A 57,523-nucleotide genomic window follows, 5' to 3' on the forward strand; every position below is an offset into this window, starting at 1 on the left:
GGGGCGAGTACGTGGCGTTCGGCGATCCGGGCGGCAAGGTGCGCGGCTGGTGGGACCTGGACGAGCTCACCGAGCTGTACACGGACTTCCTGCACCGTTACCGGCCGGTCCTGCACCGGGCGACGTCGAACGGCATCGAACCGCAGGAAGCGTTCCGGACGTACGTACCGATGCTGACCCACTGGCGGCGGCTGCCCTACCGCGATCCGGGCCTTCCGATGTCCCTGCTCCCGCCCGGCTGGATCGGCGAGAGCGCCGGCGCGTTGTTCGACGAGCTCAACTCCGTCCTGGCCCCCCTCGCCCAGAAGCACGCGATGTCGGTCATCCACGGTGGGCCCGCGCGGAACGCCGGGGCGGGGCCGGCCGGGGCGCCGGGGCCCGCGACGTCGTGACCAGCCCCTCCCCCGCGCTGCGGCCCCGCACCGGGCCACCGGTCCCGGCCGCTCCGGCCGCGTGAGCGCGTAGCTCAGGCGACCGGAGCGCTGTCCTCGTTCGGCGTCCACCGCACGTGGACGGTGGCGGCCTTCCCGGCGCGGAGCAGGGCGAGCCGCGGCGGGATCTTGTCGGTGCGCGAGGTGGGCGGCCTGCGCCGGCCGGCCCGGAACTGCTCCGGCCACTGCGCCCCCTCGCCCTGGTACTCCTGCTCGGCTGCCGCGTGGAGCGTCCACTGGGGGTCGTAGAGGTGGCTCCGGCCCAGGGCGCAGAGATCCGCGCGGCCCGCGAGCAGGATCGAGTTGACGTCGTCGTAGGAGGAGATGGCACCGACGGCGATGACCTTCGCCCCGGCCGGCGCGGCGACGACGTGCCGGATCCGGTCGGCGAAGGGCGTCTGGTACGACCGCCCGAACGCCGGCTGCTCGTTCTTGGCGATCTGCCCCGACGACACGTCGATGGCGGCCGCGCCGTGCTCGACGAAGGCACGGGCGATCTCCACGGCGTCGTGCTCGGTGTTGCCGTCGGGCAGCCAGTCGCTGGCGGAGATCCGGACGGTCACCGGGATCGTCTCCGGAACCACCCGCCGGACGGCGTCGAAGACCTCCAGCGGGAAGCGCAACCGGTTGGCCAGCGAGCCGCCGTACTCGTCGGTCCGCCGGTTGGCGACCGGCGAGAGGAACGCGGAGAGCAGATAGCCGTGCGCGGCATGGAGCTCGATGAGGTCGAACCCGGCCGCGACGCCACGCTGCGCGGCGGTGACGAAGTCGGCCAAGACCTTGTCCAGGTCCGCGCGGTTCGCCTCCCGCGGCATGTGGCAGCCCTCGCCGTAGGCCAGGGCGGAGGGGCTGATGACCTCCCAGTTGTTCTCCGGGAGCGGCTCGTCGATGCCCTCCCACATGAGCCGGGTCGACCCCTTGCGCCCGGAGTGCCCGAGCTGCAGACCGATCTTGGCCGAGGTGCGTTCGTGCACGAAGTCGGTGACGCGGCGGTAGGCGTCGCGCTGCCCGTCGTCCCACAGCCCGGTGCAGCCGGGGGTGATGCGGCCTTCGGGTGAGATGCAGACCATCTCGGTCATCACCAGTCCGGCACCACCCAGGGCCTTCGAGCCCAGGTGGACCAGGTGGAAGTCATCGGGCACGCCGTCCCGGGCGCTGTACATGTCCATCGGTGACACCACGACCCGGTTGGGCAGCGTCAGCGGGCCGATGTCGACGGGCTGGAACATGGCCGGCACCACCTCTGCCGAGCCGTTGGCCTCGGCGAACGCGGACTCGACCTGGTAGGCGAAGTCGGCGTCACGCTCCTTGAGGTTCTCGAAGGTGATCCGGCGGGACCGGGTCAGCAGGTTGAAGCAGAACTGACCCGGCTCCTGGTCGGCGTACATGTTGATGTTCTCGAACCACTCGAGCGAGGCCTGCGCCGCCCGCTGGGTCGACTCCACCACGGGCTTGCGCTCGGCCTGGTACGCCGCGAGGGCGGCGTCCACGGTGGGGTGCTCGTGCAGGCACGCGGCCAACGCCAGGGCGTCCTCCATCGCCAGCTTGGTGCCCGACCCGATGGAGAAGTGCGCGGTGTGGGCGGCGTCGCCGAGCAGCACCACGTTGCCGTGGTGCCAGGACTGGTTGCGGACGGTGACGAAGTTGAGCCACTTGGAGTTGTTCGTCAGCACCGAGTGGCCGGCGAGCTCGTCGGCGAAGATCTCCGCGATCCGCTCGACCGCGTAGTCGTCGGAGACGCCCGGCGGGAAGTTCTGGCTCTCCGTGGCGTCGAAACCGGCGCGGCGCCATACGTCCTGGTGCATCTCGACGATGAACGTCGAGCCGCTGTCGGAGTAGGGGTACCCGTGGATCTGCATGGTGCCCCACTCCGTCTGCTTGACGAAGAACTGGAAGGCCTCGAAGACCAGGTCCGTCCCGAACCAGATGTACTTGTTCTGCCGGTGGTCCAGGGACGGGCGGAAGGCGTCGGCGTACTTGGTGCGGATCCGGGAGTTCAGGCCGTCCGCGGCCACGACGAGGTCGTGCGCGGCCCGCAGCTCGTCGACGTCGGGCGCCTCGGTCTCGTAGTGCACCGTGACGCCGAGTTCGGCGACGCGCTCCTGGAGGAGGTGGAGCAGGTCCTTGCGGCCCATCGCCGCGAAGCCCTGGCCACCGACGGTGAAGGCGTGTCCGTTGAACTCGATGTCGATGTCGGTCCACCGGGCGAACCGGCGCGCCATCTGCTCGTGGATCACGGTGTCGGCACCCTCGATGCCGCCCAGGGTCTCGTCGGAGAAGACGACGCCGAACCCGAAGGTGTCATCGGGAGCGTTGCGCTCCCACACGGTGACGTCGTGACCGGGGTCGAGCTGCTTCATCAGGGCGGCGAGGTAGAGCCCACCCGGTCCACCGCCGGCGATTGCGATCTTCATGGCCGTTCCTCTCACTGCGACGAGGCAAGCGTGCTTGCCCGCTCTTCTTCGACGGTGCGGCGCAAGATGTAGTGCTGGAGCTTGCCGCTGGTGTTGCGCGGCAGGGATCCGCTGAAGCGGACGTCGCGCGGGTACTTGTACGGAGCCAGCTGCTGCTTGACGTGGTCCTGGATCTCCTTGGCCTTCGCCGCGTCCCCGGCCACCCCGTCGCGCAGCACCACGAAGGCGCAGACGATCGATCCGCGCTCGGCGTCCGGTTTCGCGACGACGGCCGACTCGACCACGTCGGGGTGCGTGTCGATCGCGGCCTCGACCTCCGGGCCTCCGATGTTGTAGCCGGAGGAGACGATCATGTTGTCGGTGCGCGCGCAGTAGTGGAAGTAGCCGTCCTCGTCCCGGTAGAAGGTGTCGCCGGTGACGTTCCAGCCGTCCACGACGTAGCTCTGCTGCCTGTCGTCGTCGAGGTAGCGGCACCCGACCGGCCCGATCACCGCGAGCCGCCCCTCGGCTCCGGCGGGCAGTTCCTCCCCGTCGGGGCCGAGGATGGTCGCCCGGTACCCGGGCACCGGCATGCCGGTGGCACCGGGCCGGATGTCGTCGCCGGTGGCGGAGATGAAGATGTGGAGCAGCTCCGTGGCACCGATGCCGTCGATGATCCGCAGCCCCAGCTCCGCCTCGATCTGCTCCCACACCGGTTGCGGGATGTGCTCTCCGGCGCTGACCGCGTTCCGCAGGCTGCGTAGCTGGCCGATCTTCCCGGACCGGAGGATCTGCTTGTAGGCGGTCGGCGCCGTGGCCAGCACGGTGACCCGGTGCTCCTCGACGAGGTCGGCCAGGCGCGGCGGAGTCGCGGCCTCGACCAGGAACATGCACGCCCCTGCCCGCAGCGGGAACACCAGGAGCATCCCGAGGCCGAAGGTGAAGGCGAACGGGGCGGTGCAGGCGACGAGGTCGTCGGCGTGCAGGCGCAGCAACCCCCGGCCGAAGGTGTTGTCGATGGAGAGCACGTCACGGTGGAAGTGCATGGTCAGCTTCGGGACGCCGGTGCTCCCCGACGTCGGTCCGAACAGCGCCACGTCGTCGGCCGCGGTGTCGACGTTGACGAACTCCCCCGACTTCGCGGCGCAGCGGGCGACGAGGTCGTCGCTGCCCTCGCCGCCGAAGGGGACGACGACGAGCTGCCCTGCCGCGGTGTCCCGGACCACCGCGACGTCCTCGGTGTACCGGTGGTCGACCAGGGCGACCGTCGGCTGGGCCTTGGTCACGACCGGCGCGAGCTCCCGGGCGCGCAGCGCCGGCATGGTCAGGACGACGATGCCGCCGGCCTTGAGCACGCCCAGCCACGCGGCGACGGTCCAGGGGTTGTTCGGCGAGCGCAGGAGCACCCGGTTGCCCGGCACGAGCCCGAGGTCCTCGACGAGCACCTGGGCCACCTGGTTCGCGCGCCGCTGCAGGTCACCGTAGGACCACACCTCGCCGGTGTCGGTCCGGATCGCCGGGCGGTCGGGGCCGTGGGTGGCGACCGCGACGTCGATGAGCTCGCCGGCGGCGTTGAGCCGCTCGGGGTACTGCAGTTCGGGGGTGGTGAACTCCAGGCGCGGCCACTGCTCGAACGGCGGCAGGTGATCACGGGCGAAGGTGTCGGTGTGGGAGCTGGGGAACAGCTGCATCGGAGGTCCTTCCGGAGCCGAAGGGGAGCCGAGGGAGGCGCCGTGCCCGGAGGCCGGTGCCGTGCCGGAGGGAGGACCGGCCTCAGGAGGCGCGGATCATGCCCTCCTGGACGACGGTGGCCAGGTGCCGTCCGTCGCGGGTGAAGAAGCGGCCCTGCCCGACGCCGCGCCCCGAGGCCGCGTGGCCGGCGTCCTGGACGTACAGCAGCCAGTCGTCGAGGGCACCCTCGACCGGGACCGAGTGGAACCACATCGCGTGGTCCAGGCTCGCGGTCACGAGCCCCGGCCGTGCCCAGGGCAGGTCGAGCATCCGGAGCACCGGTTCGAGGATGGTGTAGTCGCAGACGTAGGCCAGGGCGGCCAGGTCGCGCTGGGCCCGCGAGAGCCCGGGGACGTCGCGCAGGCCGTCGTAGGGCCGGATCCACACTGCCTGGTGGGGGGCCTGCTCCCCCTCGACGGAGAGGTAGACGGGCCCCGGGAGGTGCCGCATGTCGAAGCTGCGGCCCCCGCTCCAGTAGGCCTTCGACTCCTCCGTCATGGTCCCGCCGGAGCGGTCGGCGAGGTACGTCGCCGCGGATGGCAGCGTCTCCGGGGCCGGCACGTCGGGCTGCTGCGGGGCGAAGGAGCCGCCCTGTTCCCCGGCCGCGAAGGAGGCGAGCGCGACGTACACCGGCTTGCCGTTCTGGTATCCGCGCACATGACGGGTGCTGTAGCCGCGCCCGTCGCGGAGGCGTTCGACCTCGTAGGTCACGCCGGCGCCGATGTCCGCCGGCCGCATGAAGTAGGAGTGCATGGAGTGCAGCGACTTGCCGCCCTCCTCCGCGTCGGGAACCGTCCGCATCGCAGCCGCCGCGGCCGCCGCGACGAGGTCCCCGCCGTAGGCCTTCGGCCAGGGGCACGCCTGGGTGACGGCGACGTACGCGGCGTCGTAGTGCTCGGGCTCCGTCTCGCTGAGCGTGACGGCGGCGGTGAACGTGGCCGACGTCGGTGCGTCGACCACTCGCGGCGCCTCGGTCACGGTCGGTCGACCCAGTCGTTCAGGGCGGTGTCGGCCACGTCGGCGAGGTTGACCACGATGTTGTCCGGGGTGCGGGTGGTCATCCAGGTGAGCGGCCGGTTGCGGTCGACGTTGCACTCGACGTGCGGCATGTAGGGCGGCACGAAGACCCAGTCGCCCTCCGCCATGTCGATGTAGTCCGCGTACTTCTCCCCGAAGTAGATCCGCGCGCGGCCCGAGAGCACGTAACCGCCGGTCTCGGCCTCGCCGTGGTGGTGCGGCACCGATCGGTAGCCCGGGTCGTTGCTGACCTTGCCGAACCAGATCCGGGTGGCCGGGGTGTGCTCGGGGCTCACCCCGGCGATGCGGGAGGCGCCTCCCGACTGGCCGGTGTTGAGCGACTCGAGCCCGCCGCGGGTGACGACCGGAACCACCAGGCCGCTCTCGTTGGCGTACATCGCGTTGTCGCCCTCCGGCGGCATGTTGCGGAGGTCCTTGTCGGTCGGTTGCATCCCAGCTCCTCCTCGTTGGTGACGGCGACGTGGCCGCGCCGGACCGCCCGTCGCTGCCGGTCCCCGGATCGACAGGTTCTCCACCACGGTGGCCCCGAATGCCGGCAGCGGCACCTCGTGGCGCGCCTTCCAGGGTCCGTCGTCCCTTACCCGTTATCTCTGATTCTTCACGCCCGTCATGTAATGTCAATAAGCGAATCGCCCGCTGCCGCGCCGATGCGCGGCACGACCTGATGGAGGCGGCATGCCCCCGATCCCCGTGAACCCCACTGCACTGCCCGCGCCGACCGGCTACTCCCACGGGACGCTGGCCGGGAACACGCTGTACCTGGGCGGTCAGACCGCCCTGGACAAGGACATGAAGATCGTCGAGGGCGGCATCGTCGAGCAGTTCCATCAGGCGTTCAGCAACGTCCTGACCACGCTGCGCGAGGTCGGCGGTCAGCCCGAGGACCTGGTCAGCATCACGCTGTACATGACCGACATCCCCGACTACCAGGCCCACGGTCGGGAGATCGGCCGGGTGTGGCGGGAGATCGCCGGGCCGGTCTACCCCGCGATGGCCGGCATCGGCTGCACCGCGCTGTGGCAGCCGGAGGCCATGATCGAGATCCTCGGCGTCGCCGTGATCCCGGAGGACCGCCTCCGGGCGTGATCACCGGCGCGGCGCGGGTCGCGGAGGGCGCCACCGCCCTGACGGGCGCACCCACCGGGCGATCCGGTCGCGGGGTCAGGACTCCGCGACCGTCCCCGCCGAGGACTCCGCCGAGGACTCCGCGAAGACGACGAGGTTCTCGGTGGATGCCCGCCCTCCGCCGCGCTGGAAGCACGTGATGAGCACCAGCCGTCCCGGCGCGGCCTCCCACACCTCGGTGGCGTCGGCCAGCTCGCCCTTGGCGTACCGCTCGGCGCGTTCGACGGTGTAGCCGACCGTGCCCTGCGGGGTGCTGACCTCGATGACGTCGCCGGCCCCGAGGGTGCTGCCCCCGCCGCCGGGCGCCATCAGCGGGTCGAAGCCGTACTCGCCGGTGCCGGTCGAGTGGGCCGCGAGGTAGAGCGTGTTGTCGGCCTCCCCGGCCATGCCGACCGGGTCGCCGTAGGGCTGGATCCAGTAGGCCGCCGTGAGCGTCGGCGGATTGATCGCGCCGCCGCGCGGGGTGTGCGGCAGCACCGGCAGATCCAGGCCCAGCGCGGGGATGGTCACGTGCACGTCCGAGGACGGGGTGGGCAGCGTCGTCCCCTCGGGCGGCAGGGTGGGCTGGGGCGGCTCACCGTGAGGCGGGGCCGCGGTGGCCGCGGCGACCGGGTCGGAGGACCCGGTCGCCGTGGCCGGCTGCCCGCCGTCGGCCAGGCCGACGGCGAGCACCGTGCCCCCGGTGATCCCGAGGGCGGCGACCGCCGCGATCGCGGCGGTGCGCCGGCCCGGCCGGATCAGGCCTCGCACGTCCCGCCCTCGACCGCCGGGGTCCGCCGGGTGCGGGCGACGGCGACGCCGCCGACGCCGGCGAGGAGCAGCATGCCGGCACCCGTGGCGACCACGACGGTGCCGGTGGAGCCGGTCTCGACGACCTCGACGCCGGTGTTCGAGTCGAGCCCGGCGTTGACCGGGGCGGCCGCCGGGGTGGTCGGCGCCGCGGCCGGCGGGACCACCGCCGGCGTCTCCGCGGCGAGGACCACCAGCTCCACGGCCACGACCGAGATGCCGCCGGACGGGGTCGGCTGGGCGATCACCAGGCCGTAGGAACCGGCCGCCGTGCCCGCCGGAACGGTGATGCTCGCCGTCGACCCGGTGACCTGGGGCGTGAGCAGCACGGCGGCGCCGGTGGGGGCACCGCTCGCATCCACCTGCGCCAGGCCGACCTGCGCACCGGTGAGGTCGGCGATTCCGAGCTCGCGCAGCGCGGAGCCCGCGGTCAGGTCGAGCGCGACGGTCGAGCCGGCCGTCACCGGGGTCGGGAAGGGGCACCGGGTGACGGCCGAGAGGTTGCAGGGCACCTGCGAGAGGGCGACCAGCGCAGGCTCCACGGTCACCGCGGCGGCCGCGGTGGCATCGAAGGCGACGAGGTAGCTCACCGGGTCGACGACGGTGAACGCCGGGCTGGTGAGGGCCGAGGTGAGCGGCTCGAGGGAGAGGGTGGCCTCGTCGACGCCGAAGCCGGGGTCGGCCGGCAGGGTGACCTCGATGCTGCCGGTGCCCGCGCCGCTGATGGCGAGGTAGAACGGGTCGCTGGACGCCACGGCGGAGGAGTAGGTCACGTCCGGGGTGAGCGGGTCGGCGTCGTCGTCGAAGGCGAGCTCGGCCTCGACGGTGGAGTCGTCGAGCTGGGCGGGCAGGTCCACGGTGATCGCGCCGCCGTACTGCACACCCACGGGCGTCAGCGTGGGCACGGCGTTCGGATCGGCCATGGGGTTCATGTCGCCGAGGTTCTCTGCCGGGAAGGCGGTCAGCACGACCTCGCCCGGCTCGAGCGGGATGACGACGCCGGTCGCGGCGCCCGCCGCGGACGCGGTGCCGACGAGGACGGCAGCGGCACCGAGGCCGACGGCGCTGAATCGCCGGGCCTGCGGGCGGCGCTTGTGGGTGTTGCGTGACATGGGGGGGACACCTTCCGGCGACCGCAACGCCCCGGTGGCGCTGGCTGCAGCGGAACGTAACGGCACCGGTCGGTTCTCATCAGTACATGACATGCGGCGTGGGACGGGTGCGGCCGGGCGTGATGGGAATGTGACCGGCGACGCGGTCACCTCGACAACTTCTGGCCAACGACCGACCCATTGTTGGCCAGCTGATGTCATGCCTTGGTGTTGCGTCGCTCTGGCGCAGACACTTTCCGCCGGTGAACCTTGCTGCGTGCCGGCGCGGCAGCGGATCCGGCACGATCCTCAGCACGCCTGGCGCGTGCTGCTGCCCGTGGTCCTCACGACGTACCGACCGTGTGCCCGGGCCGATCGCAGCGGGCGCGGGCGCCGGCGGCTGGTAGCCGGGCTCAGCCCTGCTGGAGCCGGTCGGAGAGTCCGGCCGCGGCGAAGGCGGCGACGACGTCCTCACGGCTCTCGGTGAAGTGGCCCCAGCTGTCGCAGTGGACCGGGACCACGCGCCGGGCACCCAGGATGGTGGCGGCCTCGGCCGACTGGGCGCTGTCGATGGTGAGCAGCGCACCGTCGAAGAAGGGGGTGCGCACGGCGCCGACGAACAGCACCGCGGTGTCCACCGCGCCGACACGCTCGCTGATCTCCCGGACCAGGTCCAGCGACGCGTTGTCACCGCTGACATAGACGGTGGGCAGGCCGTCCCCGGTCAGCACGAAACCGATGACCTCCCCGGTGACCGGCTCGCAGCCCTTCGGGCCGTGCTCGGCGGGGGTGGCGGTCACGGTCACGCTTCCGCCGTCGGGGCGGGTGAGCTCGACGGCCTGCCAGGGGGCGAGGCCGCGCGCGGTACCGCCGAGACGGCCGGCTCCGCCACCGGTGGTCAGCACGAGCGGGACGTCGGCGAGGAAGGCCCGACCCGAGTTGTCCAGATTGTCCGGGTGCTCGTCGTGGGACAGCAGCACCGCGTCGACCGCGCCGAGGTCGGCGGGGTCGATCGACGCCGGAGCGGTCTTGGTCAGGACGAGGTCACCGAAGGGGTAGTCGCCAGGAGCGTCGAAGGTCGGGTCGGTCAGGATCCGCAGCCCTCCGTACTCGATGAGGGCGGTCGGCCCGCCGAACACGCGGACGGGGAGGTCTTCGGCGGTGGAACGGGCGTCGGTCACGTGCACCTCACGGGGATGGGTGGGCTTTCCGTGGGGCCGACGCTAAGCGGTGGTCCTCACGAAGCAATCGCCCGGTGGGCAGTTCCTCGATCTGCTCGGCGGGCCCAGCCGGCGTTGACGCGCCGCCGGGCCGCAGCGCCTGGCGGAGGCTCCTCGCGGAGGCACCACGCTCATGACGTGCTATTTGCTTGACGTTAGGCGTGAAGATGACACACTATGGCGTGACCCACTTCACCCCTGGAGGGAGCCTCCGTGGCAGACGCACCAAACGCCCCCCTCGCGGGTCGCTCGTCCGTGACCACGGGGAACAGCGCGGGCGTCGTGACCGAGCTGCGAATCCCTGACCGCCTGACCGCGTCGTCGGGCCGCCACTACGTCCCGGGGACCGAGGCGCTCGTCCGACTGCCGCTCTACGTGGCGCAGCGCGATCGGGAGGCGGGACTCCGCACCGGCGTCCTCATCTCGGGCCATCCCGGCTCACCCCTCGGCGGGCGCGGCCTCACCCTCGATCGCGAGGCCGATCCTTCTCGCGGGCACGGGGTCGTGCACGTACCGGCCGGCAACGAGGAGCAGGCCACCACGGCCGGGATCCGAAAAGACGTCGTTGCTGGTCATCCCACACGCCGACGAGACCACGCCACGTGACCACGACGGTCGCGGACCTCGTGGGCGGGGCTCTCTCCTCGCGCGGCGCGCGGCACGCCTTCGGTCTGGTGGGCAGCGGCAACTTCGACCTCTCGAACGCCTTGGTCACCTCCGGCATGACATTCACAGCAGCTCGTCACGAGACGGGAGCCGTGATGATGGCCGACGCCTACGCCAAGGTCTCGGGCCAGGTAGGCGTGGTGACGCTGCACCAAGGGTGCGGTCTCACGAACGCCGTCACAGGCATCGCCGAGGCAGCCAAGAGTCGTACGCCGATGGTCGTGCTGGCAGCAGACACGGCGGCCGCGTCGGTCAACTCGAACTTCCGGATCGACCAAGAGGCACTGGTGCGCTCGGTGGGTGCGGTCTCCGAGCGCGTCCACGGCGCAACCTCTGCCGCCGAGGACATCCGCCGGGCCTGGCACCGTGCGGTGGCCGGGAGAAGCACGGTCGTCCTGCACCTGCCCACCGACGTGCAGGCACTCACGGTCCCCGACCCGACGCCCTTGCCGCTGCCGTGCTCGCCACTCCCGGTCCGTCCCTCCGCGGAGGCGGTCAGTGCCGTGGCGGACCTTCTGGACAGGGCCGAACGTCCACTCCTCCTCGCCGGGCGCGGGGCGCAGGGGCATCGGGACATGCTCGAGCGGCTCGGCGATCTGACCGGAGCAGTGCTCACGACGACGGCGGTGTGCCGCGGGTTGTTCGCCGGCAGCGAGTGGTCCGTCGACGTCTGCGGTGGTCTGGCGTCCCCGACAGCTGCGCGCCTCATCGCCTCGGCGGACGTGGTCGTCGCCTTCGGCGCTGCGCTGACGATGTGGACCACCAAGCATGGCGCGCTGGTGGACGGCGCGGCAGTGGTGCAGATCGACGACGACGTCACGGCGCTCGGCCGCCACCAGTCGGTCGCCCTCCCTGTCCTCGCAGACGTGGGTGAGGCGGCAGCGGCGCTCGTGGCCGAGATCGAGGACCGCGGGACGGGTAACGGCGGTCGCCGCACACCGGAACTGGCACATCAGATCGCCGAGGGTTCGTGGTCGGCGGAGCCGTTCGACGACGTGAGCTCTGCCGACGCCATCGATCCTCGGGCCTTCTCGTTGGTGCTGGATCGGGCACTGCCCCCGGCGCGGACGGTCGTGCTGGACTCCGGGCATTTCCTCGGTTGGCCGTCCCGCTATTTGTCGGTCCCGGACGAACGCGGCTTCGTCTTCAGCCAGTCCTTCCAGTGCGTGGGGCTCGGCCTCTCGTCGGCGATCGGTGCCGCGATAGCGCGTCCGGACCGGCTCGCCGTGGCCGCCCTGGGCGACGGCGGTGCTCTGATGGGGCTCGCGGAGCTGGAGACGGTCGGGCGGCTGGGCCTCCACATCGCCGTCGTGGTCTACAACGACCAGGCGTACGGCGCCGAGGCACACCACTTCGGGCCGGCCGGCAAGGCGCTGGACCTGGTGCGTTTCCCCGACACGGATTTCGCCGCTCTCGGCCGGGCCGTGGGGCTGGAAGCAGTGACCATCCGTCGCGCGCAGGACGTGCAGCAGGTTGTCGCCTGGGTGAACAGCGGGTCGCGCTCCGGAATCGTCATCGACGTCAAGGTGGTGCCCACGCTCGTGGCCGATTGGTTGGAGGACGCCTTTGTCCGTCACTGACTGACGCGCGGGCGCAGGTCGAGTGCTCCAGTGCCGACCGATGGATGACCGACTTCCCCGAATGCAGCGACGGGGGCCGTGAGCCCGCTGTCGAGCAGCAAACCGCCAGGACTGGCACGAGGAGTGCAGGTGCTCAAGAACGAGAATTCCCCCGAGGGGCGACAGCCGACGACCGAGTCGGAGGCACGGATCTTCGTCGAGGATCTGGAGGTCGCCTACGCGACACCCAGCGGTTCCCGTGTGCATGCCGTCGTGGACTTCTCGCTCGACATCCGACGCGGTGAGTTCCTCACCCTGATCGGTCCCTCCGGCTGCGGCAAGACGTCGATCCTGAAAGCGGTCGGCGGGCTGATCACGCCGGACGGCGGAGACGTCCGTATCGGGGACACGATCGTCACAGGCCCCGTCCCGGACCAGGTCGCTTACGTGTTCCAGGACTTCGCACTCTTTCCCTGGCGTACGGCCCTGGGCAATGTCGAAGTGGCTCTCGAGCTGAAGAAGGTCCCCAAGGCTGAGCGACGGGAACGGGCCCGCGAGGCTCTGGCTACGGTCGGGCTCGCCGATGCTGCAGACCGTCATCCGCACGAGCTGTCCGGTGGCATGAAGCAGCGCGTGGCCGTGGCGCGGGCACTGGTGTCCAACTGCGACGTGCTCCTGCTCGACGAGCCGTTCGGCGCTCTCGACGAGCAGACGAGACTCGTGCTCGGAACCGAGCTCCTACGGATCCTGGAATCTCTGGGCAAGACGATCATCTTCGTCACCCACAACCTCCAGGAGGCGGTGTACCTCTCCGACAGGGTGGTGGCCATGTCGGCGCGTCCCGCGCGCATCAAGGAGATCATCGAGGTGGACATCCCTCGGCCCCGCTCACCCGACATCATGGTCAGCGAAGCGTTCACCGAGATCCAGCGCCATCTCTTCAGCCTGCTGTACGAGGAATCGGCGTTGGCGATGAACCAGCCATGACAGCGACCAGGCTCGGGATCTATCTCGGCGTCCCCTTCCTCATCCTGCTCGCCTGGTTCCTCCTCGCCATCAGCGAGGTGGTCAATCCCTTCCTGCTGCCGTCTCCGATCGAGGTGGCTCGCGACCTGGGCACCGTCCTGACCGACAGCGCCACCTACCCCCACCTGTGGACCACGCTGCGCCAGGTTCTCCTGGCGTTCGGGCTCGCCGCAGCGCTCGGCATCGGGATCGGTCTACCGATCGGGTGGTATCGCACCCTCCGGAAGGCCTACGAGCCCGTGCTGGGCATGGTCTACGCGGTCCCGCTCGTCGTCCTGTACCCCGTCATCGCACTCTTCTTCGGCATCGGCGCCACGTCCAAGATCGTCTTCGGCGCGCTGTACGCGTTCTTCCCGATCGTGCTCGCCACCATCTCCGCGGTCTCGCTCGTCGACCAGAACCTGGTGTCCGCGGGCCGCTCCATGGGAGCGCGCGGGGCGACGCTCTTCCGGACCGTCGTGCTGCCGGCCGCACGACCTCGCATCATGGTCGGACTCAGACTCGGGATCATCCTCGCGACGCTCGCCGTCGTCGGCGGTCAGTACATCGCGGGCACGTCCGGACTGGGTTACCTGCTGGCCACCGCGGGTCAGTCGTTCCAGACGGTGCTGATGTTCGCCTACATCGTCCTCACCCTTGCCTTCGCCGTGCTCGTCAACGGGCTGATGGCGGCGCTCGATCACTACACCAACAGGAGCTTGACATGACGAACAGACCAGCCCTCGCTCGATTCGGCACACTGGGCGTGGCCCTCACCCTGGCCACGCTGACCGCGGCATGTGGTGGAGGCGACGACGCCTCCGGCTCGCAGGCCGGCGGCGGTGGGGAGGGTCAGGCCAGCGAGGTGACGGTCGGGCTCGTCGTCGACAGGACCTTCGAGCACGCCGTCGTACCGAAGATCACCGAGGAAGTCGGCTGCTTCGACGAGCAGAACCTGGACGTGGAGATCGTCGCCTTCCAGGGTGGCGCTGACCTGGTCAAGGGCATGCTCTCGGGAGTGGTGGACATCGGTGCAGCCACCGGTTTCGACCCTCCGGCCGCGGCGGCCAAGGGCGTGCCGATGCAGGCCTTCTACGGTGTCGCCGAGCGGTCCCCGTTCGTCGCCATCGCGGCCCCCGACTCCGGTATCGAGTCCATCGAGGACCTGGTCGGGCAGAACGTCGGGATCACGAGGTTCGGCAGCGCCACGGACTACGTCGTCCGTGTCCTCGCGGACGAGGCGGGCAGTCCCGGCGGCATCACCGCCGTGCCCCTCGGCGGCAATCCCGCGGACCATGTGGCCGCCATGCAGCGTGGCGACATCTCCGCGTTCATCTGGTCGACGGAGGTCGGGCTGGGCCTCGAGGCGTCCGGTGACGGGACGATCATCGAGCGCTTCGCCGACGTGGTGGAGGAAGACCAGTACGCCGTACTGATGGCGCAGCCGGACTACCTGGAGGCGGAATCGGAAACCGTCGAGCGATTCGTGCAGGCCTACAGCTGCGGCATCGAGTGGATGCAGGACGAGGCGAACAGGGAGGAAGCCGTCCAGCTCACGGCCGAGTACCTCGACCTGGAGCCGACGGTGGCCGAGGCGACGTACGAGGAGCTCGTCGGCAACCTCAACCCGCAGGGTGACATGAGCACCGCCGGGCTGGAGCAGCTGGCCTCGGTCCTTCCCGATCTGGAACTCGCCGACCGCGTTCCTGAGCCCGAGGAGTTCACCACCGACGAGTTCGTGCCGGTCGGCGAAGGAGGCTAGTCCGTGTCTGCTGTCACCTTCCGCCGGGTCGGCGGGGAGCCACAGGCCCGCCGGGCCGTCCGGCCCGGCGGGGCCGGGATGAGCCCGGTGATGCTCCGGGTCCTCACCCTCGCCGCGGTGGTCCTCGGTTGGGAGGTGCTTGCTCGGCTCTACCTCCAGGACAGCCTCTTCCTCGCGGGGCCCGTCGCGATCGTCCAGGCGATACCGGGGACCCTGAGCGACCCGGCGGTGCGCGAGGCTCTCGCGATCACCGCAGGAGAGTTCCTCCTGGCGTTCGCGATCGCCACGATCGCCGGAGTGCTCTTCGGAGCGCTGCTGGGCGCGACCCGTCGAGCGTTCGCACCATCGCGGAATCTGCTGCAGATGGCGTTCTCCCTGCCTCAGGTCGCCCTCTATCCCCTGTTCGTGCTCTGGCTGGGCTTCGGGTTCTCCTCGAAGGTCGTCTTCGGGATCACCCACGGCATCTTCCCGGTGCTGCTCGGGACCATGGCGGCGACCAAGATGGTCGACCCGAATCTCGTCACCTCGGTGCGGGCCATGGGAGGTGGTCGCAGGACAATCCTGCGCAAGGTGGTCCTGCCCTCGATCCTGCCGGAGGTCGTCTCGAGCCTTCGGGTCGCTGCGGCACTGACGCTGCTGGGGGTGCTCCTCGCCGAGCTGATGGTCTCCGTCGGCGGAGTCGGAGCCATGCTCCACAGCCTGTCGTCGAGTTTTGCGCCTGCACGTCTGTACGCGCTCATCGCAACCGTGTGTGCCGCGGCGATCGCCGTGAACCTGGTCCTAGGGTTCTTCGAGCGCCGCTTATCGAGGTGGCGGCCGTGACGGCGGTGCGGCTGCGGCGTCCGCCGTTATCAGAACCGGTCGACCGAACGTCCGAGAGGAGCTCTTCCTGTGTACATCGACGAGCGATCGAACAAGGATTCTGGAACTGACTTCGGGATCAACGACCGACTGACCGCTCGCGACGGTCGATTCTACTTCTCCGGAATGTCGATGCTGGTCCGTCTCCCCATCGAGCAGGCCCGCCGGGATCGAGCCAGCGGTCTGCGGCCGGGGACGCTCATCAGCGGCTATCCGGGCAGCCCGATGGGCGGCTACGACCTCCAGCTGCAGCGCAGCTCCGCGGTGCTCGAGCAGGAGGACATCCGTCTGCTCCCGGCAGGCAACGAGGAGCAGGCGGTCACCGCCCTCATGGGCACCCAGATGCTCGACGGGTACCCGCACGAGCGCTACGACGGCGTCAACGGGTTCTGGTACGGCAAGGGGCCCGGTGTCGACCGCTCCGGTGATGCGCTGAAGCACGCCAACTTCGCCGGTACGAGCAAGGATGGCGCCGTCGTCGTCTTGTCCGGGGAGGACCACGAAGCCAAGTCGTCGACCATGCCGTTCCAGCAGGAGTACGCCTTCGTCTCGGCCGGCATCCCGATCGTGTACCCGTCGTCGATCGCGGAGTTCCGGACACTGGGCCTGCACGCGGTGGCGATGTCGCGGTACGCCGGCTGCTGGGTGTCCATGAAGCTGACCAGCGCGCTGTGCGACGGCGGCGAGGTGGTCGAGGTCCACAGCGACGACGTGTCCTGTCATGTGCCGGAGGACGGCTTCGACAAGCGGGTGGACTTCTCGTTCTTCCCCGGGAAGAACATCGACCAGGAACGGCATCTGTACATCGACAAGCACGCCGCAGTCCTGCGCTACGCCCGTGCCAACGGGCTGAATCGACAGGACGGCGGGCGGCCGGACGACCGCATCGGCATTATCACGGCCGGGAAGAGCGCGGCTGACGTTCGTCAGGCCCTGCTCGATCTCGGACTCGACCCGGTGCGTCTCGCAGGAACGGGCGTCCGCATGCTGACGGTCGGCCTCGTCTACCCCCTCGACGAGGAGGCCGTGCGGGACTTCTGCTCCGGGCTCGAGGAGGTGGTGGTCGTCGAGGAGAAGCGGGGGTTCCTCGAGGACGCGGTCAAGACCGCCCTGCAGCCGCTGGCCCAGGCGATCCGGGTCGTCGGCAAGTGGGACGAGGACGGTCGACCCCTGTTCCCGGTCGAGGGCGGCATGGATGCCGACGTCATCGCCGGCCCACTGGCAGCACGCCTGACGCCCATCGTGCCGGCCGTAGGGGATGCCCCGCGGCTACGCGAGCTGGCCGCCGTGGCCGGGCGTTCCTACGACCTGCACCAGGGACGTACTCCGAACTACTGCTCCGGATGTCCGCACAGCGCCAGCACCGTCATGGCCGAGGGGCAGATCGCCTGGAGCGCGCCGGGCTGCCACTGCTTCGCCACGGTCATCGAGCAGCCTGAACGACACATCGACACCATGACGCACATGGGCGGTGAAGGGCTGCCGTGGATCGGGCTGGCGCCGTTCACCGAACATCCGCACCTGGTGCAGCAGATCGGCGACGGATCGCTCTACCACTCGTCCTACCTCAACATCCGGTGGGCCGTCGCAACCGGTACTCGCATGACCTTCAAGCTTCTCTACAACGGCGTGCTGGCCAACACCGGCGCGCAGGCTGCGCCCGGCCAGCACGGCCTGGCCGCGCTCACGCGCGGACTGGAGTCCGAGGGCGTCCGTCACATCGTCATCTGCACGAAGGACCCCGGCCAGTACCGCGGTCAGCGGCTGGGGAGGGGCGTGCAGATTCGCGACGCCGAAGAGATGATCGCCGTGGCGCGGGAGCTCGAGGACATCGACGATGTGACGGTCATGATCTACGACGAGTCCTGCGCGAACGAGCGGCGGCGGCAGATCAAGCGCGGGCTCCTGAAGGCTCCCAGCGAACACGTGCTGATCAATGAAGGCGTATGCGAGAACTGCGGTGACTGCGGAGCCAAGAGCAACTGCATGAGCTTGCAGAAGACACCGACGGAGTTCGGGCCAAAGACCCGGATCCACACCTCCTCGTGCAACGACGACTATTCGTGCGTCAAGGGCGAGTGCCCCTCCTTCACGACGGTGACCGTCCGGGAGGGGACGGGGTACCGGAAGCCCGTCGTGGTGCCACTGGCGGCGGATGACCTGGTCGCACCACCCGCCACCGGACCTCTTGCCGAGGCGTTTCACCTCTACATGCCCGGGGTCGGTGGCACCGGGGTTCTCACCACGAATGCGGTGCTCGCCTTCGCCGCCCTGCTCGACGGACACCACGTCATCTCCTTCGACCTCACTGGTGCCGCGCAGAAGTGGGGGCAGGTGCTGTCCAGCCTGGTCGTGCTCCCCGGCGACGCGGCGGTGTGGTCGCCACTCGGCGGAAGGGATGCCGGTCCGGTGGCCGAGGCGAAGGCGTCGGCGCACACGAACAAGGTCGGGAAGGGACGGGCGGACGTGTACCTCGCGCTCGACGAGGTGGGCAGTGTCACGCCGGTCAACCTCGACCGCTGTTCACCTGAACGGACGGCCACGGTAATCAACACCGATCTGTTCCCGACCGGTGAAATGGTCCGCGATGTCTGGCACAGCGTGGACACCGGCGCGATGCGTGAGTCGATTTCGAGGTACGTCCGTCCCGGGGGTGTCCACACCGTCCCGGCGCGGGGCATCGCGGAGACCCTGTTCGGCGACTACATGATGACCAACATCGTCGCGGTCGGGGCCGCCTACCAGGCGGGCCTGCTGCCGCTGAGCGCGGAGGCCATCGAGGCAGCCATCCGGCTGAACGGCGTCGCGGTGGAGCCCAACGTGCAGGCGTTCCGCTACGGACGGCTCTGGGTGCAGGAACCGGAGCGCATCGCCCGGCTGCTGGACCCACCCGCCCTCGGGGTCGAGGAGGAACGGGTGCAGCGGGCCGACGGCCTGTCTCCGCGCGCAAGGGCGAGCTACGCGGAGCTCAACCACCGTGTCGACGCGGCGGCAGTCGACGACGAGGTGCGTCGGCTGCTGGCGGTACGGCTGGCCGAGCTCATCGACTACCAGTCGCCCGACTACGCGCAGGAGTACCTCGACTGCGTTCTCACGGTCGCCAAGCACGAGTCGGTCGCGACACCGGGGAGCTCCGCGGTGACGAGCGCCGTCGTCCGCGGTCTGTTCAAGCTGATGGCCTACAAGGACGAGTACGAGGTCGCGCGGCTGTATCTGAGCGACGAGTGGCGCGAGCATGTCCGCAACACCTTCGAGGCGCCCGTCTCGGTTTCCTACAACCTCCAGCCCCCACTGCTGCGACGGCTCGGCTACGACGGCAAGGTCCGCGTCGGTGATTGGTTCACGACGGCGTTCCGTCTCCTTCGATCGGGACGACGGTTGAGGGGCACCCCGTTCGATCCATTTGGGCGCCAGGCTTCTCGCCGAGAGGAACGCGAGCACATCGCCTGGTACCGCGACGTGCTGTTCCAGGCGCTCCCGCAACTGCGCCCGCTCACGGCGGAAACCGTGGCGGCGATCGCCGACCTGCCCGACCTGATCCGCGGTTACGAGCAGGTCAAATCTTCCAATGCGGCCAAGGCGCAGCAGCGGGCGGTGGAGTTGCTCGCCTCGCTGGAGCGACCGATGTTGCGGGTGACGCCAAAAGCCCCGGCCTGAACCTCGATGCACCATTGATCTCGGTCGGCTGGATCGACTGCTGATCGAATGTTGGTCGCCGGGTGCAGGCCTGGGTGAGCCACCGGTCCTTCCGGCTCCTCCACCGCAATCCAGGGTGTAGTCGCGGTCGGAACCCGCCGGTCTCGAGCAGGGCTGCGATGGTCGAGCCCTTCGTTCGGTGGTCCCGTGGAGCGCTGAGGTACGGAGCCTGACTGGGCGCTGCTGGGCCTGGTCAGGCTCCGTACTCCTCCACCGTCACATCGTGATGAGGAAGCTGCCGCAGTCGGCCGGCAGGTTCGGCCGGCTGGGGTCGCACTTCCACGTGATGGTGGCGTCGAACCGGTGGACGTAGCCGGGGTGGACGAACTGGTGGGCGCTGGATCCGGTGAAGTGGTACTCGGCGGCGCTGTAGCGGTAGGTGTGCCCGCCCACGAGGGCGGTCTCGACGCAGCCGCTCGCGTTGGGCTTCTGCCGCAGCAGCTGCCACCAGACGCTGCCGGTCCAGACCTCCACCCCCACATGGCCGGTGTAGGGGCCGCGGTCGGTCTGCTGGAAACAGGCGACCGCCTGGGCGTCGTAGCCCGCGGCCGAGGCCGTCGTGGCGGTGGCGACCGCGGTGGCCGCGGTGGTACCGAGAGCCACGGTGATGACCGCGGCGGAACGGAGCAGGGAACGAGCGGTGGCGGCCATGACGGGTGGTCCCTTCGGGAGAGTGGCGGGGTGTTTCCCCGATGGGACGAGCATCGGGGGCGCCGACCGTCCTCTCCAGGACCCCTGGGGTGCCAATCGCCCCACCCTGTCCGGTCCGGGCGCGGCCACCGGGGCACTCGCGGGCCGGCCCGGACTCAGCGCGGTCCGGCTGCGTGACAGCGCGGCGAGGGCCGGGCCGGCGTCGGGCCGGTGACATCCGTGGACACTCCGCAACTGGTCCGCGAGCGTTATCCGCGACCAAGCGCGTCCAACGCCCAGGGTGCAGGCGTCGAGTCGCGTATCCAGCCATCACCTGCCAACTGCCAAGCAGCCCCGACATCGACTGGAGAAGGGCGTCCTGCGCGAACGATGGCGCAGTGATGGGGGTGGCTCTACGGCCTTTCGGAGGCGATCTCAGTCGATGTTGGTCGCACGGCGTCGCACCCGTCGGTCGAACCGGTCGCGCCTGCCGCCGAGCGGCCGGCCGAAGTACCTCCCCAGCACGATGCCGGCGGCGAGAGCGAGCCCGATCGCCGCGGCTCCCACCAGCAAGTTCAGCCCCCCCGGGACGTCCGCCTCCACGACGATCGCGAAAAGGCCCCGGTAGATGGCGAGCCCAGGCAGCAGCGGGACGATGCCGCAGATCGCGATCAGCAATAGCGGGATTCGCAGGCGCTCCGTCAACGCCTCCCCGCAGAACCCGACGACCACGGCGGCCGACGCGCTCGCCACCGCTGGGCCGGCACCGAATGCGCCGGCCGCCGACGACGTCGTCCATGCCAGAGCGCCGGCCACCATCGCGACGCCGACGGCGTGCGGACGGGCATGCGACGCCAACGCCCAGAACCCCGCCATCCCGGCCGCCGCGGCCAGCGCCACGGCGAACGGCACGCCGGCCGTGGCCGGGTCGACGACGGCCAGCGGGACCTGCGCCCGCTGCGCCAGGTCCAGCACGCCGGCGATGCCGACGACGATCCCCGTCGTCAGCGTCAGCACCTGGAAGGCCCGCGCGGCGGCGGTGACCGGGAACCCGCTGATGGCGTCCTCGGCGGCGCTCACGAACGAGAGTCCGGCCAGGAGCACCACAATCCCTGCGGCGACGACCAGCGAGGTGCGGACGTCGACCTGCAGGACGACGAGGAGGACGGCCGACCCCGTCGCCACCGCGGCGCCTGCCGCCTGCTGGAAGAACGTCGGCAGCCCGCGCCGGTCGAGCGCCCGGATCATCTCCCCGATGGCGGCCGTGGTGAGCGCCGCGACGAGGGCGACCAGCCAGCCACCACCGAGCAGGAAGGCGACGCATCCGGCCATGCCCCACCAGCCGAACGCGTGGATCCACCGGCGGTAGGGGTGGGGTGCGGACACGACCTCGTCCAACCGGCCATGCGCCTCCTCGAGCCCCAGGTGGTCCGCCCTGATCGCGCCCGCCAGATCGGTGATCCCCTGCAGCCGGGTGTAGTCCGACCCACGCGGGCGCACGATGCGCATGAGCGTCAGCGGCGCGGCGTCGTCCGGGTCGTAGCTGATCGTCAGCGACGTGAAGGTGATGTCGACGTGGCAGTCGGCCAGCCCGTAGCTCCCCGCCACGCGCAGCACCGTGGCGGTCACATCGGCGGCCGACGCGCCGACGGCCATCATCGACTCTCCGATGCGGAGGACCAGGCGGAGGGCCGCGTGCGCGGTGGTCGCATCCACCCGGCCTTGCTGGGGGCGCAGCGCGAAGGGTTCGGTCGGCGGCCCGGAGCCGGAGATGGCCCTGCGCGCCCGGTCCGGGAGGTGGGCGAACCGCTGCTTGCGGTCCGGGGCGGCGGGGTGCACACCGCCAGGTTACGGCGTGGTCACGGAGCTATCCGGCTGCCGACTGCCGGTTCCTATGGCCTTCCTGCACCCCGTCGGACGCGTGGGGCAGCCCAGGGACGTCGGGGACCTCGCCGTCTACCTGGCCAGTGACGCTGGAGCTTGCTGACCGGCGGGATCTTGGTGCTCGACGGGGGCAGGACCGCACGACTGCCGTCGCCGTCCGGACGGTCTGCCGCTGCGCCCGGTCGCCGGGTACCGACCGCACCTCTCCCGGCCGACGACGCCGGGTCAGCGCGACAGCAGCGTGCGGACCTCGTCGGAGAACTGCCGCAGGTGGGTCTCCGCCTCCCGCCGGGCACGGTCGGGGTCACGGGCGATGACGGCGTCCACCACGGCGCCGAGGGTGCACGGGACGTCGGCGGCGCCCGGATCCCGCCGGAAGGCGTAGTTCCAGAGCCGCATCGCGAGGTTGGCGTACTGGTTGCACGTGGTCTCGAGGTAGGCGTTGCCCGCGGCGGCGTACACCGCGCGGTGGATCGCCGCGTCCAGGTCGATGGGGCTGGTGTTCCCTGCCTCCAGCCGGGCCGCCAGGGCGAGCAACCGGTCGCAGTCCGCGGGGATCGCTCGCTGCGCGGCCAGTGCGGCCGCCTGGCCCTCCAGGGGTATCCGCACCTCGGTCAGCCACAGCTCGTCGGATACCCGGATCTCGGTTGCGAAGGTCCCGCGCCGGGGGTAGATGACCACGAGGCCCTCGAGCGTCAGCCGCTTGAGCGCGTCCCGCACCGGCGTGAGGCCCATCCCCATCGCCGCGCTCAGCCGCTTCTCGTCCATCGGCTCCCCCGGCTCGATGGCGAGGGAGATCAACGAGTCCCGGATCGACTCGTACGCCCGGTCCACCAGGCGCACGGGCGCAGGGGTGTCACCGGAGCGGCGGTCGAGGTACGTGAGGCCCTCAGGCACGTGGCCATCCTCGGTCAACGGTGCACGGACGCGGCCGGATCGTCCTCGAACCGCGGCCGCAACAGTAACGGGGACAACTCGTGCCGGTTCGATCTCGGTCCCCTGATGGAGTGGCCCCCTCGCCGCGGGCCCGCGGTGTCGCCGGACGGCCGGGAGCTCATCGGGCGGCCGCCAGGGACGCCTCGACCCTTCTGCGAGCTCCCAGGAGCGAGGCCCTGGTGATCCCCGCGGCAGCCGCACCGTCACCCGCTGCGGCGGCGGCCACGAGGGCCGACTGGTGCGACCAGAGGGAGTCGTCGTCGTTCCGTCGCGCTTCGGCGGCGCCCAGCAGCTTGTACGGCCGGCAGCGCCGCCACAGCCCCTCGATCAACTCGAGCAGCACCTGGTTCCCGGTGCGGGAGTAGAGGGTCCGCAGCAGCTCCTCGTCCTCGTCGAGAGCGTCGCCGAGTCGCCCGTCGGCGGCCGCGTCGCGCATGCGACCGTGGGTCTGCCACATCAGCTCGACGGTTCCCGGGTCCACGTGCCGGCAGCCCTGCTCGGCCGCCGGGACCTCAAGGTGCAGCCGGACGTCGTAGACGTGCAGCAGCTCGTCGTGGGTCAGCCCCCGCACGACCGCCCCCCGGTGGGGCACGCGAACGGCCATGCCGGCTTCCTCCAGCCGTCGGATCGCCTCGCGGACGGGCATGACGCTGGTACCCGCGCGAGCAGCCAGGTCCCGCACCCGCAACCGCGCCCCCGCGGGTAGCTCCCCGTTCGCGATGGCGGTGCGGAGGCTGGCGAAGACCTGGTCAGCGAGCAGCGACGGAGGCTGGACCGCGAGGTCGGGCTCGGCCATCAGGCGAGGGTAGAGCTGCTGGTGGAGGGCGCCGCCCGGCGACCCGGACGGTCGATGGCGAACCGCGGTGGGGGCTGCCGACGCCCACGGGCCAGCTCACCGATGAGGTGGCCGAGCAGGGGGGCGAACTTCGCGCCGTGGCCGGAGCAGGGCGAGGCGACGACCACCGGCCCGCGCCGGTCCAGGACGAAGTCCTCGTCCGCCGTGGTCGTGTAGAGGCAGGTCGCGGCGGCGACCGGGACGTCCTCCAGACCGGGCATCCACTCCCGCACGTAGCCGCGGATCCGATCGCCGGCCGCCGGATCGAGCGCACCCGTCGAGCCGGGGTCCACGATCGGGCCGGCGTCGTGCTGGGCGACCTTGACGGCCGGCCGGATGCCACCGTCGCTGCCCGAGGGCAGGGCGAAGACCTGCATCGCGTCCTTGTGCACGACCACGGGCCAGGTGGTGTCGGGCTCCACCCGTGGGAAGTGGAAGACCTGCTGCCTGGTGACCCGGACCGGTGGGAGGTCGATTCCCAGGCCGGAGCCGGCCAGGAAGCTCGGCATCCACGGTCCGTTGGCGAGCACGACGCTGCGCGCGCGCACCGACTCAGCGCCGGCGTGGACGACGACGTCCGAGTCCCCGCGGACGTCGATGCGCTCGACCGGGGTCTCCGCGGCCAGGTGTGCGCCGTGCCCGCCGGCCTGGGCGAGGAAGGTCGCGACCGCCAGATCGGCATCCACGGTGCCGGCGTCCGGGTGGAACAGGACCGGGCCGCGGAACCGCATGCCCGGCCACCGACCCTCGGCCTCCTGCGCGTCGAGCAGCTCGTGGTCGACCTTCTCGGGCTGCTGGGCGAGGAACTCGGCGATGCCTTCCGGATCGCGGTGCCGGCCGTGGTCGACGCCCCCGGTCCACCGGAGGAGGGAGGTCCCGCTCTCGCTCTCCAGCTGCGCCCACCTCTGCTGGGCCTGCCCGGTCATCCGCAGGTACACCGGGTCGCGGTAGATGCGCCGGAAGATCCGGGAACTGCCGTGCGAGCTGCCCAGCGTGTGCCCGAAGGGGTGCGCCTCGAGGAGGACGACCGACACGCCGTCCCGGGACAGTGCCCAGGCCGTCGATGCACCGGTCAGACCGGCACCGACGACGACGACGTCGGCGTCCTTCGCCGACACCGGTCAGCCCCCGACGAGCGAGCGCAGGAACAGGAGGAGGTTCGCCGGCCGCTCGGCCATCCGGCGCATCAGGTACGGGTACCACTGCGAGCCGTACGGCAGGTACACGCGCAGGCGGTAGCCCTGCTCGGCCAGCTCCAGCTGGCGCTTGCGACGCACGCCGTAGAGCATCTGGAACTCGAAGTCCCGCCGGTCGATCCCCAGCCGTTCGGCTTCCGACGTGACGTGTTCGATGCACGCGTCGTCGTGGGTGCCGAACGCCGGGTCCGGCAGGTTCTCCAGCGCCCACGTCGAGAACCACCTGTAGCGCGCGGTGACCTCCTCCTTGTCGAGGGCCGCCTTCTTGATCGGCTCCAGGAAGGCGCCCTTGACCAGCCGGATGCGCGGTTTGACCCCGGTGAACGACTCCAGGTCGGTCTGGGCCCGGCGCATCGCCGCCTGGATGGCGACGCGCGTCCTCTCGTGCTCGGGGAGGCAGGCCCGGAATGCCTCCAGGGTCGCCGGGCCGACCGCGCTGTACTCCATGTCGACCTCCACGGGCACGCCGTGCTCGGCAGCCGCGCCGAGCAGCCGGTCGAGGTTCTTCCGGCACGCCTGCTCGTCGACGCCGATCCCGAGCTGGGAGAGCTTGACCGACACGGTGGAGCCCGGCGCCCGCTCGGCGAGGGCCGGCAGGGCCTGGACGTACTCCCCGGTCGCCCGCTCGGCGTCGGCCAGGTCCGTGACGGACTCCCCCAGCAGGTCGAGGCTCACCTGGAGGCCCTGCCGCCGCAGCTCGTCGGTGACCGCCAGGGCGTCGTCGAGGGTGGTCCCGGCGACGTAGCGGTGCACCAGGCCACGGGTGAGCCGGGAGCGGCTGACCGTCGCCTCGAGCTTCTTGCTCTCGGACGCGACGAGGAGGAGTCGGCTGAGCATCGGGATCTCCCGGGGGTGGGGCGGCGAGGACGACCGGGCCTACCGTCGGAGCGGAGCTGCGGCCGCGGCAGGGCGGGAGCTCGAGCAGGACCTGGATGGCGGGGACCTTAGGATGTGATCACACATCACACAAGCCTTCCGACGCCGTCGGCCGCCGTGCCGGAAGGTGCCGCAGCGCGGGGTTCCCGAGCGAGAAATTTCTATGTAGCTTCAGCCCACCCCAGTCTCTCGCCGAGCAGCCGCCCATCCCCTTGCCCCCGGTCGGCCGGCGTTCCACCCCTCGAAGGCGGATCCACCGATGACCTCTCCGCGCGTCAGCGTGACCGGCAACCTCCGCGTACCGGACCCGTTCAACGAGCCGGCACGTGATTTCGCACCCGGTTCCCCGGAGGCGGCAGAACTCCTCAAGGAGATCGACCGGATCCGCGGGCAGGTCCGGGAGCTGCCGCACGTGATCGCGGGTGAGCGGCTCCCGCTCGGCGGGCCGTCGGACGTGGTCACCCCACACGACCACGGGCACCTGCTGGGGCACTTCTCCCCCGCCGGGCCGCACGAGGTCACCGCGGCCATCGAGGCGGCGTTGCGCGCACGTCCGGCCTGGTCCCGCACCCCGTGGTGGGACCGGACGGCGATCTTTCTCCGGGCCGCGGACCTGGTCACCGGCAAGTACCGGGCCGAGCTCCTGGCCACCACGATGCTGGGCCAGTCGAAGACCTTCCACCAGGCCGACATCGACATCAACGAGCTGGCGGATTTCTTCCGGTACAACGCCTCGTTCGCGGCCCAGATCTACGACACCCAACCGCGCTCCGCGGCCGGCGCCTGGAACCAGATGGACCACCGCCCCCTGGAGGGGTTCGTCCTCGCCATCACCCCGTTCAATTTCACGGCCATCGCGGGCAACCTGCCGTCCACCCCGGCCCTGATGGGCAACGTCGTGGTCTGGAAGCCGTCGGAGAAGTCGGCGCTGAGCAGCGACGTCGTCATGCGCGTGTTCGAGGAGGCCGGCCTGCCCCCGGGGGTCATCAACCTCGTGCACGGCTCGGGCGGCGAGGTCGCCGCGGTGGCGCAGCAGAGCGAGCACCTCGCCGGCATCACCTTCACCGGCTCCACCGCGGTGTTCCGCCAGCTGTGGAAGAGCACCGCGGCGAACATCGACCGCTACCGCAGCTACCCACGCCTGGTCGGGGAGACGGGAGGCAAGAACGCGGTCGTCGCGCACCCCTCTGCCGACCCGGAGGCGCTGGTGACCGCGCTCGTCCGCGGCGCGTTCGAGTACCAGGGCCAGAAGTGCTCCGCGGCCTCGCGCACCTACATCCCGCGAAGCCTGTGGAAGTCCGTCGAGGAGCCGCTGGTCGCCACCACGGCGAACCTCCGGGTCGGGGACGTGACCCAGCACGAGACGTTCGTGGGTGCCGTCATCGACGGGGCCTCCGCGCGGCGCCTCGAGCGGGCGATCGAGCGGGGCAGGTCCCTCGACAGCCACGAGCTGCTGGCCGGCGGCAGCACTCGCACCGAGGAGGGCTGGTTCGTCGACCCGACGATCTTCCGCACCACCGACCCCGACGCCATCACGATGTCGGAGGAGTACTTCGGTCCGCTCCTCAGCGTCTACGTGTACGAGGACGACGAGTGGGAGCGCACGCTCCAGCTCGTCGACCGGACCAGCGACTACGCGTTGTGCTGCTCGATCTTCGCCGGCGACCGACGCGCCATTGCGCAGGGCCTCGACGTCCTCCGCGACGCGGGCGGCATGACGTACGTCAACGACAAGCCGACCGGCGCATCCATCGGGCAGCAGTCGTTCGGCGGCAGCCGGGGCTCGGGAACCAACGACAAGACCGGGTCCCCCCTCGCCCTGCAGCGCTGGATCACCGGGCGCTTCATCAAGGAGACGTTCAGTCCGGCCGTCGACTGGACCTATCCCTACATGGGCCGGCGCGGCTGATCCCGGGCCCGGGACGCGCCCGTCGAGCACCTGACCTGCACCTGAACGGTTGACGGGCCGGAACGCATGCGCCACGCCCGCACCCGCCCTCTATATCGTGGACGCGTGACGTCGATGGAAGAGCGGGGCAAGCTCAACCAGTCGGTGCGGAAGGCGATCACGCTCCTGCGCGCCACCGCCGAGGACGGCGACGCGACCGTCTCGTCGCTGGCGCGGGCCGCGGGGCTCCCGCGGGCGACCGCGCTCCGGATGATCCAGACGCTGGAGCAGGAGGGCTTCCTGCTCAGGGTCGTCGGCGACGACCGCGTGCTGCTCGGGCCGGAGCTGCTGCGCCTCGCCAGGTCCACCGACGAGGCCCTGCTCCTGCGGGAGGTGTCCCGCCCCGTCATCGTCGACCTGGTCGCCGCCGTCCGGGAGACGGTGACGCTCAGCGTCCTCGCGCCCGACGGCGGTCTCGACGTCGTGGACCAGGTGGACGGACCACAGCACCTGCGCCCCCAGTCCTGGATGGGGCAGCGCTTCCCGCTGCACGCCAGTGCGAGCGGCAAGGTGCTCCTGGCCACCTGGGACGAGGCACGCCTCGAGCAGTTCCTCCGCGACCCGCTCCCGCCGTTCACCTCCGCCACGATCACGACCGGGGAGCAACTGCGGTCGGAGCTGGCGCGGGTCCGCGAGCAGCAGCACGCGCTGAACGTCGACGAGGAGGAGGAGGGCCTGTTCAGCGTCGCCCGGCCCATCCACGGCCGGGGCGACGAACTCCTCGGCGTGCTCACCCTGAGCGGCCCCACCCAACGGCTCGATGGGCCCGGGCGGCGATACGCGGTCGACCAGCTGGCACGTGCGGCCGGCCGCATCGCGACGGCGCTAGGCCGTGGACGGGCGACCGCGACGCCCCTGGATGTCGTCGCCCGCGCGGGTCACTGACCCGCAGCAGCCCCTCCCCGCCCTGGTCGGGCGGCTACGGCGGCGGCGCGCCGCACGAGGTGGTCCGGTCAGCCGTGCCAGGACCCATGGTCCCGTCGTCGATGTGTCTTGCGACACAGGGATCGGCGTTTTACCGTTGACTCTGTGGGCACCCCCGCCCACGTAGTGGGCAAGCAGGAATCGGGTGGCGAGGTCCGCCGATGCCCCGCACGACTGGGTCCACCGGCCGCACACCACATACCGACCGCACGCAACGGTCGCCGCCGATCCTGGCCCGTCGACATCGGCAGGGCCGGCCCGGCGGACATGGACGAGAACGTCGGAAGGCGCAAACGATGACGGCCCTCATCAGCTTCAACGGAGTGCTCGACCCGCCGTGGCGTGCCGCACCCGATCCAGGCGAGCAGCCGAAGCCGGGCACTCCGTCCGGCCTCCCGGTGTGGGGCGAGGACGCCACCGCGGTGCTCGTCTGCCGACAGGTCCAGGATGTCACCGACGACGTCAGGACCTTCCTGTTCCAGGCCGACGAGCCGGCCCTGTTCCAGCACGACGCCGGCCAGTTCGTGACGTTGAACCTGGAGATCGACGGCCGCGCGGTGAGCCGGTGCTACACGATCTCCTCCCCACCGACGCGTCCGCACCTGCTCGGGATCACGGTCAAGCGCCAGCCCGATGGACTGGTGTCCAACTGGCTGCACGACACGATGGCGCCCGGCACGCGCATCTCGGCCGACGGCCCGTTCGGAGTGTTCACGGCGGCCCGCCACCCGTCGGCGAAGTACCTCTTCCTGTCCGCCGGGAGCGGGATCACCCCGCTGATGTCGATGACCCGGACGATGTACGACCTGGGCTCGGACGCCGACATCGTCTTCCTGCACAGTGCGCGGACCCCCTCGGACATCATCTTCCGCCGCGAGCTCGAGATGATGGCCAGCACCGTGCCCACGCTGCACGTCGCCCACGTGTGCGAGCGCGACGCGCCCCGGGATCCGTGGGGAGGACTCCGCGGACTGCTCACCGCCGACATGCTGCCGCTGGTGGCACCCGATCTCACCGAGCGGGTCGTGTTCTGCTGCGGGCCGGCTCCGTACATGGCCGCGGTGCGGCAGATGCTGCTGGACCGCGGCTTCGACATGCAGAACTACCACGAGGAGTCCTTCTCCTTCGGGGACCTCACCGTCCAGGAGTTCCCCTCTCCGCCGGGAACGCAGGCGGCCACGGATGACGAGGTGGGCGACGACGGAACCGGCGGGGACGGCGCAAGGACCGTCGCCCGGACCTTCACGGTGGAGTTCGCCCGCAGCGGCCAGACCTTCACCTGCGGCGATGACGAGAACGTGCTGGACGCCGCCTACGCGGCGGGACTGACCCCGCCGTCGTCGTGCGGCCAGGGCATGTGCGGCACCTGCAAGACGACCGTGCTCTCCGGCACCGTGGACATGCAGCACAACGGCGGCATCCGGCCGCGCGAGATCGCCCAGAGCAAGGTTCTGATCTGCTGCTCGAAACCGTTGAGCGACCTCACGATCGACTCCTGAGCCGCCGCTCCCGCGGACCGGCCAGGGGCCGGTGCGTGCCGACCGCACCGCAGCGGACGCCGTTGACGTCCCCATACATTGTTTCGATGTATCAATGAGATTTCAGTAGCCAGCCCCGGAAGGAGTCCGCCGTGCGGGACGCCGTCGTCGTCGGGGGCGGCCTCGCGGGCCTGGCCGCGGGATGGCGGTTGCGCCACTGGGACACGGTGCTCCTGGAGTCCGGCAGCCGCGTCGGTGGACGCATCCGGTCCGAGCGCCGCGGCCGGTACTGGCTGAACTGGGGCGGACACGTCTTCGCCGGCCCGGGAACGTCCACCGACGCCCTCCTCACCGAGGTGGGCATCACGGCCGCACAGGTACCCGGCTCGCTCAAGGGCCTGGCGATGAACGGCAAGCTGCTGCTCGAGGGACGCATCGAGAGCTATCCCTTCCGGATCCCGATGCCGCTCGCCTCCCGTGTCGCGCTGGTCCGGACGGGCCTCAAGGTCGGCGGGCAGGTCCTGCGGTACGCGAGGATCGTGCGGCAGCGCCCCGGGGAGGACCCGGCCGTCCGGCAGCAGCGGGTCTACGACTTCCAGAACGGCCGGAGCTTCCGGGACTTCGTGGGCGACCTGCCCGAGGACGCCGACGCGCTGTTCCGCCCGACGGTCACCCGGTCCGCCGCCGATCCGCACGAGATCTCGGCCGGCGCCGGGATCGGCTACTTCAGCCTGGTGTGGAACATCGGTCAGGGCCTGAACCGCGGCATCGTGGGTGGCCCGTCCACCCTCACGCAGGGCGTCGCCGCCGCACTGGGCGACCGCGTGCACCTCGGCGCCGACGTCGTCGAGATCGCCCACACCAAGCGATCGGTCGTGGTCAGGTACCGGCAGGACGGAGCGGACCGGGAGGTCGAGGCGCGGTACGTCGTCCTCGCCGCCCCGGCGACGGTGAGCCACCGCGTCGCCGTGGACCTCCCGCCGGACATCCGCGAGGCCCTCGGGAAGATCGTCTACGGGCCGTACGTCAGCGCCGCGTTCCTCACCGAGGAGACGACCCCCCAGCCCTGGGACACCGCGTACGGCATAGCCACGCCGAAGCGATCGTTCAACGTCGTGCTGAACCAGGCCAGCCTGGTCCGCGGCAGCGAGACGACGCGGCAGCCCGGCAGCAGCATCATGACCTTCTCCCCCGCCGGCCTGGCGCGCACGCTGCTGGAGAAGAGCGACGAGGAGATCCTGCGCATCTACACCGGCGACCTGGAGCAGGTCCTGGGCAGCGGCTTCGGCGACTCGGTCGTCGAGTCGCAGGTGCAGCGCTGGGAGACCGGTGCGCCCTACTGCTTCCCGGGTCGCGGTGCGCTCCAGCCGACCCTGATGCGACGGGGCAGCCGCGTCCTGCTGGCCGGTGACTACCTCGGGACGCTCTATACCGAGACGGCCATCCAGACCGGTTTCTCGGCGGCGCAGGAGGTCGCGAGCCTGCTCGCCACGGAACGCCAGCAGCGCAGGGTGACCGGCCTCCCACTGGTCGCCGGCTGACATGCACGAGGAGAACAGATGACGGTGCGACTCGGCGGGATCCTGACCGCGCTCGCCACTCCCTTCGCCCCGGACGGCCGGGTCGACGACGCCCGGCTGCGGGCCCTGGTGGACCGGTCGATCGAGGGAGGGGTGCACGGCGTCGTGGCGTGCGGCTCCACCGGCGAGTTCAGCACGCTGGACGGCGACGAGCGCCGCCTGGTCGTCGAGACGGTCGTCGATCACGTCGCCCACCGGGTCCCGGTGGTCGCGCAGACCGGCGCCACGAGCACGGCCGAGGCCATCGCGCTCTCCCGGCACGCGCAGTCGGTCGGCGCCGACGTGATCATGCCGGTGGCCCCGTACTACGAGCCGCTGTCGGTCGGCGAGACGCTGACGTACCTGCGGGCCGTCGCCGGCGCCGTCGACATCCCGGTGATGCTCTACAACCTGCCGGTGGCGACCGGGGTGGACCTCGATCCGGACACCGTGGGCGCGCTGGCCCGCGAGGTCGAGAACATCCGCTACATCAAGAACACGACGGTCGACATGGCGCAGTCGGCCCAGCTGATCCACAACCACGGTGACGTCATCTCCACGTTCGTCGGCTGGGACAGCCTGGTGCTGTCGTCGCTCAGCGAGGGTGCCGCGGGCGTGATGGCCGGGACGGCGAACGTCGTGCCGGCCGAGCTCGTGGCCGTCCATGACGCCGTCCACGCCGGCGACCTCGCGGGTGCTCGCCAGGCCTGGGCGCGGGTCTACCCCCTCATCGACGCGATCATGACCCAGCCCTTCATCCCGGCCGTCAAGGCAGCGCTGACGGCGGTCGGCTTCCCCGTCGGCCCCCCGCGCGCTCCGGTCGCCCCGCTCGAGCCCGCCGCGGCCGCCCGCATCGAGGAGCTGGCCGCGGCCGTGAGCCCCGTTCCCACGTCCTGACCGAACACCCGACCACAGCTCGAGTGCGTCCCACACCAGCCCGCACGGAGGGATGCAGACGTCCCTGTCGACCGCGACCGAGAAGCCGGCGGTACGCCGGGCCCAGGCCCCGGGGCCCCTGCTCGAGGAGGGCGAGCTGCCACCGGGCCAGCACTTCATCGACGGAGCCTTTCACCCGCACCTGTCCGGAAGCCTGATGGACGTGATCGACCCGAGCTGCGCCCGCCGGATCCTTCAGGCCGCGGAGGGCACGGTCGAGGACACCGACCTGGCGGTGGCGGCCGCGGTCGCCGCGGCACCCGCGTGGGGCGACCTGAGGCCCAAGGTGCGGTCGGAGCTGCTGCACCGGGTGGCCGACATCCCGCCGGCCGGTGTCGTCAACGTCGTGACCGGTTACGGCCCCGTCGAGAGGGAGGCCTAATCGGCGCCGGGTGTCGCGGTGCTGTCCCGGGAGGCAGCTCCGTGGCTCGTAGCGCGGCCGTCCGGAGCAGGAGCTGTGGCTCCCCGTGGTTCGGCAGCGGCGGAGGCGCCCGCTCCTTCCACCGGCGTCTCCTCGGCGGCGGGACCGGGCTCGGCGCTGGACTCCGGGGCGGCGACGTGGCGGAGAACGGGGCTCCCGTCCGGAGCAGGGGCGACGACGTGCCCCCGTTCCGGCAGCACCTCGTCGGACACCGCCTTGAACAGCGACACCCCCATCCCGATGAGGAGGATGGTGAACGGCACCCCGGTGATGATGGCGACCTGCTGCACGGCCTCCAGTCCGCCTGCCAGCAGCAGCACGAAGGCGAAGAAGGCCACGAAGACGCCCCACATGACCTTGACGCGCCAGGGCGGGTTCTGGTCCCCGTCGGTCGACAGCATCGCGAGGACGAAAGCCGCCGAGTCGGCCGAGGTGATGAAGAAGGTCGCGATGAGGATCATCGCTATCACCGAGACCACTGTCCCGAGCGGGAACTCGCCCAGGGTCACGAACAACGCCGTGTTGATGTCTTCCGCCACGGCACCACCGATGTCAGCGGCCCCGGAGAGGTCCAGGTCGAGTGCGGCACCCCCCATGACCGAGAACCACAGGAAGCTGAACACGCAGGGCACCAACAGCACGCCGGCGACGAATTCGCGAATCGTGCGTCCCTTCGAGATGCGGGCGATGAACGTGCCGACCCACATCACCCACATCATCCACCAGGCCCAGTAGAAGATGGTCCAGCTCTGCAGCCAGTCCTCCCCTTCCTCGCTGGTGAAAGCGCCCGAGTTGAAGCTCATCGTGAGGAAGTTCTGCAGATAGTTGCCGATCGACTCGGTGAAGATGTTGAGCAGGAACAGCCCCGGCCCGAGCACCAGGACGAAGAGCATGATCGCCACGAAGAGCGCGATGTTGGTGTTGCTCAGGTACCGGATGCCGCGATTGAGCCCCGACACCGCCGACACCAGGAAGAGGATCATCACCACGACGATGATCACGACCTGCACGGGGATGTTCTCCGGGACGTCGAAGACGAAGTTCAGGCCGCTGTTGATCTGCGTGGCGCCGATGCCGAAGGACGTCGCGACACCGAGCGCGGTGACGAAGATGGCCAGCACGTCGATCGCCTTGCCGATGGGTCCGTTGACCCGCTCCCCGAGCAGGCGGTAGAAGACCGAACTGATCAGTCCACGAGCGCCCTTGCGGAATTGGAAGTAGGCGAGGGAGAGAGCCACCAGCCCGTAGATCGCCCAGGCGTGCAGGCCCCAGTGGAAAAACGTGTACTGCATGGCCAGCCGTGCGGCTTCCGGCGTCGCCCCCTCGGACGCGCCGAACGGGGGCGGTGCCGCGTAGTGCGTCAACGGTTCGGCGACGCCGTAGAAGACGAGCCCGATCCCCATGCCGGCGCTGAAGAGCATGGCGAGCCATGCGCCCGTGCTGAACTCCGGCCGGTCCGTGTCCTTGCCGAGCCGAATCCTGCCGAAACGACTGAGCGCCAGGAAGACCAGGAAGACGATGAAGGAGGTGGTGGCAAGGAGGTAGACCCAACCGAAGGCGCCCGTGACGGCGGACATGGCTGTGGCGTTGAACGACTCCATGCTCTCCGAGAAGAACACGCCCCATATGACGAACAGGACAGCGATGGCTATCGAGACGTAGAAGACGGGTCCGAGCTTCGATCGTTCCTTGTCATGCGTCTGAGTCATGCTGTTTCCTTTTCGCCGACGGGAAGCCGCGCATGGAGTCCTGCAAGGCGGAGCGGTACAGCCACTACGTCGTGCGCGGTTCGCATCTCGCGGACCGGCTCGGTGCAGATCGAGGCCCGACCGGCCGTCGGGTCCTAGCGGGACAGGTGCGCGTCGACACGGGCGACGTACCAGTTGACGAAGGCGTCGACGTCGCCCTCGACCTGGGAGTACGGCCCAGGTTGGTAGCCGGGGTCCTCGACGCCCCGCTGGGTCCGGGTGACGAATGCACTGTCCTGCGCGTTGGTGGCGCTCCACACCGCGGTCAGGGTCGGCACGTCGTAGTCCACTCCCTCGACCGCATCGGCGTGGACCAGCCAGGTCGTCCGCAGGAAGCTCTTGTCGGGCGCGAGGGGCAGCACGGAGAACATCACCGCGTGGTCGGAGAGCATGTGGAACCACGAGTTGGGCTGCAGGTGCAGGTGCAGGTCGCCGAAGCGGTCGTCGGCGATGGAGCCCAGCCGCTTGCGGCACACGGACTCGCCGCCCGCGGTGTACGACTTCCCGGCCCCGTCGAGCGGGGCGTGGGTGACCATGAAACCGGTGGGCCGGTTGTCGAGCTCCCGCATCCCCTCCACCGGCAGGCCCTGCCGGAGGCATGAGGCCTGGAGGTCCGCGCTGGCCTTCTCGTAGCGCTCCCAGACCCTGTGCAGCCGGGGCGGGACGTCCTCGGCTGTGTAGCCGTGCAGCGGGAAGTAGGCGCTGATCAGCTCCGGGTGCCCGTCGCAGTGGTAGCACTCGCGGTTGTTCTCCATCACGAGCTTCCAGTTGCCGGCCTCGACGATGTCGACCTGGTGGGCGACCTTGGTCCGCGCCAGCTCGTAGGGCGCCAGGTATGTCCCGATGCGCGCCGCCACGTCCTCGAAGTCGGCCGGCGGCTCGTCGGCGAGGCAGATGAACACGCAGCCGGCGACTTCGCGGACGTGGACCGGCTTCAGCCCGAACCGGCTGCGGTCGAAGGTGGCCGGCTGGTTGTCCGCGTGGAGCAGTCGTCCGTCGACGTTGTACGTCCAGTGGTGGTAAGGGCACACGAGGTTGCCGACGCTGCCCCGGTCCTCGTCGAGGATCCGCGACCCGCGGTGTCGGCAGACGTTGTGGAAGGCACGGATCTCCTCGTCGTCGTCCCGGACGACGACCACCGAGTACGGGCCGACGTCGACGGTGACGAAGTCACCGGGTTCGGACACCTCCGCGCCGGCGGCCACGAACAACCAGTGCTCGCTGAAGATCGCCGTCACGTCCAGGTCGAAGATCTCCCGGCTCGTGTAGAAGGGCGCTTCCAGGCTGTACCCGGGAGTGCGACGGCCGATCAGGGTCAGCGGGTCGTCGGTGCGGGAGGACCGCTCGAGCTGGATGGTCATGGTGATTTCCCCCAAGGGCTGCGCCCAGGTGCGCCCCGGTGCTCGAGGCGAGTTGTGGGAGCGGACGTCGCCGGGTGGCTACGCCCCTGGCGGCGCCCACCTGATGGTCAGCGATGCCCACCTAGCAGTGAGGCGTCCACTAGGCGTGATGAATATCACGGTGCCATATGGCGGTCAAGACGAGGCAGGGCGCCGGGCAGACGCCCGTCACGCGCGGTCCACGGCCGCGCCTGCGAGGGCAGACCGCGGGGCCCCCCTCCGCCACGGAGAGCAGCTCCCCGGACCTCGGCCGGCTCCCGCCGAACGCCCTCGTGCATGCCTCCACCCCCACCCGGTGGGCATGTCACCCGGCGTCGGAAACGCGACGCCGCGATCAGGCGCGCGCCCCGGGCGCGCCGACGTGGCTCCGGCCGCCGCTACTGCGTCGGCAGGGCCCGGATCGCCGCCGGCGCGCAGCTGGGTCTCACCTATTACTCCTGCGGTCCAGCTGCCCCCGCTGTCAGCGACAGGCAGCCGACGGCTGAGCAGGAGGCGCGCCTCAACGCCGTCTCGCGGCTGCGCCGGAGCGACATCGTGCAGAGCACGACGCAGAAGACGGCTGATCAGGGCGCTGCGAGGGCGGCCGTTGCTATATCACGGCCGCGTTGCTCTATCCATTGCCGTACTCACGCGAAAGACGGGCCGACCTTCCCGGTCGACCCGGCTCTGACCTGGAGTTTCTCTGTCGGGCTAACAGTGTCCTGGCTGACAGGATTTGAACCTCGAATCCGTGGGCGCACGGACGGGGTTGCTGTCACGGTTGCAGTACGAGATCGCCGACTCTTGCAACGCAGGCGGTGCGGCTGGGCGTGAGTCCTCCTCCGCAACCTCTGGACGACTCACACCCATCTAGTCATACTTCTGACCATGACGACCTTCTCGCTGGCGGACGCCAAGGCGCACCTGTCCCGACTGGTCGCCCAGGTCAGCGGGCAACACGAGCGCGTCTACGTAACCGTGCACGGCAAGCCGTCTGCTGTTCTCCTGGCGACCGCGGATCTCGAGTCCCTCGAAGAAACCATCGAAATCCTTGCTGACGCCGACGCCATGCGCCGACTGCACGCCTCCGACGCTGAACTCGCCCGCGGTCATGCCGAGACGCTAGGGGACCTCGACGCCGCAATGCAGCGCCGGCGCGCCACCACGTGACCGAGGACCAGGACCGCTATGTCCTGGCCATCACCCCCACCGCGCGCCGCCAACTCACCGAGCACCTGCCCGAAGCGGTCGCGACCGCTGCCTACGAGTTCATCGTCGGCCCGCTCCTCGACAGGCCCTACCGGGTCGGAAAGCAGCTCCGCCCTCCCCTGGACGACCGACACAGCGCACGCCGTGGCACCTACCGCGTCATCTACCGCATCGACGACGCAAGCCGAACGGTGACCGTGGTCGACGTGGCGCACCGCCGAGACGCCTACCGGACGTGACATGGCGGCACCCACCCGACGAGTCAACGCAAGTCTGGGCAGTCCCGAGCACCCCACCGTGACACCTCTCCCGCCGGCACGCCCCACCGGCTGAGCACGCCGGGAACCTGGCCTGTGGGGTGCTGCTGTTTCAGCAGTCCCGACACCTGCCAGCCCACGCCGCCCCCGATGGCAGCGGCCGCCCTCCCAGTCGGGCCGCGTGTTGCTATTCACTGAGTACCTACTCGTGGTGTAGACACTGGGCATGTCGTTGACCGAGCTACACCTGGCCCTGCTCGCGGGCGCTCCGCGGCACGGGTACGACATCAAGCAGGAGCACGATTCTTGGTTCCCCGACACTCGTCCGCTCCCCTATGGACAGGTGTACGCGACGTTGGCTCGGTTGCAGCGCGACGGATTGGCCGAGGTCGTGGAGACGCGCGTGGACGGTGGCCCCGAGCGGACGGTGTACGCGCTGACCGCCAAGGGGTCCGCGCGGCTGCGCGCCTGGCTGGCCGAGCCTGCCGCGCCGACCGGGGTCGGTGCCGAGGAGATCGTCCGCAAGACCGTGTCCGCGCTGCACACCGGCATCGACGTCTCCGGGTTCGTTGCCCGCCAACGGGCTGCTCACCTGCGCCGCATCCGTGATCTGCAGGGCACCCCGCCCGGTGCCGGTCCTGCCGAGCGACTGGTCCGTGAGCACCTCATCGCCCACCTCGACGCCGATCTGCGCTGGCTCGAGCTGGCCACCGAGCTACTACCGGCCCCTGATGACCAGCCGACCGTTCGTTCCGATGAGAGGAAGCCCGCATGAGCACGGTGCAACTTTCCGGTGTCAGCCATGCCTACGGCCGGACGCAGGCGCTCAGCGATGTGTCGCTGACCGTCGAACCCGGAGAGGTCGTCGCCGTCACCGGGCCCAGCGGATGCGGGAAGTCGACGCTGCTCATGCTCACCGCCGGCGTGCTCCGCACCCAGTCCGGCCGCATCGTGGTCGCCGGCACCGACCTGGCCGGGGCGGATGACGCCGCCCGCGCCCGGTTCCGGCGCCGGGCGATCGGCCTGGTCCTGCAGTTCGGGCAGCTGGTCCCCGATCTGTCGGTGCGAGACAACGTCGCGCTGCCGTTGCTGCTGGAAGGCCACCGGTCGGCTGACGCCCGCGCCGCCGCCGACGGCTGGCTGGATCGTGTCGGGTTGGACGTCGAGCCGGACACGTTGCCTGCGGACCTGTCCGGTGGACAGGCTCAGCTGGCGGCCGGGGCCCGTGCCCTGGTCGCTGGCCCACAACTGCTGCTGGCTGACGAACCGACCGCGAGCCTGGACACCAACAGCGGCAGGGCGCTGCTGGACCTGCTGGTGAAGACCACTGTGCAGGCCGGCGGATCGGTGGTCCTGGTCAGCCACGACAACGCGGTCGCCGCACGAGCCGATCGCGAGATCCGGCTGCGCCGCGGCACCATCGCCCATCAGGTGGCCCTGTCATGAAGCCAGCCACCCTTTGGTTGCTGGCGGTCCCCAACGTGCGGGCGTCCCGCACCAGAGCAGCCCTGGTCGCGATGGGCACCGCAGCCGCCGGTGGACTGGTCCTGGTCACCTTGGCCCTGTTCCGCGTGCCGGCCTTCGCTCTCCCGCCCCGCGGCAGCACCGCGAACTACTCGATCAGCTATGACCCCCGCTACGCCGGCATCGTGACCAGCGCGGAGACCCGGATCGGCGTGGCCACCGCGGTGCTCCTGGTCGCTGGCACCGCCCTGGTCTTGGCCTGGCAGGCCGTCTCCTCCGGCAGCGCCCGCCGCCATCGCCGTGACCAAGCGCTCACCACTACCGGCGCCACGCCAGGTGACCTGCGCCGACTGGGCGCGATCGAGACCGCCGTCGCCGGTGCGGTGGGCGGGCTGCTCGCCGGACCCGTCTACCTGCTGCTGTGGTTCGTCCTCGGACCGGCCCAGCCGGCTACCAGCCGTCTGCTGCCCGCCCTGGCACCCGCCGATCTGATCGCATGGGCGTGCCTGGTGCCCGCGTCCGCGGCATTGGCCGCCGCCGCTGGCGCCCGCTCGGGCACCCAGCTGCACCGACGCCCGCTCAGCGGGTGGTGGTGGTTGGCACTGGCGATCGTGGCGCTTGCCGGCATGTTCACCCTTCCCCAGTTGGGTCAGGGCGACCGGCAGCTGCAGGTCACCCTCATGTCGGTCGCAGTGACGTTGCTGCTGCTGGTTGCGCTGGCCTGCGGGGCTCCCTGGGCCCGGGGCAAGGCCAGCAGGATGAGCCGCCGAGGGAGGACCACAGACCTCCTGGCCGGCGGCGGGCTGCGCGCCCTCGCTGGACCTGCGGGACGAGCCGCCGGAGTTCTGCTGGGTGCCGGCCTGACCACGGGCGTCGCGACCGTGATCCTTGGCAACATCCTGCGCCAAGCCACTGACCTCGGCTCGGGTGGTCACCTCACCGGGATCGTCCTGGCTGCCGTCGCGGCCGGGCTGGCAGCACTGGCCGGACTGGCGACGATCACTCTGGCCGCTGTCGATGACCTGCTCACCAACCGCCGGGGACTGGCCGCCATGGCTGCCATCGGCGCCGACCTGGCCCTGTTGCAGGCCCTGCAGCGGCGGCGCCTGCGGGCGGCGACGATCGCGCCCTTGGTTTCCGGCCTGCTCATCGGCGGACTTGGGTACGGCGCCCTGTCAGTCGCGGGGGAACCGGCGGCCAGCACCGACGCGTGGCCGTTGCTCATCGTCGGCCCCGCCGCTCTCGCTCTCCTCCTGCTCGCCAACGCCGGGATCGTGCGGCTGCTGCGAAGCCGCACACGCGAGGCCATCGACCCGGCCAACCTCCGAGTCGCATGACCACCGAGGAACCCGCCAGCGTCATCGCCGCCAGACAGCTCGCGGCAGACGCCCACGCCCGACGCCACTTCGCTGATCCGGGCACGCGAGCCGTCGTCTCCTCAGCCCGCCGGCACCGCACCGGGCTCACGGAGGGGCGGACAGTGACGCGGAAGCGCCGGATCCAGGCGCAACTCCCGCCACTCGGTGACCTCTGCGAGTTCTCCGCCGACGCACTTGCTGGCCCGCACGATGATCCCGGTGCCGAGGTCAATGGCGAGCCGGAACTCGTCCCCGCCAGTGATCATGTCGAACGGCTGCCCTGACCAGTTCCGGCGCTCGTCGTCGGGCACGTCTGTGCGGGGCCGGGCGGTCACCTCCAGGCAGGTTCGGTCGGCGAGCTGCGTCTGGCCGTGGAGGGTGAGCGAGAAGAACTCCTCCGCGAACTCACCATCGACCCCACCAGGGACTACCAGCCCACCGGCAGACCACCCGGACCCACCCGGAAATAACGGACGCCCGAACCCACGAATCGTGGGTTCGGGCGTCCGCGATGTCCTGCGACATCACACTGTCGGGCTGACAGGATTTGAACCTGCGACCCCTTGACCCCCAGACGTGCGAAGGGGGTTCGTGGCCGTCCGTCGAAGTGCGTCTCCGCAGCTCAGGGGCCATACGGAACTGAGGCGGACCACCGCGAACTGACCCGAACCAGGAACAATGGTGGTCAAAATGGTGGTCAAACAGGCGAGTTCGTTAGCCCTGCTAAGCATCGTCGTGTCGGCCTTCGAAGGGACCGACGCGCCTGCTCGATGTAGACACTGCCTGAGTTGGCGGCGTGCTCCTCCTCCAGCTTCGGACCGAGCAGCAGCACCGATACTCCGGACAGGCCCGTTTCTGCCTACGGCGGATCGGGACATCGACGGCGGGACTGGACGGTGAGCGCGACGTCTGCGTGAGGGCACCGGACGCGGCGGCCGCGGCGCTCTGGACGAGCAGCGCTCAGTCGGGCACGCCGGCGGAGACGTAGCTCGTCTTGCTGACGGTGAAGAAATCGCGGGCTGCGGCTCCCTGCTCGCGGGGTCCGTAGGAGGAGCCGCCGCGTCCTCCGAAGGGGACGTGGTAGTCCACGCCCGCGGTGGGGACGTTGACCATCACCATGCCCGCTGTGGACCGTCGCCGGAAGTCGGTGGCCCGGGCGAGCGACCGGGTCACGATGCCCGCGGTGAGGCCGAACTCGGTGTCGTTGGCCACTGCCACCGCCTCGTCGTGGTCAGCGACCCGGATGACCGAGGCCACCGGACCGAAGACCTCCTCTCGGTTCACCGTGTCGGAGGCCCGCGTGCCGACGAGCAGCGCCGGCTCGAGGTAGTGGCCGGGCCGAGCCCGCTCCAGTTGCCGGCCGCCGCGGACCTCGGCCCCCTCCTTTTCCGCGACGGCGATGTAGTGCAGATCCTGGGCCAACTGGTCGGCATCGACCACCGGCCCCATGTCCGTCCCGACAGCCCGGGCGTCGTCGACGCGCCACGCCTGGAGCCGGTCCCACAACCTGTCGACGAACTGGTCGTGCACCCGATCTGCGACCACCAGTCGGGAGGAGGCCGTGCAGCGCTGCCCGGTGGAGCCGTAGCCGCCCTGCACCGCCACCTCCACGGCGAGATCGAGGTCGGCGTCGTCAGCGACGACCAGGGGGTTCTTGCCACCCATCTCCAGCTGCACCCGCGCCCTTCGCGTGGTGGTGGCCGCGGGCACCCGTTCACCGGTGGACACCGACCCGGTGAACGACACGGCGGCGATCTCTGCCGACCCGGTGAGCACGTCGCCGATGTCGCGGCCGCGTCCCATCACCAGGTTCAGCACACCGGCCGGCAGCCCGGCCCGGTGCAGGACGTCGGCCAGTGCCCAGGCGCTGGCCGGGACGGCATCGGCCGGTTTGAAGACGACCGTGTTGCCGTAGGCCAGCGCCGGGGCGATCTTCCAGGCGGGGATCGCCATGGGGAAGTTCCACGGGGTGATGACCGAGACGACTCCCACCGGCTCCCGGGTGACCGTCACCTCGATGCCCGGGCGCAACGACTCGAGGTGCTCCCCCACGTTCCGCACGGCCTGACCGGCGTGGAACTTCAGCAGTTGCCCGGCGCGCACCACCTCGGCCACCGCTTCGGGCAGCGTCTTGCCCTCCTCGCGGGCGAGCAGGTCCCCTAGCTCCCCGCTACGGGCGAGCAGCTCGGCACCGGCCCGGTCCAGGATCTCGCCACGGACGGCTCCGGCTGTCGCGGCCCACACGGCGGCGACCTCGGCGGCGGCCGCGACCGCAGCCCGGGCCTGGGCGGTGTCCGCCGACGCGTACTCGCCCACGACGTCCGTCGTGTCCGAGGGGTTGACGTCCGGGCGGGCGTCCGCACCGTCCCGCCACTGGCCGGCGACGAGGTTGGGGTGCACCGGGGTCCTCCTCAGTCTTCGTCACTGCGCCACGACGGGGTTGCGCAGTACGCCGACGCCCTCGACCTCGACCACGTCGCCGGGCTGCATGAAGCGCGGGGGCTTCTTGCTCCAGCCGACGCCGGCAGGGGTGCCGGTCACGATGACGTCGCCCGGCACGAGCGTGAAGATCGTGGAGGCATAGTTGATCAGGCGCGGGATCGAGAAGATCATGTTGCCGGTGTCGCTGGACTGGACGACCTCGCCGTTCAGGCGGGTCTCCAGCGTCAGCTTGCGGCCCGGCTCGATCTCGTCGGCGGTCACCATCCAGGGGCCAAAGGCCCCGGTGCCCTCGAAGTTCTTGCCGGAGGCGATCTGCTTGGCGTGGAACTGCCACTCGCGCACGCTGGCGTCGTTATAGCAGCTGTAGCCCGCCACGTGGTCCCACGCGTCCGCCTCGGGGATGTCTCGGCCACCTGCACCGATGATGACGGCGAGCTCGCCCTCCCAGTCCAGGGACTCCGACACGCTCGGGCGGACGATGGGCTCCTCGTGGGCCACCTGGGACCGCCACACCCGCAGGAAGATCGGCGGGAACTCCGACAGCTCCCGCTGCATCCCGGCGGCCAGCACCTCCTGGTGGTGGTCCATGTAGTTCCGCACCGCGCCACGATCTTCTCCGGGCGCGGGATCACCGGCAGCAACTCCACGTCGGCCAGCAGCGGGCCGGGCTGCACGCTGGACGCCAGGGCGTCCCGGTCGGCGAACGCCGGACTGGCGATGAACTCGGCCAGCGTCGCGGAGCCGCTCGCCGCAGCCAGGTCCAGCACCCGGTCGCCCGCAACGGCCCCCCAGGTCTCCGTGTCGTCGTTCTTGAACGAGATCAGCTTCATGCGGGTGTTTCTCCTATCGGGTGGACGGCCCCGGCCGGGGCGTCGTTCGAGGTTCGAGGTGAGTGCTCGTGGAGGGGGCCGTCGCTCAGCCGCCGAAGGCAGGGAGGCCGGTGATCGCTCGCCCCATGATCAGGGTGTGCACCTCGTCGGTGCCCTCGTACGTGCGCACGCTCTCCAGGTTCTCGGCGTGCCGCATGGGTGAGTGCTCGAGCGTGATGCCGTTGCCGCCGACGATCGTCCGAGCTGAGCGACAGATCGTGGTCGCCTCCCGGACGTTGTCGAGCGCGCCGAAGGAGATCTGCTCAGGCCGCAGCGTGCCGGCGTCCTTCAGGCGGCCGGTCTGGAGCGCGATCAGCACGCCCTTCTGGAGCTCCAGCACCATGTCGACCAGCTTCTGCTGGGTGAGCTGGAAGGACGCGATCGGCCGGCCGAAGGCGCGACGCTCCAGCGCGTACCTCAACGCGACCTCGTAGGCGTCGCGGGCGGCACCCATCGCCCCCCACATGATCCCGTAGCGAGCCTCGTTCAGGCAGGAGAACGGACCGCTCAGCCCGGTGGCGTCGGGTCCTCCAGGTCGCCCCGGACTCCTTCGTGACCGATCCCCGCTTCGACCCGGCCAAGGCCGGCGAGGAGTTCGCCACCTACGCCCCCGGACATGGCCGCTGTCATGGAGCCCGACAACCCCGGGATGCACCGGACCGACACCGTGGACTACGCCATCGTGCTCGAAGGTGAGGTGACCATGGAACTGGGCGACGGCGCCCAGACCCGGCTCACGGCGGGCGACACGGTGGTCCAGCTGGGCAGCCGGCATGCCTGGCGCAACCGGACCGATCGGCCCGCCACCATCGCCTTCGTGCTCACCGGCGTCACGACGTAGGACCTGGGCCACGTAGCGACCTGGGCGGTACCGCGGTCCCGCCCAGGTCGCCATGGGCCACAGGTGAGGCGCCGACCGCCGTTCCTGTCGACCACCACGGAACCCCGGCCCCGGCGTGACCGAGAGTCCTCCGGACCCGTGGCTTCCACGATCTCCACTCTGGCGCCCGCGACGGCGTCGAGGTCGAGAACGTCAGCATCCTGCGCACGCCCCATCGACGGTAGGAACCGGCAGCGGGACGAGCAGGTGGGCCTAGCAGCACCGCGGCCTGGCGGCGGGTGCGTGCACGCCGCCGGTACCACCGCGGTCGGGAGCACGGGCAGCGCGGCCCAGGAGCCGCCCGCTGATGACCACGAGCCCGCCCGGCGGCAGATGCACCCGTGCCGACGGCATCCAGGAAAGAGCTGAGGCACGGACGACCATGGACGAGAAAGACGTCATCATCGTGGGCCTGGGTCCCACCGGTGCCGCACTCGCGGGACTACTCGGACAACGCGGGGTGAGTGTGGCCGTCTTCGACCGTCTGGCCGACCTCTACCCGTTGCCACGGGCCATCGGTCTGGACCACGAGGTGATGCGGATCGTGCAGGAGCTCAGCCTTGCCGATCGCCTGGCCCCGCACATCGCGCCCTATCGGCCCAGTGCGTACCGGGGCACGAAGGGGCAGCTGATCCGTCGGCTGGATTCCGCTCCGCCGCCCTTCCATCTGGGGTGGGCTCCCAACTACGTGTTCGAACAGCCAGCCTTCGAGCGCTTGCTGCGAGCCCGACTCGAGGAACTGCCCAACGTCGTCGTCCACCTCTCGGCGGACGTGGAACGCGTCGGGCAGGACGACGACGGAGCCTGGGCAGACGTGCGGCTGGCAGGTGACACCGAGACACAGCGCATCCGCAGCCGCTACCTGATCGCCTGCGACGGCGGGGCCAGCCTCGTGCGCAAGAAGCTGGGCCTGGTCCTGGAGGACCTCGGCTTCGATGAACCGGGGCTGGTCGTCGATGTCGGGGTCGATGACGACAAGCTCGCGCAGCTGCCGCAGACCCAGGTGCAGTACTGCGAACCCGAGCGGCCGTGCACCTATGTCGTGTGCGTCGACAACCACCGCCGATGGGAGATCCGGCTCAACGCCGATGACCGCGCGTCCGGAGAGTGGCCGGAGGAGGACCTGTGGCCACTGTTGAGACGTTGGATCGGCCCGCAGGACGGCCGCATCTGGCGCTCGGCGACCTACCGCTTCCACGGACTCGTGGCGCGCGAATGGCGGCGCGGACGAATTTTACTGGCCGGCGACGCGGCACACATGACGCCCCCGTTCATGGCCCAGGGCATGGCCCAAGGCATGCGGGACGCGCTCAACCTGGCATGGAAGCTCGAGCGGGTGATCCGCCACGGCGCTCCAGAAGACCTGCTGGACACCTACCAGCAGGAGCGCAAGCCGCACGTGACCGCCACCACGCGAGCAGCGATGACGCTCGGGGAGTTGATCTGCGAGCGCGATCCCGAGCGCGCGGCCCAACGCGACGCCCGCCTCCTCGACGAACAGGGCGGCGCCGTGCAGACCATGCTGCGCCAGGACCTGATCCCTGGGTTGACGAGCGGCTTGATCAAGACCGGCAGCCCGGAGGCCGGTTCGAGCCTCCCGCAACCCTTCGTGCACTCCGGCCGCTTCGCCGGCAGGCTGGACGACATCAGCGGCGCGACCGTGCGCGCTGTTGCGGTCGAGCCGCTCAGGCCTGACGAGCGCGCAGCACTCATCGGGGCGCTGACGCCCGTCTGCGGTGTCCTCGTGGAGCTGGGTGAGGGTGGCGTGGCCGAGAAGCCGCTAGTCAAGGCGATCGATGACGACACCGTGATCAGCGCCTGGCTGGGCACCTCCGGGCAACGCATCGCCATCGTCCGACCGGACCACTACGTCTACGGCACCGCGTCCTCCGCCGCGGAAGCAGTGACGCTGCTCCTCGACCTGCGCACGTGGCTGATCGGTCCCGACGCTGCCGACAGAAGCAATTGACCAGGTCCTAGATCAGCTTGTCCCCCGTGGACGAGCGGGAACAACCAGCCGCGGTGCTGAAGCACTGACCCGCTCGGACTCCCGACAGACCGGGATCTGCAGATCCGTGGTGCCCTGTCGATGCAGGCCGTCAGTTGCCAGCGTCGCGGTGGGCCTGGAGGACCTCGTCCTCGATGGGGCCCGCGGCGAGGCGCTAGGCCTGCAGTGGTCGGACGTCGACCTGGACAAGGGCCTGCTGCGGGTGCGCGGAACGCTCGCCCGCGTCCAGGGGCGCCTGCTGGTGACCGTGCCGAAGACGGCGAAGTCCAGGCGTTTCGTCCCGATCGCCTGTATCCCACGACGTCAGGGCATCGCGCTGTCGCCTGGTATCGGGACTACGACGGCAAGTGCCGACAGGTCGAACGCAGCGCCAAGACCAAGGCTCCTGCCGAGGCGTCGCTCCGACTTGCGCTCCGGGGCCGTGCCCGGTTCGACGTCGGCGGGGACATCACCTCCAACACGCGCGTGAACGTCCTGGCTGATGCATGGTTCGCCGGGCTCAAGAACCTCAGCCCCACGACCATGCAGGCGTGCCACAACCGCCTCGACCAGCAGGTCCTCCCCGGCCTGGGCAACCTCCGCGTACGAGAGCTCAGCGTCGGCACGATCGATAGGCACCTGCGCCTCATCGGTGACAAGCACGGCCCGGAGAAGGCGAAGGTCGACAGGCGCGGCACTAGGCCGTCATCGACCAAGCCTTGACGCCGAAAGGGGTTGCTGCATGCAGTAGGACCCGGCAACCGCCCGCGTACCCATGAAGCCCGTCAAGGGGACCGATGTCGACCCCGCCGAAGGCGTCTGGGTGGATATCGATGGAGGCTGCGCCCTTCATCGTGCCTCTGACTTGGAAGTCCAACCGCGTTCGCTGCACGTCGAGCCCGGGCACGGATTGCCCACGACCCGTGGCGGCCGCGCGCTGCACCGGGAAGCGCGTCCCGCAGACGGGGAATTCCTTCGTCGTGATCGCGCGAAGGTCCCGCAAGGTCGCCGAGACGACAGACCGTCCTCCGTGGTGAACAGAGAACGCACGGTCGCGATCTCCGAGCCCCACTGGATCCACGCAGATTTCCGCCAGGCGCCGTGGGCCGACGATCCCTTCCGGTCCGCGGATCGCTGCCAGCGGGTCGTCGACGAAGAGCGGCGCGTGGAAGACGAGGTCTACGTCCTGTTCACCGCTCGACCGTGCTTCGATGGCCAGCCCCAGCTCCCGGAACGGCCATGAACTGCCCGTGCTCCTGGCGGTCCGCTCCTGCATCCACGCCATGTAGATGAGGACACGGCCAGTGGGCTCCATCCCGGCGGGAAGGAGTGCCCTCACCCGGTCCGGTGATCCGCGTCCCGTGAGCAGCAGGAGGTCGGCGTCGACCTTGCCCCGCCCCGCAGGAGCGGTCCAGTCGAACTGGTAGCCGGGCCGCGGCCCGGTCCGACTGAACCGCTCTGGCTGGCCGCCTGTGCGGCCGGCGAGGGACTTGCTGGGGATCATGTGCGCTGCCACGTGGGTCTCCTTCGACATCCCGTGCTGAGTGACAGAAGTCTCCGGGAGACCTGCCCCACGATGCCGTCGCAGTTTGAAACACGGATGACACACGCGCGCTCGAGCTACAGGTCGAGCAGGTGTTCCACCTTCGGAGGTGCGCTGAAGTACTCGCCGATCAGCGCCCGCCAACGAGGGAACCGATCGTTGGCCCGGAAATCCTCATGGGACTCGATCGATTCCCACTCCACGAGCAGCACGAAGCGGTTCGGCACCTCGACGCCTCGCGTCATCCGCATGGTCAGGCAGCCCTGCGTCACCTCGACCAGCTGCCGCGCCGTCCCGTAGGCCGCGACGAACTCGGCTTCCGTTCCCGGCACGACCTCGAAGACTGCTTGCTCGAGAACCATTCGGCCGGCCTCAGCTCGGAGCCAGGACGGTGAACATGATCAGTGCTCCGACACCGATGGTGCCGTACATGATCGCGAGTCCTCGCAGTCGACCGCGCGATGAGCCGCTACGGCGCTGGGCCTCCAGCGACACCGCCACCAGCACGATGAGGCCGTTGATCAGCAGCTGCATGAACGGGTCGACGTTCATGAGGTTCAGGATGTTTCCGGTGAAGGCGATCACCAGGACACCGATCATGGTGCCGACGATCGAGCCCTGACCGCCGGCGAGCGCCGTACCACCCACCACGACGGCTGCGATCGCGCTCAGCTCGTACCCACTGGCAGCGTTGGCGTCTGCCGTGGCAGTGAAGCTGGCGAGTAGGACCCCAGCAACGCCGGCGAGGAAACCACTGGCGATGTAGACGAGCAGGCGACGACGGGCGACCGGCACACCCGAGAGGTACGCCGCCTCCTCAGTGCCACCGACGGCGTAGATCTCTCGCCCCCACACGGTGTAGCGCAGGACGATGTGCACGACGACCGCGGTGCCGATGAAGAGCACCGCTGGTACAGGGACGAACCACAACTTGCTGGTGCTGATGGCGTTCAGGTCCGGCATGGAGACGATCAGAGGCGTGCCGCCCGAGATGTAGAACGCGGCCCCACGAGCGATCGTCATCGTCGCCAGCGTGACGATGAAAGGTTGCAGGAAGGCCCGGCTCACGCCCAACCCGTTGATCAGGCCGATGAAGGAACCGGTGAGGACCGCAGCAACGATGAAAGCGGTGAGTCCGTAGCCGGCGTAGAGAGCGCCAACCACCGCGGAAACCGCCGCGACAGCACCGACCGACAGGTCGATGCCACCACCCCCGCTGAGGATCACCAGCGTCTGGCCCACAGCGAGCAGCCCCACGACTGACGTGATCTTCAGGACGGTCTCGAAGTTCTGCGTCGTCAGGAAGGAAGGCGAGAGCACGCTCCCCAGTACGAGCACCACGACGAGGGCCGGGAGCATGCTGGCCTCGCGGGGCAGGCGGAATCTCCTGATCCGTCCACTGGCCGGCGGCGTGTCGCCTCGGTCCAGGTCGCCCGTCTTCTCGCCCCCGTCCGCACCCGCCTCAACGGACTTGACGTCGGCCCCGCGCCGAGTTGACGTTCCGCTTCGCTGGTTCATGTGCGTGACCCTTCGATCTGCTCCCCGAGCGGGGCGTTGTCTGATGGACCCGAGTCCGCGCCACTGCCCAACATCGCGAGCTCGAGGATGTTGCGCTCAGTTGCCTGCTCACCCGAGAGCGTCCCTGCCACCGCCCCGCTCCTGAGCACGATCACGCGGTCGGCCAGCCCGAGGACCTCCAACATCTCGGAGGAGACCACGAGCACGGCGCAGCCCTCGTCGGCCAGGGACCCGAGGAGTGCATAGATTTCGTGCTTGACCGCTGCGTCGATTCCGCGCGTCGGCTCGTCGAGCAGGAGAATGCGCGTCCCCCCGATGAGCGACTTGCCGATCACGACCTTCTGCTGGTTGCCGCCACTGAGGCTGCCCGCGGCAGCGCCGTACTTGCTGGCCTGCAGACCGACCTTCGCTACCATGTCGGTCACGTCGGCACGACGCGACCGGTCGAGGACGAAGGGCCCCTTCGCCCACTTGCGTAGGTTGGGCAGGCAGATGTTGTCCGCGACCGACATCATCTCGACCAGCCCCTGCGCCTTGCGCTCCTCGGGGACCAGCATCATCCCGACCCGTTGAGCGTCACGGGGACTCCTGATACGGGTCTCCTCGCCGTCGACGAAGAGCTTCATGGTGTCGGCCCGGTCGACACCCACCAGGCAACGGAGCACCTCAGTACGACCCGACCCCATCAGGCCGGTGAGGGCCAGGATCTCCCCCGCGTGCAGGGAGAAGTTGATGTCGCTCAGAACGCCCTCGCGATTGAGCCCCTCGACGCGCAGGACCTCCTTGTCGCCGGCAGATCGGTGACGGTCGGCGCTGAAGAAGCGCTCCACCGACCGGCCGACCATCAGCTCGATCAGCCGGTTGTCGTCGGGCACCCCCTCGCCGATCCGGCTCTCGATCAACTGGCCGTCGCGGAGCACGGTCATGTCCTCCGCGAGCCGGCGCAACTCGTCCATGCGGTGGCTGACGTACAGGATCCCGATGCCCTCGCTCTTGAGGTCCTCCAGCACGGCGAAGAGGTGTTCCGCCTCCTGGTCGCTGAGGGCGGCGGTGGGCTCGTCGAGAACCAGCAGCCGGGCCTGGCGCGAGAGGCCCCGAGCGATCATGGCGAGCTGCTGAACGGCCGGGCTCATCGTGCCCAGCGGCGCACGACAGTCGACGTGTACGCCGAGCCGAGCGAGCACCTCCTGACTGCGCTGGACTATCGCGCGCGAGTCCACAAAGCCGCCGCGCCCATCGAACTCCCCCAGAGCGATGTTCTCCGCCACGGACATGCCGGGCACGAAGATGAGCTCCTGAGGCACCACGCTGATGCCGAGCTTCAGCGCCTGGGCCGGGTTGCGCAGATGCTGCTCCGCCCCGCCGACGGTGAGAGTCCCCTCGTCGGGCTGTACCAGTCCACCGATGACCTTGATCAAGGTGGACTTGCCGGCCCCGTTCTCGCCGACCAGCGCGTGACAGCGGCCGGCGTAGAGATCCAGGTCGACGCCGGACAACGCGTGGACGTTGGCATACCGCTTGGACACGTTTCGCAGCGACAGGAATGGCTGCTCAGCAGGCGGCATCACGGGAACGCTCCCTCGGTGATATCAGTGACTGGCGAACGGGGCCGGACAGTTTGCCCCCGGGACCCGTGCCCGCCCGCCCTTGTCGGACGGGCGGGCACGGCGGTCGGGCCGATCTAGCTCGGGTCCTGGCTACCCGCGCCCCATGCGCCCTCGAGCCAGTCCTGGGCGTTGTCCTCTGTGATCAGGTCGGTCACGCCCAGGAGGACGTCCTTGGCCGGCTTCTCGCCGTTGATCTCCTGGATCGCCAGGCGGAGCGCGACGTCCGCGTGCACTGGCGCGTTCGGCATCACGGCCGCGAATCGACCGTCGATGACGGCCTGGATCTCCGGCTCACTGCCGTCGATCGTGAAGATCGGGATGTCCGTGCGTCCGAGCTGCTCCATGGCCCGCTGGACACCGAAGGCTGTCGTGCCCGAGTGGACGTACCACGCATCAATGTCCTGACCCTGCGGCGAGCCAAGGAACTGCAGCGCCACCTGATAGCCCTGCGCTGCGCTGAAGTCTGTGTGCGGCGTGGTGTTGATCGTGATGTCGGGATACTCGGCCCCGAGTGCCTCGGCAAAGCCGTCGCGACGGATGATGGTCGCCGAAGCGCCAACGTCACCCCCGGTCTCGGCGATCACACCCTTGCCACCGAGCAGCTCGCCGGCGAACTCCGCCAGCGCCGCGGTCTGGGCCTTGCCGTCCAGGTAGATCCAGTGGTCGTACTCACGTGTGGCGACGCTGCGCTCCATGCCGACCACGAGGAACCCGTCCTTGTTCAGCTTCTCGATCGTCGGAGTGAGTGGAGCTGTCGAGTGCGGCCACACCAGGATCGCGTCGGGCTTCTGGGCCGCGCAGGTCTCCAGGTCCTGGATCTGCTTCAGCGGGTCGTTGTCGGTGTTGTAGTACAGGATCTCGATGTTCGGGTGGCGGGCCGCTTCAGCCGCCAGGCTGGCCCGCATTGCCTCGGCGAACGGGTGGCGGATCAGCGCCTGAGAGAAGCAGATCTTGTACGTCTTGTTCGCGTCGCCGATGGGTCCGTCCGCAACCGGCAGGGCGTTGAAGTAGGGCAGCAGGATCGGGGCACCGGTGTCGGGGTTGGTCACCAGCTGCGGGTCCGGCGCGACCCGCTCGGAGTCGTCGGGGGCGTACAGGAACTGGTCGACGCCGTCGGTACCGCCCGACGCTCCGGAGCCGCCGGCGGCTGCCTCGGTGTTGGCGTTGGCGCAGCCGGTGGCGAGCAGGGCACTGATGCCGAGAATCGCGACGCCAGCGGTGATCGACTGAGACCGCGGCTTACGTGGTGCCGTCATCTGGGGATCCTCTCGGTCTGCATCCGGTGCGTCGGGACGAGCTCAACTTCTCCGGGATGCGGAAGAAAATGTTCGATTGGCGGAAATGTAGTGACCCGGGCGGGCTAGGTCAACGGTGTTCGCATCCGTAACCAGACCGGCCCCAGGGGCCTAGACAGCCCAGGGCGACCGGTCGGGGATGAGTACCTCCCGAGCCGATGACAGCCGGCGCTCGGCAGTCCGTACGAATTGAGGGACGAGCTCGAGTCCCCACCCCGGTTCGGAGGGAACTGCGAGCTCCCCCGCTACGACGCGCAGCATCGGCTCGTAGATCTCGTCGGTCCAAGTCGTGGGCTCGATCCCCCACTCCTGGTACTGCGAGCAGGCGGGCATGGCCGCCGCGAGATGGAGTGTGAAGACCTGCAGCATGGAGTGGTTGGAGCAGTGCGGGGTGCAAGGGATGCCTGCGATCTCGGCGAGTTGGGCTACCTTGCGGGCCCGTGAGATGCCACCGATGTAGCCCACGTCGGGCTGCACGACATCGACAGCGCGCATCCCGAGCATGCGATGGAACTGAGCCAGAGAGTTGTCCTGCTCACCACCCGACACGGGGATGTCGAGCGCTGCGGACACCGCAGCTGTGTTCTCGATCTCCGGGAAGGGACACGGCTCCTCATAGTGGTAGTAGCCGTGGTCCTCCAGCAGCCTCCCGACGCGGATCGCGCGGCTGACCGAGAAACCCCCGTTTGCGTCGGCGCTGAGATCGAAGTCCTCCCCCATCGCCTCCCGCATGTAGGGAATGAGGTCCTCGGTACGCCCCGGCCACGCGTCGACGTCACGGCCCATCTCCTCGCCGATCCGAACCTTGCCGCACCGGAAGCCGTTCTCCTCGGCCAGGCGCTGCATGCGCTCGGCCTCCTGCTGCGGCGTCACCGCACGACTCATGCTGGAGGCGTACATCGGCACCGAGTCGCGTACCCGGCCACCCAACAGCTTGTGCACGGGCTGGCCTGCCACCTTGCCCAGCACGTCCCACAGAGCCGTGTCGACGCCGCACATGGCGCGCAGCATGAAGGTGCCGGGGTACTTGTACTGGTATCTCAGGCAGCTGTCGACGAGCGCCTCGAGGTCCCAGGGATCGCGCCCGAGGAAGAAGGGCGCCACCATCGTGTGCAGGACCTGCACCGTCACCTCGACGTCGAACGGCGCGGTCTGCCCTATCCCCTCGACACCGTCATCGGTGCGGACTCTGACGACGGCGACCTTCCCCTTGACGAAGGTCTCGATGCTTTCGATCCTCACTGCGGGCCCTGCAGGATGTTGCGCATGGCGATTGTCTTGACCTGCGTGAACTCCTGAGCCATGGCGGTGAGGCCCTCGCGACCGACCCCACTCATCTTGTAGCCACCGAACGCGATGGCGGCGGGCTTGTACAAGCCAGATCCGTTGATCGCGACCAGGCCGGCCTCGAGCTCGCGCGCCATGCGCAACGCCCGACCGGTGTCGCGGCTGAACACTGATGCGTGCAGGCCGTAGACAGACGAGTTGGCAATGTCCGCCGCGACCTGGTCATCGGTGAAGCGGATGACCGGCCACACCGGCGCGAAGATCTCGTCGTCGCGCGCTACATCGGCGTCGGCGGTCACGTTGACGAGTACCTGCGGCGCGAGCAGCGCCCCGTCGTTACGACCGGTGCCCAGCGCCAGCCGGGCTCCCTGCTCAATGACCCGGCCGACCTGTCCAGCGGCCTGAGCAGCAGCGCGATCATGGATCAGCGGCCCGATGTCCGTACCCTCGTCGAGCTGGTCACCGACGACGAGCTTGCCCAGCTCCGCCACGAGCCTGCCCTCGAACTCGTCGGCGACGTCGCTGTGGACGAGGAACCGCTTGGCCGCCGTGCAGCACTGGCCGTTCTCGAGGGTGCGGCCGGAGACAGCATGCGACACCGCGAGGTCAAGGTCGGCATCAGGCAGCACGAGGAGCGGGTCGTTCCCGCCGAGCTCGAGCTTGGTGCGCGCCAGGTGCTTGGCCGCACTGCCGGCGACGTTGACACCGACCGCCGTGCTGCCGGTGAAAGACACGAGCTGCACCAACGGGCTGGTGACCAGCTGCTCACCCACGCGGCGGCCTTCCCCCGTCGCAACCTGCAGGACGTCCTCGGGCACCCCGGCTCGGTGCAGGAGCTCGACCATCCGCATGGTCGCCAGCGGCGTGTACTGGCTCGGCTTGATGATCACGACGTTGCCGGTGGCCAGCGCGGGAGCGGTCTTGTGCGTGAACAAGGAGACCGGGAAGTTGAAGGGAGTCACCAGGACGGCGACCCCATACGGCTCATGGGTCGTCACGATCAGGTCGTTCTCGAAACCGGCCTGCACCTCGCCGGGGATGTTCTGGCCGTAGATGCGCAACGCCTCGGTGGCGTAGGCGTCGAAGAGCCGGCCGGCATTGCGGATCTCGTCGCGCGCGGCGCTGATCCGCTTACCGTTTTCTGCCGACAGCAGCTGCGCCAGCTCCTCGACGTGCGGCTCGAGCTGCTGGGAGAAGCGGCGCAGGACGGCAACGCGTTCGTGGGTGGGCGTGCGAGCCCACCCACGCGAGGCTGCGGAGGCCCGGCGGAGCACGCACTCGACGGCTTCCTCGCTCATGTTCGCGGTGGTCCCGACGAGGTCGCCGGAGTACGGGTTGGTCACGCGAATGTCAGTGGACACAGGTCATCGCCAATCGTGGAGGTCGGATGTCAGCGGGAAGCGGGAGATCACCAAGCGACAGCGATGTACTTGGTCTCCGTGTACTCGAGCATTCCTTCGTGGGCCCCCTCGCGGCCGAGGCCGCTCTGCTTGACACCACCGAACGGCGCCGCGGGGTCTGAGACCAGGCCCCGGTTGATCGCGACCATGCCGCTCTCCAGGGCCTCGGCGACCCGGAGCGCCCGCCCCAGGTCACCGCTGTAGACATATGCGGACAGGCCCAGGTCGGTCGAATTGGCGGCTGCGACCACCTCGCCCTCGCAGTCGAACGTCTGGACGGCCGCGACAGGACCGAAGATCTCCTCGCTCACGATCTGCGACTCGGCGGAGACCCCAGCCAGCACCGTGGGACGGTAGAAGGCGCCGGGGCCGTCGGGCGCCGAGGCGCCGGTGAGCACCCGAGCCCCGTCACGGACCGCGCCGTCGACCAGATCGGCCACCTTGTCCACCGAGCTCCGGTTCACCAGCGGCCCGCACTCGGTCGCCTCCTCGGTGCCTGGGCCCATCTTGAGGCCCGCCATCCGATCGGTGAGTCGCTCGAGCAGCGCATCGGCGATCCCCCGCTGGACGTAGATGCGATTAGCCGCAGTGCACGCCTGACCGCCATTGCGCATCTTGGCGATCATGAGACCGTCGACGGCCGAGTCGACGTCGGCGTCATCGAAGACCAGGAATGGCGCATTGCCCCCGAGCTCCATCGAGCACTTCAGCACCTGGTCGGCCGCCTCGTGCAGCAACCGCACGCCCACCTCGGTCGAGCCGGTGAACGACAGCGCGCGCACCCGCGGGTCGTGCAGCATGGCTGATACCACCGGGCCTGCCTTCCGGGTGGTGACGACGTTGATCACACCGTCGGGCACTCCGGCCTCGCGGCAGATGTCAGCGATCGCGTACGCCGTGAGTGGCGTCTCGGTGGCCGGCTTGAGCACCACGGTGCTGCCCGCCGCCAGCGCCGGGGCGATCTTGCGGGTGGCCATCGCGGCCGGGAAGTTCCACGGGGTCACCAGCACCGCCACCCCGATCGGCTCCTGGACGGCGATGATCCGGTTGGTGCCACTTGGCGACAGGCTCACCTGACCGATGCCGCGCACAGCCTCCTCCGAGTACCACCGGAAGAACTCGGCCGCGTAACCGACCTCGCCGCGCGCGTCGCTCATCGTCTTGCCGTTCTCCGTGGCGATGAGCACGCTGAGCTCCTCGCTCCGCTCGACCATCAGATCGAAGCAGCGACGCAACACCTCGGCCCGGTCGCGGGGGGACCGCTTGCGCCAGTGCGTGAAGGCCTCGGCGGCTGCCTCGACGGCGAGAAGCCCGTCGTCCACCGAAGCATTTGCCACGGTGGCCACGGTGGCGCCGGTGGCGGGGTCCAGCACGGGGATGCGTTCGCCGCTCCCCGTCGACGTTCCGCCTCCGATCAGTAGGTCGATCGCGCGGTCGGTCAGAATCGCAGTCACTGTCACTCCTCGGATGGCTACTTGCGCGGCCGTGGTCGGGGTCTGCGGAAGGTGGTCAGGTCAGACGCGCAGGAGAGAGCGCTCGCCTCGTTGGGCGGCCCCGGCGATGAGTTCGAGGGCGTCGACGTCAAGGGCACGCGGGTTGTTGTCGACCAATCGCTTGGCCTGGAACGCCTGTTCAGCGATCCACCGCTCACGGCCGGGCTCCATCCCGAGGGCAGCCAGGTCGGTGGGGACGCCGACGTCAGCGAGGAGGTCGGCAACCAGATCCACGGCGCGGTACGAGAGCTCCTCGTCGTCGAACGCGGAGCCGTCGTCACCGAGCGTCCGGGCGATCGCAGCGAACTCGGTCACGCGGGCCGAGCGGTTGAACTCCATGACGTACGGGAGCAGGCAGCCCACTCCCATGCCATGCGCGGTGTGCGTCGCCGTGCCGATCGGGTACTGCAGGGCGTGCGCGGCAGCCGTGCCCGCCGTACCCAGCGCCAGACCACCCGCTAGAGCAGCGATGGCCATGTCGGCGCGGGCGACCGGGTCCTCGCTGGTGACCGCCACACGAAAGCTCCGTCCGATGGCGGCGAGACCCAGGAGCCCGTAGGCATCGGTCAGCGCGCCCTTGCCGACGAACACGCGCTCTGTGGCCAGCGTCGCTGTCGCGGGGCGGACGATCGCGGTGAAGGACTCCACCAGATGGCTCAGGGCGTCCGCCCCTACGCTCGCGGTGAGTGCTGGCGGCGCGCCGTAGGTGAGCTCGGGATCGCACACAGCCAGCGCTGGGATGAGGAAGGGACTGGAGATGCCGACCTTCATGTCCCGGTCGGGGTCGCTGAGCACGG

At 70.0% G+C, this 57,523-nt stretch carries 51 protein-coding genes (2 of these 51 cut by a window edge); 24 read left to right on the forward strand and 27 right to left on the reverse strand.

From position 1 onward, the window contains the following. On the forward strand, positions 1–392 hold the end of the coding sequence (locus ACYVG5_RS02380) for a PaaX family transcriptional regulator (RefSeq protein ID WP_460682928.1). 511 nt of this gene lie to the left of the window's left edge; 392 of the gene's 903 nt are visible here — the last part of the coding sequence; its start codon lies off the left edge, out of view; its stop codon occupies positions 390–392. A 74-nt stretch (positions 393–466) separates the two neighbouring features. On the opposite strand, the gene ACYVG5_RS02385 is transcribed toward ACYVG5_RS02380, so the two are convergent. The 4 genes from ACYVG5_RS02385 to ACYVG5_RS02400 form a co-directional block, all read right to left on the reverse strand. Next, positions 467–2,845 carry a bifunctional salicylyl-CoA 5-hydroxylase/oxidoreductase gene (locus tag ACYVG5_RS02385; protein ID WP_222048097.1) on the reverse strand — a complete coding sequence of 793 codons (2,379 nt, stop codon included), beginning with the start codon at positions 2,843–2,845 and terminating at the stop codon, positions 467–469. An 11-nt stretch (positions 2,846–2,856) separates the two neighbouring features. Further along, positions 2,857–4,515 (reverse strand): AMP-binding protein, encoded by a 1,659-nt coding sequence (locus ACYVG5_RS02390; protein WP_222048100.1) that lies wholly within the window; start codon positions 4,513–4,515, stop codon positions 2,857–2,859. An 82-nt stretch (positions 4,516–4,597) separates the two neighbouring features. Further along, the gene (locus ACYVG5_RS02395) at positions 4,598–5,533 is read right to left on the reverse strand and encodes an acyl-CoA thioesterase domain-containing protein (RefSeq protein WP_222048103.1); all 936 of its coding nucleotides are present in this window, start codon (positions 5,531–5,533) and stop codon (positions 4,598–4,600) included. Further along, positions 5,530–6,024, reverse strand: coding sequence for a cupin domain-containing protein (locus tag ACYVG5_RS02400; protein ID WP_222048107.1), 495 nt, complete (start codon positions 6,022–6,024; stop codon positions 5,530–5,532). The genes ACYVG5_RS02395 and ACYVG5_RS02400 overlap by 4 nt, the downstream gene beginning before the upstream one ends. Positions 6,025–6,268: 244 nt before the next feature. On the opposite strand from ACYVG5_RS02400, the gene ACYVG5_RS02405 reads away from it, so the two are divergent. After that, positions 6,269–6,679 carry a RidA family protein gene (locus ACYVG5_RS02405; protein WP_222048111.1) on the forward strand — a complete coding sequence of 137 codons (411 nt, stop codon included), beginning with the start codon at positions 6,269–6,271 and terminating at the stop codon, positions 6,677–6,679. 75 nt (positions 6,680–6,754) lie between these two features. On the opposite strand, the gene ACYVG5_RS02410 is transcribed toward ACYVG5_RS02405, so the two are convergent. The 3 genes from ACYVG5_RS02410 to ACYVG5_RS02420 form a co-directional block, all read right to left on the reverse strand. Then, a complete protein-coding gene (locus tag ACYVG5_RS02410; RefSeq protein ID WP_222048114.1) occupies positions 6,755–7,468 on the reverse strand; it encodes a class F sortase in 714 nt (237 codons plus the stop codon). Then, positions 7,456–8,619 carry a hypothetical protein gene (locus ACYVG5_RS02415; protein WP_222048117.1) on the reverse strand — a complete coding sequence of 388 codons (1,164 nt, stop codon included), beginning with the start codon at positions 8,617–8,619 and terminating at the stop codon, positions 7,456–7,458. The genes ACYVG5_RS02410 and ACYVG5_RS02415 overlap by 13 nt, the downstream gene beginning before the upstream one ends. 392 nt (positions 8,620–9,011) lie before the next feature. Continuing rightward, complete coding sequence (locus ACYVG5_RS02420; protein WP_222048120.1) at positions 9,012–9,779, reverse strand: MBL fold metallo-hydrolase; 768 nt, start codon at positions 9,777–9,779, stop codon at positions 9,012–9,014. A gap of 321 nt (positions 9,780–10,100) precedes the next feature. On the opposite strand from ACYVG5_RS02420, the gene ACYVG5_RS02425 reads away from it, so the two are divergent. The 7 genes from ACYVG5_RS02425 (at position 10,101) to ACYVG5_RS02455 (ending at position 19,328) form a co-directional block, all read left to right on the forward strand. Next, the gene (locus ACYVG5_RS02425; RefSeq protein WP_460682929.1) at positions 10,101–10,424 is read left to right on the forward strand and encodes a hypothetical protein; all 324 of its coding nucleotides are present in this window, start codon (positions 10,101–10,103) and stop codon (positions 10,422–10,424) included. Beyond that, positions 10,421–12,064: a thiamine pyrophosphate-binding protein gene (locus ACYVG5_RS02430; RefSeq protein ID WP_222048126.1), complete on the forward strand. Its 1,644-nt coding sequence runs from the start codon at positions 10,421–10,423 to the stop codon at positions 12,062–12,064. Before ACYVG5_RS02425 ends, ACYVG5_RS02430 begins: the two co-directional genes overlap by 4 nt. A gap of 129 nt (positions 12,065–12,193) precedes the next feature. Continuing rightward, the gene (locus ACYVG5_RS02435; protein WP_222048129.1) at positions 12,194–13,030 is read left to right on the forward strand and encodes an ABC transporter ATP-binding protein; all 837 of its coding nucleotides are present in this window, start codon (positions 12,194–12,196) and stop codon (positions 13,028–13,030) included. Then, positions 13,027–13,776, forward strand: coding sequence for an ABC transporter permease (locus ACYVG5_RS02440; RefSeq protein WP_222048133.1), 750 nt, complete (start codon positions 13,027–13,029; stop codon positions 13,774–13,776). The genes ACYVG5_RS02435 and ACYVG5_RS02440 overlap by 4 nt, the downstream gene beginning before the upstream one ends. Then, positions 13,773–14,810 (forward strand): ABC transporter substrate-binding protein, encoded by a 1,038-nt coding sequence (locus tag ACYVG5_RS02445; protein WP_222048136.1) that lies wholly within the window; start codon positions 13,773–13,775, stop codon positions 14,808–14,810. Before ACYVG5_RS02440 ends, ACYVG5_RS02445 begins: the two co-directional genes overlap by 4 nt. A 90-nt stretch (positions 14,811–14,900) precedes the next feature. Then, the gene (locus ACYVG5_RS02450; RefSeq protein WP_246630166.1) at positions 14,901–15,632 is read left to right on the forward strand and encodes an ABC transporter permease subunit; all 732 of its coding nucleotides are present in this window, start codon (positions 14,901–14,903) and stop codon (positions 15,630–15,632) included. Positions 15,633–15,701: 69 nt separating this feature from the next. Beyond that, positions 15,702–19,328, forward strand: a complete 3,627-nt coding sequence (locus ACYVG5_RS02455) for an indolepyruvate ferredoxin oxidoreductase family protein (protein WP_222048141.1) — start codon at positions 15,702–15,704, stop codon at positions 19,326–19,328. Between the two features lie 255 nt (positions 19,329–19,583). Here ACYVG5_RS02455 and ACYVG5_RS02460 read toward each other — a convergent pair whose 3' ends face one another. From ACYVG5_RS02460 to ACYVG5_RS02485, 6 genes are all read right to left on the reverse strand, one after another. After that, positions 19,584–20,018 carry a hypothetical protein gene (locus ACYVG5_RS02460; RefSeq protein WP_222048144.1) on the reverse strand — a complete coding sequence of 145 codons (435 nt, stop codon included), beginning with the start codon at positions 20,016–20,018 and terminating at the stop codon, positions 19,584–19,586. Between the two features lie 414 nt (positions 20,019–20,432). Next, the gene (locus tag ACYVG5_RS02465; RefSeq protein ID WP_460682930.1) at positions 20,433–21,836 is read right to left on the reverse strand and encodes a threonine/serine exporter family protein; all 1,404 of its coding nucleotides are present in this window, start codon (positions 21,834–21,836) and stop codon (positions 20,433–20,435) included. A gap of 270 nt (positions 21,837–22,106) precedes the next feature. Continuing rightward, the gene (locus ACYVG5_RS02470) at positions 22,107–22,778 is read right to left on the reverse strand and encodes a GntR family transcriptional regulator (RefSeq protein ID WP_222048147.1); all 672 of its coding nucleotides are present in this window, start codon (positions 22,776–22,778) and stop codon (positions 22,107–22,109) included. Between the two features lie 157 nt (positions 22,779–22,935). Continuing rightward, positions 22,936–23,613, reverse strand: a complete 678-nt coding sequence (locus tag ACYVG5_RS02475; protein WP_222048149.1) for a GntR family transcriptional regulator — start codon at positions 23,611–23,613, stop codon at positions 22,936–22,938. After that, positions 23,613–24,770, reverse strand: a complete 1,158-nt coding sequence (locus tag ACYVG5_RS02480) for an FAD-dependent oxidoreductase (protein WP_222048153.1) — start codon at positions 24,768–24,770, stop codon at positions 23,613–23,615. Before ACYVG5_RS02480 ends, ACYVG5_RS02475 begins: the two co-directional genes overlap by 1 nt. Positions 24,771–24,773: 3 nt before the next feature. Continuing rightward, positions 24,774–25,685 (reverse strand): proline dehydrogenase family protein, encoded by a 912-nt coding sequence (locus tag ACYVG5_RS02485; protein ID WP_222048156.1) that lies wholly within the window; start codon positions 25,683–25,685, stop codon positions 24,774–24,776. A 298-nt stretch (positions 25,686–25,983) separates the two neighbouring features. Here ACYVG5_RS02485 and pruA point away from each other — a divergent pair, with 298 nt between their 5' ends. The 6 genes from pruA (at position 25,984) to ACYVG5_RS02515 (ending at position 32,951) form a co-directional block, all read left to right on the forward strand. After that, the gene (gene pruA / locus ACYVG5_RS02490) at positions 25,984–27,633 is read left to right on the forward strand and encodes an L-glutamate gamma-semialdehyde dehydrogenase (protein ID WP_222048159.1); all 1,650 of its coding nucleotides are present in this window, start codon (positions 25,984–25,986) and stop codon (positions 27,631–27,633) included. A 114-nt stretch (positions 27,634–27,747) separates the two neighbouring features. Next, the gene (locus ACYVG5_RS02495; protein ID WP_246630171.1) at positions 27,748–28,557 is read left to right on the forward strand and encodes an IclR family transcriptional regulator; all 810 of its coding nucleotides are present in this window, start codon (positions 27,748–27,750) and stop codon (positions 28,555–28,557) included. Positions 28,558–28,892: 335 nt separating this feature from the next. Beyond that, on the forward strand, positions 28,893–30,095 hold the full coding sequence (locus ACYVG5_RS02500; RefSeq protein ID WP_222048164.1) for an FAD-binding oxidoreductase: 1,203 nt from the start codon (positions 28,893–28,895) through the stop codon (positions 30,093–30,095). A 131-nt stretch (positions 30,096–30,226) separates the two neighbouring features. Beyond that, complete coding sequence (locus ACYVG5_RS02505; RefSeq protein WP_222048167.1) at positions 30,227–31,615, forward strand: protoporphyrinogen/coproporphyrinogen oxidase; 1,389 nt, start codon at positions 30,227–30,229, stop codon at positions 31,613–31,615. Between the two features lie 18 nt (positions 31,616–31,633). Next, entirely contained in the window at positions 31,634–32,530 is an 897-nt protein-coding gene (locus tag ACYVG5_RS02510) for a dihydrodipicolinate synthase family protein (RefSeq protein WP_222048170.1), read from the forward strand. Between the two features lie 52 nt (positions 32,531–32,582). Further along, the gene (locus ACYVG5_RS02515) at positions 32,583–32,951 is read left to right on the forward strand and encodes an aldehyde dehydrogenase family protein (RefSeq protein ID WP_222048172.1); all 369 of its coding nucleotides are present in this window, start codon (positions 32,583–32,585) and stop codon (positions 32,949–32,951) included. On the opposite strand, the gene ACYVG5_RS02520 is transcribed toward ACYVG5_RS02515, so the two are convergent. After that, entirely contained in the window at positions 32,948–34,699 is a 1,752-nt protein-coding gene (locus tag ACYVG5_RS02520; protein ID WP_222048174.1) for a glycine betaine uptake BCCT transporter, read from the reverse strand. The genes ACYVG5_RS02515 and ACYVG5_RS02520 overlap by 4 nt on opposite strands. Positions 34,700–34,833: 134 nt before the next feature. Beyond that, positions 34,834–36,099 carry an aromatic ring-hydroxylating oxygenase subunit alpha gene (locus tag ACYVG5_RS02525; protein WP_222048176.1) on the reverse strand — a complete coding sequence of 422 codons (1,266 nt, stop codon included), beginning with the start codon at positions 36,097–36,099 and terminating at the stop codon, positions 34,834–34,836. A gap of 906 nt (positions 36,100–37,005) precedes the next feature. On the opposite strand from ACYVG5_RS02525, the gene ACYVG5_RS02530 reads away from it, so the two are divergent. From ACYVG5_RS02530 to ACYVG5_RS02555, 6 genes are all read left to right on the forward strand, one after another. Then, positions 37,006–37,287: a type II toxin-antitoxin system Phd/YefM family antitoxin gene (locus tag ACYVG5_RS02530; RefSeq protein ID WP_222048178.1), complete on the forward strand. Its 282-nt coding sequence runs from the start codon at positions 37,006–37,008 to the stop codon at positions 37,285–37,287. After that, a complete protein-coding gene (locus ACYVG5_RS02535; RefSeq protein ID WP_222048180.1) occupies positions 37,284–37,565 on the forward strand; it encodes a type II toxin-antitoxin system RelE family toxin in 282 nt (93 codons plus the stop codon). Before ACYVG5_RS02530 ends, ACYVG5_RS02535 begins: the two co-directional genes overlap by 4 nt. Positions 37,566–37,809: 244 nt before the next feature. After that, on the forward strand, positions 37,810–38,358 hold the full coding sequence (locus tag ACYVG5_RS02540; RefSeq protein WP_222048181.1) for a PadR family transcriptional regulator: 549 nt from the start codon (positions 37,810–37,812) through the stop codon (positions 38,356–38,358). Beyond that, entirely contained in the window at positions 38,355–39,029 is a 675-nt protein-coding gene (locus ACYVG5_RS02545) for an ABC transporter ATP-binding protein (RefSeq protein WP_222048182.1), read from the forward strand. Before ACYVG5_RS02540 ends, ACYVG5_RS02545 begins: the two co-directional genes overlap by 4 nt. Beyond that, on the forward strand, positions 39,026–40,384 hold the full coding sequence (locus tag ACYVG5_RS02550) for a hypothetical protein (protein WP_222048183.1): 1,359 nt from the start codon (positions 39,026–39,028) through the stop codon (positions 40,382–40,384). The genes ACYVG5_RS02545 and ACYVG5_RS02550 overlap by 4 nt, the downstream gene beginning before the upstream one ends. Beyond that, positions 40,381–40,689: a hypothetical protein gene (locus ACYVG5_RS02555; RefSeq protein WP_460682931.1), complete on the forward strand. Its 309-nt coding sequence runs from the start codon at positions 40,381–40,383 to the stop codon at positions 40,687–40,689. Before ACYVG5_RS02550 ends, ACYVG5_RS02555 begins: the two co-directional genes overlap by 4 nt. Positions 40,690–41,365: 676 nt before the next feature. Here ACYVG5_RS02555 and ACYVG5_RS02560 read toward each other — a convergent pair. From ACYVG5_RS02560 to ACYVG5_RS02570, 3 genes are all read right to left on the reverse strand, one after another. Then, positions 41,366–42,805 (reverse strand): aldehyde dehydrogenase family protein, encoded by a 1,440-nt coding sequence (locus ACYVG5_RS02560; RefSeq protein WP_222048186.1) that lies wholly within the window; start codon positions 42,803–42,805, stop codon positions 41,366–41,368. Between the two features lie 21 nt (positions 42,806–42,826). Then, on the reverse strand, positions 42,827–43,447 hold the full coding sequence (locus ACYVG5_RS02565; protein ID WP_222048188.1) for a fumarylacetoacetate hydrolase family protein: 621 nt from the start codon (positions 43,445–43,447) through the stop codon (positions 42,827–42,829). A 315-nt stretch (positions 43,448–43,762) separates the two neighbouring features. Beyond that, positions 43,763–44,371: an acyl-CoA dehydrogenase family protein gene (locus ACYVG5_RS02570; protein ID WP_460682932.1), complete on the reverse strand. Its 609-nt coding sequence runs from the start codon at positions 44,369–44,371 to the stop codon at positions 43,763–43,765. On the opposite strand from ACYVG5_RS02570, the gene ACYVG5_RS02575 reads away from it, so the two are divergent. From ACYVG5_RS02575 to ACYVG5_RS02585, 3 genes are all read left to right on the forward strand, one after another. Continuing rightward, the gene (locus ACYVG5_RS02575) at positions 44,333–44,557 is read left to right on the forward strand and encodes a cupin domain-containing protein (RefSeq protein WP_222048191.1); all 225 of its coding nucleotides are present in this window, start codon (positions 44,333–44,335) and stop codon (positions 44,555–44,557) included. The genes ACYVG5_RS02570 and ACYVG5_RS02575 overlap by 39 nt on opposite strands. A 346-nt stretch (positions 44,558–44,903) precedes the next feature. Beyond that, a complete protein-coding gene (locus ACYVG5_RS02580) occupies positions 44,904–46,565 on the forward strand; it encodes a bifunctional 3-(3-hydroxy-phenyl)propionate/3-hydroxycinnamic acid hydroxylase (RefSeq protein WP_222048193.1) in 1,662 nt (553 codons plus the stop codon). Positions 46,566–47,069: 504 nt separating this feature from the next. Beyond that, positions 47,070–47,306, forward strand: a complete 237-nt coding sequence (locus ACYVG5_RS02585) for a hypothetical protein (RefSeq protein WP_222048194.1) — start codon at positions 47,070–47,072, stop codon at positions 47,304–47,306. On the opposite strand, the gene ACYVG5_RS02590 is transcribed toward ACYVG5_RS02585, so the two are convergent. From ACYVG5_RS02590 to ACYVG5_RS02630, 9 genes are all read right to left on the reverse strand, one after another. After that, complete coding sequence (locus ACYVG5_RS02590; RefSeq protein WP_222048196.1) at positions 47,281–48,099, reverse strand: acetoacetate decarboxylase family protein; 819 nt, start codon at positions 48,097–48,099, stop codon at positions 47,281–47,283. The genes ACYVG5_RS02585 and ACYVG5_RS02590 overlap by 26 nt on opposite strands. Before the next feature lie 104 nt (positions 48,100–48,203). Then, positions 48,204–48,488: an antibiotic biosynthesis monooxygenase family protein gene (locus ACYVG5_RS02595; protein WP_222048198.1), complete on the reverse strand. Its 285-nt coding sequence runs from the start codon at positions 48,486–48,488 to the stop codon at positions 48,204–48,206. Positions 48,489–48,498: 10 nt separating this feature from the next. After that, the gene (locus ACYVG5_RS02600; RefSeq protein ID WP_222048200.1) at positions 48,499–49,644 is read right to left on the reverse strand and encodes an ABC transporter permease; all 1,146 of its coding nucleotides are present in this window, start codon (positions 49,642–49,644) and stop codon (positions 48,499–48,501) included. Further along, a complete protein-coding gene (locus ACYVG5_RS02605) occupies positions 49,641–51,209 on the reverse strand; it encodes a sugar ABC transporter ATP-binding protein (protein ID WP_246630177.1) in 1,569 nt (522 codons plus the stop codon). Before ACYVG5_RS02605 ends, ACYVG5_RS02600 begins: the two co-directional genes overlap by 4 nt. A 116-nt stretch (positions 51,210–51,325) precedes the next feature. Next, positions 51,326–52,507: a sugar ABC transporter substrate-binding protein gene (locus ACYVG5_RS02610; RefSeq protein ID WP_222048204.1), complete on the reverse strand. Its 1,182-nt coding sequence runs from the start codon at positions 52,505–52,507 to the stop codon at positions 51,326–51,328. Between the two features lie 150 nt (positions 52,508–52,657). Further along, a complete protein-coding gene (locus ACYVG5_RS02615) occupies positions 52,658–53,788 on the reverse strand; it encodes a mandelate racemase/muconate lactonizing enzyme family protein (RefSeq protein WP_222048206.1) in 1,131 nt (376 codons plus the stop codon). Beyond that, positions 53,785–55,176, reverse strand: a complete 1,392-nt coding sequence (locus ACYVG5_RS02620; RefSeq protein ID WP_222048208.1) for an aldehyde dehydrogenase family protein — start codon at positions 55,174–55,176, stop codon at positions 53,785–53,787. Before ACYVG5_RS02620 ends, ACYVG5_RS02615 begins: the two co-directional genes overlap by 4 nt. Positions 55,177–55,241: 65 nt before the next feature. Further along, positions 55,242–56,687 carry an NAD-dependent succinate-semialdehyde dehydrogenase gene (locus ACYVG5_RS02625; RefSeq protein ID WP_460682933.1) on the reverse strand — a complete coding sequence of 482 codons (1,446 nt, stop codon included), beginning with the start codon at positions 56,685–56,687 and terminating at the stop codon, positions 55,242–55,244. A gap of 60 nt (positions 56,688–56,747) precedes the next feature. Then, positions 56,748–57,523: the 3' portion of an iron-containing alcohol dehydrogenase gene (locus tag ACYVG5_RS02630; protein WP_460682934.1), read on the reverse strand. It continues 484 nt past the right edge of the window; the window shows 776 of its 1,260 coding nt (coding positions 485–1,260); the start codon falls outside the window, past its right edge — the gene reads right to left on this strand; the stop codon is at positions 56,748–56,750.

The sequence above is a fragment of the Modestobacter lapidis genome (assembly GCF_054780755.1).

Bases quoted from the DNA above. Each gene is read 5' to 3' on its own strand.
- ACYVG5_RS02385 (WP_222048097.1), bottom strand. From the start codon at position 2,845: ATGAAGATCGCAATCGCCGGCGGTGGACCGGGTGGGCTCTACCTCGCC.
- ACYVG5_RS02390 (WP_222048100.1), bottom strand. From the start codon at position 4,515: ATGCAGCTGTTCCCCAGCTCCCACACCGACACCTTCGCCCGTGATCAC.
- ACYVG5_RS02400 (WP_222048107.1), bottom strand. From the start codon at position 6,024: ATGCAACCGACCGACAAGGACCTCCGCAACATGCCGCCGGAGGGCGAC.
- ACYVG5_RS02405 (WP_222048111.1), top strand. From the start codon at position 6,269: ATGCCCCCGATCCCCGTGAACCCCACTGCACTGCCCGCGCCGACCGGC.
- ACYVG5_RS02415 (WP_222048117.1), bottom strand. From the start codon at position 8,619: ATGTCACGCAACACCCACAAGCGCCGCCCGCAGGCCCGGCGATTCAGC.
- ACYVG5_RS02440 (WP_222048133.1), top strand. From the start codon at position 13,027: ATGACAGCGACCAGGCTCGGGATCTATCTCGGCGTCCCCTTCCTCATC.
- ACYVG5_RS02445 (WP_222048136.1), top strand. From the start codon at position 13,773: ATGACGAACAGACCAGCCCTCGCTCGATTCGGCACACTGGGCGTGGCC.
- ACYVG5_RS02450 (WP_246630166.1), top strand. From the start codon at position 14,901: ATGCTCCGGGTCCTCACCCTCGCCGCGGTGGTCCTCGGTTGGGAGGTG.
- ACYVG5_RS02460 (WP_222048144.1), bottom strand. From the start codon at position 20,018: ATGGCCGCCACCGCTCGTTCCCTGCTCCGTTCCGCCGCGGTCATCACC.
- ACYVG5_RS02475 (WP_222048149.1), bottom strand. From the start codon at position 23,613: ATGGCCGAGCCCGACCTCGCGGTCCAGCCTCCGTCGCTGCTCGCTGAC.
- ACYVG5_RS02485 (WP_222048156.1), bottom strand. From the start codon at position 25,685: ATGCTCAGCCGACTCCTCCTCGTCGCGTCCGAGAGCAAGAAGCTCGAG.
- pruA (WP_222048159.1), top strand. From the start codon at position 25,984: ATGACCTCTCCGCGCGTCAGCGTGACCGGCAACCTCCGCGTACCGGAC.
- ACYVG5_RS02495 (WP_246630171.1), top strand. From the start codon at position 27,748: ATGGAAGAGCGGGGCAAGCTCAACCAGTCGGTGCGGAAGGCGATCACG.
- ACYVG5_RS02500 (WP_222048164.1), top strand. From the start codon at position 28,893: ATGACGGCCCTCATCAGCTTCAACGGAGTGCTCGACCCGCCGTGGCGT.
- ACYVG5_RS02510 (WP_222048170.1), top strand. From the start codon at position 31,634: ATGACGGTGCGACTCGGCGGGATCCTGACCGCGCTCGCCACTCCCTTC.
- ACYVG5_RS02515 (WP_222048172.1), top strand. From the start codon at position 32,583: ATGCAGACGTCCCTGTCGACCGCGACCGAGAAGCCGGCGGTACGCCGG.
- ACYVG5_RS02520 (WP_222048174.1), bottom strand. From the start codon at position 34,699: ATGACTCAGACGCATGACAAGGAACGATCGAAGCTCGGACCCGTCTTC.
- ACYVG5_RS02525 (WP_222048176.1), bottom strand. From the start codon at position 36,099: ATGACCATCCAGCTCGAGCGGTCCTCCCGCACCGACGACCCGCTGACC.
- ACYVG5_RS02530 (WP_222048178.1), top strand. From the start codon at position 37,006: ATGACGACCTTCTCGCTGGCGGACGCCAAGGCGCACCTGTCCCGACTG.
- ACYVG5_RS02540 (WP_222048181.1), top strand. From the start codon at position 37,810: ATGTCGTTGACCGAGCTACACCTGGCCCTGCTCGCGGGCGCTCCGCGG.
- ACYVG5_RS02545 (WP_222048182.1), top strand. From the start codon at position 38,355: ATGAGCACGGTGCAACTTTCCGGTGTCAGCCATGCCTACGGCCGGACG.
- ACYVG5_RS02550 (WP_222048183.1), top strand. From the start codon at position 39,026: ATGAAGCCAGCCACCCTTTGGTTGCTGGCGGTCCCCAACGTGCGGGCG.
- ACYVG5_RS02555 (WP_460682931.1), top strand. From the start codon at position 40,381: ATGACCACCGAGGAACCCGCCAGCGTCATCGCCGCCAGACAGCTCGCG.
- ACYVG5_RS02575 (WP_222048191.1), top strand. From the start codon at position 44,333: ATGGCCGCTGTCATGGAGCCCGACAACCCCGGGATGCACCGGACCGAC.
- ACYVG5_RS02580 (WP_222048193.1), top strand. From the start codon at position 44,904: ATGACCACGAGCCCGCCCGGCGGCAGATGCACCCGTGCCGACGGCATC.
- ACYVG5_RS02595 (WP_222048198.1), bottom strand. From the start codon at position 48,488: ATGGTTCTCGAGCAAGCAGTCTTCGAGGTCGTGCCGGGAACGGAAGCC.
- ACYVG5_RS02600 (WP_222048200.1), bottom strand. From the start codon at position 49,644: ATGAACCAGCGAAGCGGAACGTCAACTCGGCGCGGGGCCGACGTCAAG.
- ACYVG5_RS02605 (WP_246630177.1), bottom strand. From the start codon at position 51,209: ATGCCGCCTGCTGAGCAGCCATTCCTGTCGCTGCGAAACGTGTCCAAG.
- ACYVG5_RS02610 (WP_222048204.1), bottom strand. From the start codon at position 52,507: ATGACGGCACCACGTAAGCCGCGGTCTCAGTCGATCACCGCTGGCGTC.